At 33.5% G+C, this 57,671-nt stretch carries 50 protein-coding genes (1 of these 50 only partly in view); 16 read left to right on the top strand and 34 right to left on the bottom strand.

Annotated features, from left to right (window positions below; translation table 11 throughout):
- Window positions 1-63 precede the first annotated feature (63 nt).
- The 16 genes from aroA to P2W75_RS07510 all read right to left on the bottom strand — a co-directional run bounded on the left by aroA (window position 64) and on the right by P2W75_RS07510 (window position 21,052).
- Window positions 64-1,293: a 3-phosphoshikimate 1-carboxyvinyltransferase gene (gene aroA / locus P2W75_RS07585; RefSeq protein WP_276379863.1), complete on the bottom strand. Its 1,230-nt coding sequence runs from the start codon at window positions 1,291-1,293 to the stop codon at window positions 64-66.
- Between the two features lie 112 nt (window positions 1,294-1,405).
- Window positions 1,406-1,732, bottom strand: a complete 327-nt coding sequence (locus P2W75_RS07580) for a nucleotide pyrophosphohydrolase (protein WP_127340449.1) — start codon at window positions 1,730-1,732, stop codon at window positions 1,406-1,408.
- Between the two features lie 2 nt (window positions 1,733-1,734).
- Window positions 1,735-3,726 carry a DUF3857 domain-containing protein gene (locus P2W75_RS07575; protein ID WP_276379862.1) on the bottom strand — a complete coding sequence of 664 codons (1,992 nt, stop codon included), beginning with the start codon at window positions 3,724-3,726 and terminating at the stop codon, window positions 1,735-1,737.
- 3 nt (window positions 3,727-3,729) lie between these two features.
- Window positions 3,730-5,754 (bottom strand): DUF3857 domain-containing protein, encoded by a 2,025-nt coding sequence (locus P2W75_RS07570; protein WP_276379861.1) that lies wholly within the window; start codon window positions 5,752-5,754, stop codon window positions 3,730-3,732.
- A gap of 18 nt (window positions 5,755-5,772) precedes the next feature.
- Window positions 5,773-7,680, bottom strand: coding sequence for a DUF3857 domain-containing protein (locus tag P2W75_RS07565; RefSeq protein ID WP_276379860.1), 1,908 nt, complete (start codon window positions 7,678-7,680; stop codon window positions 5,773-5,775).
- A gap of 66 nt (window positions 7,681-7,746) precedes the next feature.
- Window positions 7,747-8,199 carry a D-aminoacyl-tRNA deacylase gene (dtd, locus tag P2W75_RS07560; RefSeq protein WP_207294560.1) on the bottom strand — a complete coding sequence of 151 codons (453 nt, stop codon included), beginning with the start codon at window positions 8,197-8,199 and terminating at the stop codon, window positions 7,747-7,749.
- Between the two features lie 38 nt (window positions 8,200-8,237).
- Window positions 8,238-8,597, bottom strand: coding sequence for a four helix bundle protein (locus P2W75_RS07555; RefSeq protein ID WP_276379859.1), 360 nt, complete (start codon window positions 8,595-8,597; stop codon window positions 8,238-8,240).
- Window positions 8,598-8,627: 30 nt separating this feature from the next.
- Window positions 8,628-9,605, bottom strand: coding sequence for a ribosome small subunit-dependent GTPase A (rsgA, locus tag P2W75_RS07550; protein WP_207294558.1), 978 nt, complete (start codon window positions 9,603-9,605; stop codon window positions 8,628-8,630).
- Window positions 9,606-9,915: 310 nt separating this feature from the next.
- Window positions 9,916-10,998, bottom strand: a complete 1,083-nt coding sequence (locus tag P2W75_RS07545; RefSeq protein WP_207294557.1) for a bifunctional 3-deoxy-7-phosphoheptulonate synthase/chorismate mutase type II — start codon at window positions 10,996-10,998, stop codon at window positions 9,916-9,918.
- A 12-nt stretch (window positions 10,999-11,010) separates the two neighbouring features.
- Window positions 11,011-11,868 (bottom strand): prephenate dehydrogenase, encoded by an 858-nt coding sequence (locus P2W75_RS07540; protein WP_207294556.1) that lies wholly within the window; start codon window positions 11,866-11,868, stop codon window positions 11,011-11,013.
- A gap of 116 nt (window positions 11,869-11,984) precedes the next feature.
- Window positions 11,985-13,130: a pyridoxal phosphate-dependent aminotransferase gene (locus P2W75_RS07535; protein WP_276379858.1), complete on the bottom strand. Its 1,146-nt coding sequence runs from the start codon at window positions 13,128-13,130 to the stop codon at window positions 11,985-11,987.
- 100 nt (window positions 13,131-13,230) lie between these two features.
- On the bottom strand, window positions 13,231-14,058 hold the full coding sequence (locus tag P2W75_RS07530; protein WP_207294554.1) for a prephenate dehydratase: 828 nt from the start codon (window positions 14,056-14,058) through the stop codon (window positions 13,231-13,233).
- Between the two features lie 487 nt (window positions 14,059-14,545).
- Window positions 14,546-15,838 (bottom strand): reverse transcriptase domain-containing protein, encoded by a 1,293-nt coding sequence (locus P2W75_RS07525; protein WP_276379857.1) that lies wholly within the window; start codon window positions 15,836-15,838, stop codon window positions 14,546-14,548.
- A gap of 666 nt (window positions 15,839-16,504) precedes the next feature.
- The gene (locus tag P2W75_RS07520) at window positions 16,505-18,898 is read right to left on the bottom strand and encodes a ribonucleoside-diphosphate reductase subunit alpha (protein ID WP_276379856.1); all 2,394 of its coding nucleotides are present in this window, start codon (window positions 18,896-18,898) and stop codon (window positions 16,505-16,507) included.
- Window positions 18,899-19,167: 269 nt separating this feature from the next.
- A complete protein-coding gene (locus tag P2W75_RS07515) occupies window positions 19,168-20,145 on the bottom strand; it encodes a ribonucleotide-diphosphate reductase subunit beta (RefSeq protein WP_207294550.1) in 978 nt (325 codons plus the stop codon).
- A gap of 337 nt (window positions 20,146-20,482) precedes the next feature.
- Window positions 20,483-21,052, bottom strand: coding sequence for a DUF3109 family protein (locus P2W75_RS07510; RefSeq protein WP_207294549.1), 570 nt, complete (start codon window positions 21,050-21,052; stop codon window positions 20,483-20,485).
- A 357-nt stretch (window positions 21,053-21,409) separates the two neighbouring features.
- Between P2W75_RS07510 and P2W75_RS07505 the strand changes: the two genes are divergently transcribed.
- From P2W75_RS07505 to P2W75_RS07495, 3 genes are all read left to right on the top strand, one after another.
- Complete coding sequence (locus tag P2W75_RS07505; protein WP_207294548.1) at window positions 21,410-21,988, top strand: MarC family protein; 579 nt, start codon at window positions 21,410-21,412, stop codon at window positions 21,986-21,988.
- A 102-nt stretch (window positions 21,989-22,090) separates the two neighbouring features.
- Window positions 22,091-22,291, top strand: a complete 201-nt coding sequence (locus P2W75_RS07500) for a hypothetical protein (protein WP_026728410.1) — start codon at window positions 22,091-22,093, stop codon at window positions 22,289-22,291.
- 3 nt (window positions 22,292-22,294) lie between these two features.
- Window positions 22,295-22,900 carry an FAD-dependent oxidoreductase gene (locus P2W75_RS07495; RefSeq protein WP_276379855.1) on the top strand — a complete coding sequence of 202 codons (606 nt, stop codon included), beginning with the start codon at window positions 22,295-22,297 and terminating at the stop codon, window positions 22,898-22,900.
- 160 nt (window positions 22,901-23,060) lie between these two features.
- Here the strand turns inward: P2W75_RS07495 and P2W75_RS07490 are convergent, their stop codons facing one another.
- From P2W75_RS07490 to P2W75_RS07470, 5 genes are all read right to left on the bottom strand, one after another.
- Complete coding sequence (locus P2W75_RS07490; protein ID WP_276379854.1) at window positions 23,061-23,378, bottom strand: hypothetical protein; 318 nt, start codon at window positions 23,376-23,378, stop codon at window positions 23,061-23,063.
- A gap of 89 nt (window positions 23,379-23,467) precedes the next feature.
- Complete coding sequence (locus P2W75_RS07485) at window positions 23,468-23,833, bottom strand: nuclear transport factor 2 family protein (RefSeq protein WP_276379853.1); 366 nt, start codon at window positions 23,831-23,833, stop codon at window positions 23,468-23,470.
- 17 nt (window positions 23,834-23,850) lie between these two features.
- Window positions 23,851-25,428, bottom strand: coding sequence for a S41 family peptidase (locus tag P2W75_RS07480; protein WP_276379852.1), 1,578 nt, complete (start codon window positions 25,426-25,428; stop codon window positions 23,851-23,853).
- Window positions 25,429-25,860: a dCMP deaminase family protein gene (locus P2W75_RS07475; protein ID WP_207294543.1), complete on the bottom strand. Its 432-nt coding sequence runs from the start codon at window positions 25,858-25,860 to the stop codon at window positions 25,429-25,431. It lies immediately after the preceding gene.
- 6 nt (window positions 25,861-25,866) lie between these two features.
- Entirely contained in the window at window positions 25,867-26,460 is a 594-nt protein-coding gene (locus tag P2W75_RS07470; protein ID WP_207294542.1) for a HupE/UreJ family protein, read from the bottom strand.
- 169 nt (window positions 26,461-26,629) lie between these two features.
- On the opposite strand from P2W75_RS07470, the gene P2W75_RS07465 reads away from it, so the two are divergent.
- Window positions 26,630-27,061 carry a TerB family tellurite resistance protein gene (locus P2W75_RS07465; RefSeq protein WP_276379851.1) on the top strand — a complete coding sequence of 144 codons (432 nt, stop codon included), beginning with the start codon at window positions 26,630-26,632 and terminating at the stop codon, window positions 27,059-27,061.
- A 129-nt stretch (window positions 27,062-27,190) separates the two neighbouring features.
- Here P2W75_RS07465 and P2W75_RS07460 read toward each other — a convergent pair whose 3' ends face one another.
- The 3 genes from P2W75_RS07460 to fbp all read right to left on the bottom strand — a co-directional run bounded on the left by P2W75_RS07460 (window position 27,191) and on the right by fbp (window position 29,528).
- Window positions 27,191-27,607: a hypothetical protein gene (locus tag P2W75_RS07460; protein ID WP_276379850.1), complete on the bottom strand. Its 417-nt coding sequence runs from the start codon at window positions 27,605-27,607 to the stop codon at window positions 27,191-27,193.
- A 414-nt stretch (window positions 27,608-28,021) separates the two neighbouring features.
- Entirely contained in the window at window positions 28,022-28,396 is a 375-nt protein-coding gene (locus P2W75_RS07455) for a hypothetical protein (RefSeq protein WP_276379849.1), read from the bottom strand.
- 130 nt (window positions 28,397-28,526) lie between these two features.
- Window positions 28,527-29,528 (bottom strand): class 1 fructose-bisphosphatase, encoded by a 1,002-nt coding sequence (fbp, locus tag P2W75_RS07450; RefSeq protein WP_276379848.1) that lies wholly within the window; start codon window positions 29,526-29,528, stop codon window positions 28,527-28,529.
- A 171-nt stretch (window positions 29,529-29,699) separates the two neighbouring features.
- Here fbp and P2W75_RS07445 point away from each other — a divergent pair, with 171 nt between their 5' ends.
- Both P2W75_RS07445 and P2W75_RS07440 read left to right on the top strand, forming a co-directional pair.
- Window positions 29,700-30,188 (top strand): GNAT family N-acetyltransferase, encoded by a 489-nt coding sequence (locus tag P2W75_RS07445; protein WP_207294538.1) that lies wholly within the window; start codon window positions 29,700-29,702, stop codon window positions 30,186-30,188.
- A gap of 99 nt (window positions 30,189-30,287) precedes the next feature.
- The gene (locus P2W75_RS07440; RefSeq protein ID WP_207294537.1) at window positions 30,288-31,547 is read left to right on the top strand and encodes an aspartate kinase; all 1,260 of its coding nucleotides are present in this window, start codon (window positions 30,288-30,290) and stop codon (window positions 31,545-31,547) included.
- Window positions 31,548-31,641: 94 nt separating this feature from the next.
- Here P2W75_RS07440 and P2W75_RS07435 read toward each other — a convergent pair whose 3' ends face one another.
- The 3 genes from P2W75_RS07435 to P2W75_RS07425 all read right to left on the bottom strand — a co-directional run bounded on the left by P2W75_RS07435 (window position 31,642) and on the right by P2W75_RS07425 (window position 36,269).
- Window positions 31,642-34,041: a TonB-dependent receptor domain-containing protein gene (locus P2W75_RS07435; protein ID WP_276379847.1), complete on the bottom strand. Its 2,400-nt coding sequence runs from the start codon at window positions 34,039-34,041 to the stop codon at window positions 31,642-31,644.
- A 113-nt stretch (window positions 34,042-34,154) separates the two neighbouring features.
- Window positions 34,155-35,207, bottom strand: coding sequence for an AraC family transcriptional regulator (locus P2W75_RS07430; RefSeq protein ID WP_207294535.1), 1,053 nt, complete (start codon window positions 35,205-35,207; stop codon window positions 34,155-34,157).
- Entirely contained in the window at window positions 35,208-36,269 is a 1,062-nt protein-coding gene (locus P2W75_RS07425; RefSeq protein WP_276379846.1) for an AraC family transcriptional regulator, read from the bottom strand.
- Between the two features lie 205 nt (window positions 36,270-36,474).
- Between P2W75_RS07425 and P2W75_RS07420 the strand changes: the two genes are divergently transcribed.
- The 3 genes from P2W75_RS07420 to P2W75_RS07410 all read left to right on the top strand — a co-directional run bounded on the left by P2W75_RS07420 (window position 36,475) and on the right by P2W75_RS07410 (window position 41,798).
- Window positions 36,475-39,906 (top strand): hypothetical protein, encoded by a 3,432-nt coding sequence (locus P2W75_RS07420; protein WP_276379845.1) that lies wholly within the window; start codon window positions 36,475-36,477, stop codon window positions 39,904-39,906.
- Between the two features lie 64 nt (window positions 39,907-39,970).
- Window positions 39,971-40,474, top strand: a complete 504-nt coding sequence (locus P2W75_RS07415; RefSeq protein WP_207294532.1) for a hypothetical protein — start codon at window positions 39,971-39,973, stop codon at window positions 40,472-40,474.
- A 247-nt stretch (window positions 40,475-40,721) separates the two neighbouring features.
- Entirely contained in the window at window positions 40,722-41,798 is a 1,077-nt protein-coding gene (locus P2W75_RS07410) for a glycosyltransferase (protein WP_276379844.1), read from the top strand.
- On the opposite strand, the gene P2W75_RS07405 is transcribed toward P2W75_RS07410, so the two are convergent.
- The 3 genes from P2W75_RS07405 to P2W75_RS07395 form a co-directional block, all read right to left on the bottom strand.
- Window positions 41,795-43,090, bottom strand: a complete 1,296-nt coding sequence (locus tag P2W75_RS07405) for a porin (protein WP_276379843.1) — start codon at window positions 43,088-43,090, stop codon at window positions 41,795-41,797. The two genes, P2W75_RS07410 and P2W75_RS07405, sit on opposite strands and share 4 nt — an antisense overlap.
- A 162-nt stretch (window positions 43,091-43,252) precedes the next feature.
- Window positions 43,253-44,338: a cell wall metabolism sensor histidine kinase WalK gene (locus P2W75_RS07400; protein ID WP_207294529.1), complete on the bottom strand. Its 1,086-nt coding sequence runs from the start codon at window positions 44,336-44,338 to the stop codon at window positions 43,253-43,255.
- Window positions 44,339-44,565: 227 nt separating this feature from the next.
- The gene (locus P2W75_RS07395; protein WP_207294528.1) at window positions 44,566-45,249 is read right to left on the bottom strand and encodes a response regulator transcription factor; all 684 of its coding nucleotides are present in this window, start codon (window positions 45,247-45,249) and stop codon (window positions 44,566-44,568) included.
- 234 nt (window positions 45,250-45,483) lie between these two features.
- Between P2W75_RS07395 and P2W75_RS07390 the strand changes: the two genes are divergently transcribed.
- The 4 genes from P2W75_RS07390 (at window position 45,484) to P2W75_RS07375 (ending at window position 51,285) form a co-directional block, all read left to right on the top strand.
- A complete protein-coding gene (locus tag P2W75_RS07390; RefSeq protein WP_276379842.1) occupies window positions 45,484-48,258 on the top strand; it encodes a TonB-dependent receptor in 2,775 nt (924 codons plus the stop codon).
- 209 nt (window positions 48,259-48,467) lie between these two features.
- The gene (locus tag P2W75_RS07385; RefSeq protein WP_276379841.1) at window positions 48,468-49,598 is read left to right on the top strand and encodes a hypothetical protein; all 1,131 of its coding nucleotides are present in this window, start codon (window positions 48,468-48,470) and stop codon (window positions 49,596-49,598) included.
- A 229-nt stretch (window positions 49,599-49,827) separates the two neighbouring features.
- Window positions 49,828-50,166: a T9SS type A sorting domain-containing protein gene (locus P2W75_RS07380; protein ID WP_207294525.1), complete on the top strand. Its 339-nt coding sequence runs from the start codon at window positions 49,828-49,830 to the stop codon at window positions 50,164-50,166.
- A 138-nt stretch (window positions 50,167-50,304) separates the two neighbouring features.
- Window positions 50,305-51,285, top strand: a complete 981-nt coding sequence (locus P2W75_RS07375; protein ID WP_276379913.1) for an acyl transferase — start codon at window positions 50,305-50,307, stop codon at window positions 51,283-51,285.
- A gap of 118 nt (window positions 51,286-51,403) precedes the next feature.
- On the opposite strand, the gene tyrS is transcribed toward P2W75_RS07375, so the two are convergent.
- A complete protein-coding gene (gene tyrS / locus P2W75_RS07370; protein ID WP_276379840.1) occupies window positions 51,404-52,699 on the bottom strand; it encodes a tyrosine--tRNA ligase in 1,296 nt (431 codons plus the stop codon).
- 190 nt (window positions 52,700-52,889) lie between these two features.
- Here tyrS and P2W75_RS07365 point away from each other — a divergent pair, with 190 nt between their 5' ends.
- Window positions 52,890-53,891, top strand: a complete 1,002-nt coding sequence (locus P2W75_RS07365) for an NAD-dependent epimerase/dehydratase family protein (protein ID WP_276379839.1) — start codon at window positions 52,890-52,892, stop codon at window positions 53,889-53,891.
- A 7-nt stretch (window positions 53,892-53,898) separates the two neighbouring features.
- Here the strand turns inward: P2W75_RS07365 and P2W75_RS07360 are convergent, their stop codons facing one another.
- The 3 genes from P2W75_RS07360 to P2W75_RS07350 are packed head-to-tail and all read right to left on the bottom strand — an operon-like array spanning window position 53,899 to window position 56,463.
- Window positions 53,899-54,378: a DUF4296 domain-containing protein gene (locus P2W75_RS07360; RefSeq protein WP_276379838.1), complete on the bottom strand. Its 480-nt coding sequence runs from the start codon at window positions 54,376-54,378 to the stop codon at window positions 53,899-53,901.
- Between the two features lie 9 nt (window positions 54,379-54,387).
- Window positions 54,388-55,728, bottom strand: a complete 1,341-nt coding sequence (locus P2W75_RS07355) for a dihydroorotase (protein ID WP_207294521.1) — start codon at window positions 55,726-55,728, stop codon at window positions 54,388-54,390.
- Between the two features lie 9 nt (window positions 55,729-55,737).
- Window positions 55,738-56,463, bottom strand: a complete 726-nt coding sequence (locus tag P2W75_RS07350; protein ID WP_207294520.1) for a polyprenol monophosphomannose synthase — start codon at window positions 56,461-56,463, stop codon at window positions 55,738-55,740.
- 106 nt (window positions 56,464-56,569) lie between these two features.
- Between P2W75_RS07350 and P2W75_RS07345 the strand changes: the two genes are divergently transcribed.
- A complete protein-coding gene (locus tag P2W75_RS07345; protein ID WP_207294519.1) occupies window positions 56,570-57,238 on the top strand; it encodes a DUF4271 domain-containing protein in 669 nt (222 codons plus the stop codon).
- A gap of 14 nt (window positions 57,239-57,252) precedes the next feature.
- A protein-coding gene (locus P2W75_RS07340) for a uroporphyrinogen-III synthase (protein ID WP_071635369.1) crosses the window boundary here: on the top strand, window positions 57,253-57,671 show its 5' portion. 331 nt of this gene lie beyond the right edge of the window; 419 of the gene's 750 nt are visible here — the first part of the coding sequence; the start codon lies at window positions 57,253-57,255; the stop codon falls past the right edge of the window.

Here is a 57,671-nt window from a genome sequence, read left to right as displayed (position 1 = left end):
TTCGTCACGAATTCACGAATTATTATTTTAAAATTAAATTCGTGAATTCGTGGCTATCTTATTTTACAATTCTGAGATTTGGAAATTCAAAGCTTTTAAATCGTTCCAGAAATCTGGATATGATTTCGAAACTACTCCAGCATCTTCAATGATAATTGGCACTTTAATTGCTAATGGTGCAAATGCCATTGCCATACGGTGGTCATTGTAGGTTCCAATTTTTACATCGTGGTTTATTTTCTCAGATTTCACTAAAGTCAAGCTGTCGTTAGTAACAGAAATATTTGCTCCTAATTTTGTCAGCTCGGTTTTTAAAGCTTCGAGTCGGTCTGTTTCTTTAATTTTTAAAGTATGAAGGCCTGTTAAATTACATCCAATTCCTAAACCTAAACAAGTTACAACGATTGTCTGTGCAATATCTGGTGTATTGTTCAAATCGAAATTTACATCTTGATAATTGAATCCTGCCACTTTTTCCAAAGTCATTTTATTGTTTTGGAAAGTCGTTTTCACACCCATTTTTGCATAGAGAGAAACTAACTCAGAATCTCCTTGAAGACTATTTTCTTTATAACTGCTCAACGTGATTTTTGAAGCATCAGACAAAGCTACGAGACTAAAGAAATATGAAGCCGAACTCCAATCAGATTCAACCACCATTTCTTTTGATGCAACTGCTTCTTTGGGATACACTTTGATGATGTTTCCTTCAAAACTGGTTTGAATATCCAAATCATTAAGCAAAGCCAAAGTCATTTTGATATACGGAATGGAAGTAATTTCTCCTTCTAAAGTCAGTTCTAAACCATTTTCTAATTTAGAAGCGACTAATAAAAGTGCCGAAATATATTGACTGCTTACATTGGCTGCCAAGGTTACTTTAGAAGCAGTAACTTTTTTCCCTTTGATTCTAATTGGCGGATAACCTTCTTCTTTTTCATACGAGATCTCAACTCCAAGTTGTCTTAAAGTATCGACCAAAATTTTAATAGGACGCTCTTGCATTCTGCTTGAACCTGTCATTACCACTTCTCTTCCTTCGTTTACAGCAAAATAAGCTGTTAAAAAACGCATTGCAGTTCCTGCGTGATGAATATCTACAATTTCGTCGTTTCCAATTAATGCTTTCTGCATTACTTCGCTGTCATCTGAGTTTGAAGTATTGGCTAAAGTAATATTTGGAAATAATGCTTTTAGTAATAATAAACGGTTCGTTTCGCTTTTCGAACCTGTGATATTTAGTTGCGAATCATCAATTGTGAATGGTGAATTCGTCGTTAATTTTAAATTCATTTTTTTAATTGTAAGTTGTGAATTATGAATTATGAATGATTAGAAAAATAATTCAGCCCCGCAATTTACCACTCCTCATGCGTAAATCAAAATTCACGCTTAAATTTCACAATTATTTCAATTTATCGTTGTTTTTGTGACGATCTTTATCTCTAACTGATTTTAAGTCCATTTTTTTATCAAAAGCGGCTTGTAAATCGATTCCAGTTTGATTGGCTAAACACAAAACAACGAAAACAACATCTGCTAATTCTTCTCCTAAATCTTTGTTTTTATCACTTTCTTTTTCAGATTGTTCTCCATAACGACGTGCAATAATTCTAGCAACTTCTCCCACTTCTTCAGTAAGTTGTGCCATATTGGTTAATTCGTTAAAGTAACGAACTCCGTGTTCTTTGATCCAGTTATCGACATCAAGCTGTGCATTTTTCAAATCCATGATTATATTTTTTTAAGGACAATTTTTTGATTTTGACTGGCAGTAACTTTTTGAAAGACATCTTTCAATGTTTGATACTCCTCAGCTGCAAAAATACTATTGTTAATATCTTTTGTACAGTTTATTTGGATTTTCTTTCCTTCGGCAAAAAAGTTAAGAAGGTATACAATCCCTTTATCTTCAGTAGCAATTTTTATAGGGACTGGCAGTGATTCTACTGTATAACCGTTTGGAATTTCAAGTGTTATATTATATTTTTCTTGATTTTTATATCCGAAATATACGGGCATTATTCTTTTTTCCTGATTAAACGGATTTTTTGTTCGGGTAAAGAAAAGTAATGGATTTACAAAAATTTTATCTTCAATAATATCCGACTGATTATTGGATGCAAATGAAAAAGTCTCGATGATAGGATCTTTTAAATTTGATTTTTGGTTTTCGATACGATAATTTGAAATGTTTAAATCGCCCAGTTCGGTTTCAAATTTTTCCAAATAATTTTCTTGGTTTTTGGCATTATTTTCCACTCTGAATCGGTATGCATCATAATCTGTACGCAGAATTCTGGCTTGTCCGTTCATTTTTCCTCCACTATCAATGGAAACCATCAAATTAAAATTCTCCTTTGATGGAATTGACGGTTCTAAATCTATCTCTGTAGAAGTTCCGTCATTTTTTATAAGTCTACCTTTCCAATTCAAAACATTTAATGGCAGAATATTAGGTGATGTAAATTTATGTGTTGCATCTAACAAAATTTGCTTACCATCAATTTCGGCGGCTGCGATGACATAATTAAATCCTGTTCTGGTAGGATAAACAGGTAATCCATTTTCGATTGTACTGACTAAGACTGGATTTGCTTCTACACCTGCAAGGCGCAACATGCTGATTAAAATAAAATTAATCTCGGCTACATTTCCTGTTTGATCTTTGTATGCTTTTATAACGCCTTTATCTGTATAATAACTTCTTGTTTCATCCCAGTTCATTCTATTTTGAACGTAGGTAAAAACAAGATTGAGTCTTTCATTGAAAGATTCCACATTCCTAACTAAACGTTTTACATCTTCAACTAAAAAGCTTTTTTCGCTGAGCTGTTTTCCAAAATCTTCATCCTTAAAAATCGTTTTGGCTACACCTTCCCATGTTAAGGCATAATCTTTAACAGGTTGGTCAGGCATACGTATTCTTTCCAATTCGTGCTTTATTGTTCCTTTATAGTTTTCAATATTATTAACATAAGGTTCATCTGTTAAAGCAGGAATATTTTTTCCCGAATAAAAAGATTCTATTTGTTTGTAATAAAGCGTATTGGTTTGGTTGTGTTCATTTTCAAAATTCTGGCTTGCGTTCTTAAATTTCGAATCGGTTTCAAGGGGAATTCCTCCAATTAAAATTGGTTTGTAGATGTAATATTCGGGAAGTTCTGTTTTATAATAAAAGTAGTTCACCGGAATTTCGTACTGAATGTCGAAATCCGGGAACTTTACAATATTTTCAGATTTAAGAATGTATTTGTATTCGATTATTGAACCGACTTTTACATTGGGAAAAGTAATCGATTTTTCTTTCCAGTAATTGTTTATCTTTTTCTTAAACTCGCCTTGATTTTCAAGTTTTGTTTTTACAATAGCACCATTTTCTAAATTGTAGGTAATCGCATTTGAAAACTCTAATTGTTCTTTGTTTAAGTTTTCATACCCAATATAATACCGTACTTTTTGATCGGCCCAGCTTAATCCTTCATTTTTATAGATTTTAATTTTTATTTCGCAAACATGATTGGCTGTAAAACCCACATCTCTTGAATACGTAAAAAATGTTCGTCCTTTTTTAAATAGAATCGCTGCCGAGGCACTACTGTCTATTGGATGTACTTTTTCCTGTAGTTCTGCAATAGTCACTTTGCCTAATTCGTAGTTTTGAGAATTAGCTTTTATACCAATTAAAAAGAATACGACAATTGTAATTAAACCCGAAAATCTCATGAGTTAAATCTTTTTCAGAACTATTTTCTCAGTTTCTTTTGCGATCATGTTTTTATAATATTCTTTTAGCATTTCATATTTATCAGCAGAAACAATTGCCTCATTTATTTGATGTGAAATAACTAATTGAAGGGTATTGCCACTAGCCGCAATATTGAATTTAAAAGATCCTAAATTATCTTCCATATTTACAGCTGCTGGAGCTGGTAATGTTTCCACAGCGAAACCTTCTGGAATTTGAATTGTAATATTGTATTTATCTGCAAAAGGATAACTAAAATCAACTGGATATTCACGCACTTCCTGTTTAAACGGATTTTTGTCATTTGTAAAGAATAACATTGGACTTACATAAATTTTTCCTCCAATTAATTCACATAGATTATTTCCTGTAAAAGAATACGTTTCAATTATAGGAAGTAGAATATCTTTTTCATTGGTTTTAGAATATTCGCTGATTTCTATTTTACCATTATTATTTTCCAATTTATCTAAATATTCTTCTTCTTTAAGACTGTTTATATTACTTCTGGTAACCATAGCGTTGTAATCCAAACACTGTCTTCTTGTTTTTCCAGTTACTTTCCCTTCGGCATCAATACTGTAAGTCAAAAAAACATTATCACCAGATGTTTTTTCTGGCATCAGGTTAATTTCTTCAGATGTACCGTCTTTTCGTATTAATCTTCCGTACCAGTTTAAAACTCTAATAGGCAAAACATTTGGAGTAGAGAATTTTTCAGATGCATCTAATAAAACATATCCGTTTGGTGTTTCAACTGCAGCAATAACATAGTTAAATGCAGTTCTGTTTGGGAACAAAGCAATACCATTTGAACGTGTACTAACTAAAACCGGATTTGCTGTTAAGCCTGCGTAACGTAACATGGCAGTAAGCATCAGGTTAATATCGGCAATATTACCTGTTTTTTCTTTGTAGGCTTTTTTAACACCGCTGTCACAGCTGTAACCATTATAGGTATTCCATTTTACATTTGATTTTACATGGTTAAAAATAACCCAGATTTTTTCTTCTGGTGTGTTTGTTCCTGCCAATAATTTTTTCACATCCTCTTCAAAATAACCTGTTTTATTTAATTCAGGTCCAAAATCTTCGTAGTCATAAATTGTTTTAACTACAGAATTCCAATCTGTGGAAAGTTGTTTTATTGGCTTATTTGGGAATTTTGTCATTGACAGTTCGTGACCAACAGATGATGTATAATTATCAATATTATTTACATAAGCTTCGTCTTTCATGGCAGGAAAATTCTCGGCAAGGTAAATAGTTTGGGTTTCCATATAATCAATTTTATCCTGATAGAACTCTGTTTTTGTGGCTCCACCTCCAAAATTTCCAGTATTATATCTTTCTTTAGAATTTATGATAAATGATTTACTGCTTTTTTCAGAAGTAACTTTAGGAAAAACATATCCCTTTTGTGCGGGTGTAAAAACAAAATATTCAGGAACAAATGTTCTAAACTCTGAATAATTTACCGGAATACTGGTTTGAAAATCCCAATCACGAATTAAAACATCAGGACTTTTAATGGTATACTTAAATTCAATAACAGATCCTTCTTTTACGTTTGGCATCGTCATTTTTTTCTTGCTTCGGTATTTATTGATTACTTCATCGAATATCCCATCGCTCTTTAACTTGGTACTTTCAATTTTACCGCCTGCTAAATTGTATGTAACAGCATCACTAATTGATACTTTTTCTTTGAAACCAGTTCCATAGTAATACCAGACTTCTTGATTTGCCCAATCATAACCTTCTTTGTTATAAATTTTAATACGGGTTTCAACATCCATAACTGTTATAAATCCATCGTTTTGATCGTAATCTATTCTTGCTTTTCCTCTTTTATAAAGAATAGCGGCTGAGGCTGATGAATCTTTTGGGTGCACTTTTTGTTGAAGCTCAGCAATGGTTACTTTTCCTAGTTTAAATTCCTGTGCTGTTATATTTGAAACAGACAATAACAGAAATATAAAAACAAATAATCTGGTAATTTTCATGTTTTATTTTTGTTTTGGTTAGTTTTTATTTAATATGATTTTGGCATTATCATTTTTGGAAACTTGTTCCATAAAAAGACGGTATTCATCGTATTCTTTATTTGAATATTTACCTCGATTGATAAAAATCGAACGCTTATAGGTAAGTTTATTAGAATCTTTTTTTATGATTTCGGTTTTGTATTCTCCAAATTTCCCTTTCAATTCATAGTTTGCAGGCAGAAATTCGATCGAAAAACCAGACGGCAGATTGATTTCGATTTCATCAGTATCTAAATAACCGCGCTGAATTAGAAATGGGTTTTTACGGTTTCTGATTCGTTTTACATTTTCAGAATTTTGATTGAAAGCATCCACCACAAAAATCATTTTGTTTCCGCTTACTACTCCGTAAGCATCGGCACTTATCTGTACATTTTCAGAAAAACGAACCTCTTCTTTATTATTATCAAGGGTTATTTTTCCGAGTTTGAGATTGTTGATATTGTTCCAGTAGTTTTTATAATGTTTTTCCTTTTCAGTAGGAATTTCATTTTCTAACCTAGCTTTTGAACTATACTGCGAACCTTGTGAAGCTATCACAATTGATCCTGAGAAATTTCCGCTTCCATCGATTGTGTAACTTCCTTTTCCGTTTTGGGTATTTCCTTTATCATCGTAGATCTTAGTTCGTACAATTTCTCCACCTTCAGGTTTTACAACCAAAACATCTCTGTCATCTGTAAAAGTTCCTTGATAACCAAACGGATCATCTTGACTTGTACATTCGAGCCAGATATAATCCTTTCCATTAGGAACCGCAAGTATCATATGGTTTCCCTGCATTGAAACAAAATCAGACTGAATATTTGATTTATAACGGCTGCCGTATAAAATGGTATTATACGATGGTACATCAACCGCTTGCAGAAGCGCTTTCGTATAATTTGATAGTGCTTTACAATCGCCGTATCCTAAACGATCAACATCTGATGCCAGCATAGGTTTCCATCCTCCTATACCAACTGCAATATTTACATATCTAGACTTTTTCTGAACATAATCGTATATAATTTTTGCTTTTTTAACAGGGTCCTTTTCATTCCCGACAAGTGCTTTAATCTTTGCTGTTGTTTCATCTGGTAAAATAGTTGTACCTGTTAGAATCTTATCTCCGTACCATTTACCGAATGCTTCCCAAGTTGTCGCCGTACCATCAACTCCTTCCAAATGAAATTTTTCTAGTCCCATCATTACTTTTGGAAAAAGATCACTTGAAAACGGGCTAAGTTCTTCTGCCTTTTGGGCTAAAATATTTTTTGCGATATAACTTAATTGTGTATTGGACTCAACTGTTTTTTTTATGTTGAAATCAGAGAATTGAAATTCTTTCTTTTTGAATCCTAAATCGCTTGGAAAAGTAACGTTTAAGGCACATTTTTCAACACTTAAATTATAATCTCCTAAAAAATACCATTGTGGTATAAAAGCTGTATTTGAAGTTTCTACTTCGCTAAAATACGCAATTGTAAAAGGATAAGTTATGGGTGTATAATCTAAAAAAAGAATACGGTTATCTGAAAAAAGAGTTCCGCCATCAACGGCGCTTTGATCTCTAAAATCTTTACGTTTAACTTTTTTGATTTCTTTTCCAAATGCATCATAAACAACAGCCTCTATATTTTTTATAGAAGTTGTTTTATCATAATTTTGGTAAGCATCAATATTCCTAAGCCCTTTTTCATTTAAAACAGATACAATTCTCTGTACCTTGATATTCATATTTCTTTGTGAGGAAATTACAATATCCATTTGGTCTAAACGCAGAACAGCATTGGCATTTTCTTTAAGACTGTCGGAGATTTTAAGAATGGAATAATCGCTCTTTTGGGCAAAAGAGGTAATGGAAAATAAGGCGAGAAAAAGCCTTAAAAGGGTCATTTTCATTAATACATAGTTTCGCCAAATATAGAAGTATTTTTAGAATTTCTTAACAGTCGTTTACTTTATTTTTTACTCCCTGTTTTTACTGTCTATAACAATAGTTACAGGTCCGTCGTTTAGCAAATTAACTTTCATATCGGCACCAAAAATTCCAGTTTGTACCTTTTTACCAAGTTCTTTTTCAACTGCTTTTACGAAATTCTCGTAAGTAGGAATGGCAAAATCAGGTTTGGAAGCTTTTATGTAAGAAGGACGGTTTCCTTTTTTAGTGGATGCATGAAGTGTAAATTGGCTAACCACAATAATATCTCCATCAATATCCTGAACGGAACAATTCATAACATCGTTTTCATCGCCAAAAATTCTCATTTTAACAATTTTGCCAGCAAGCCAGTCAATATCTTCTTGTGTATCGGCATCTTCTATTCCGACTAAAACCAATAAACCTTTTTTAATATCTGCTGTTTTTTGACCTTCTACAGTCACTGATGCTTCTGAGACTCTTTGGATTACTACTTTCATTATAATTGTAAATGGTGAATGGTGAATGCTAAATTTTATTAAACTGTAAGCTTTTGTTTGGAAGTAATAATAATTGAAGCTAGGATTTTATTTAATTCAACTATGTCACTTTTTATAGATTGAAATTGAATTTGATTTAAATAATCTGATTGAAACAATAATTCAATCCAATAATCAGTTTCATTAGCCTCTTTTTGCGCTATTGCAAGTTTATGGATAAAGTCTTTCTTACTTTCTGCTTGTTCAGATTCTCTGACTAAGGCTCCAATAGCAGTTCCACTTCGAAGTAATTGTTTGCTTAAAACAAACTCTTTCTTTTCATCTTTTAAAAATTGAAAAAGTTTAATAATTCTCAAAGCAAAATTAAAAGATTTTGTTTTTATTACATTGTCAGCCATAATTCACAATTTACAATTCAGCATTCACAATTACTTTCTCGTTTCATCACTAGCAGCGCGATCTTCACCATAAATATCGGTACGATAATGTTCGTCGTCGCCTTCGAGGATCTTGAGATAACTATTGTAACGTGACCAAGCAATTTCATCTTTTTCTAAGGCAGTTTTGATGGCGCAATGTGGTTCTTCTTTATGGAGGCAATTATTGAACTTACATTGATCTTGCAATCTGAAGAATTCTGGAAAGTAATGACTGATTTCTGAAGGTTCCATATCGACAATTCCGAAACCTTTAATTCCTGGCGTATCGATAATTCGGGCATCAAAAGACAAATCGTACATTTCGGCAAAAGTGGTAGTATGCTGTCCTTGTTTGCTTTGTTCTGAAATTACGGAAGTTTTTAAATGAAGACTTGGTTCTAAAGCATTTACTAAAGTAGATTTACCAACACCAGAATGGCCGGAAAACATGCTGACTTTGCCAATCATCATTTCTTTCAGCTTGTCAACACCTTTATTTTCTGTAGAAGAAATTCGGAGACATTTATATCCAATTTCAGAATAAATATGCTGTAGATAAAGCTGATCGTCTAGAGTCTGATCTGTTAAAGTGTCAATTTTATTGAAAACAAGAACAGCTTCAATTCCGTACGCTTCCGCAGTAACCAAAAAACGATCGATGAAACTGGTAGTAGTTGGCGGATTATCGATTGTAATCAACAGGAAAACCTGATCGATATTAGAAGCAATAATGTGAATCTGCTTAGACAAGTTAACCGATTTACGAACGATATAATTTTTTCTTTCGTGGATATTATGTATCATTCCGGTAACAGCATCCGAAGTTTGCTCCAATTCATAATCGACTATATCGCCTACAGCAATTGGGTTGGTACTTTTAATACCTTTTATTCTGAATTTCCCTTTCATACGGCATTCCACAAAATCTCCATTTTCAGATTTTACGGTATACCAGCTTCCTGTAGATTTATAAACGGTTCCTGTCATTCAATTCAAATTGTTGATTTTAGATTTCTGATTTTAGATTTTAGCCTAAATCTCTGCAAAGATAAATGAATATTTTTAAACATAGCCCACGGTTTCAACCGTGGGAGACAAAGATTGGGATATGGATAGCGTTCCTAAGGTTAAAACTTGGGCTATGTTTTAAAAAACAAAAATCCCCAACACTTCTTTTACAAAGTGATGAGGATTTTAAAAAACAATCTAATTTTAAATGTGTGATATAATTAAACTCAATAACAAACTTGAAATGAAGTTTAAATTAACTTATATCACTTATATGGTTTAAAGAAAATTATGCGTTGAAAATTTTCTCTTGGTGACCAATACTTTCTTGGTGAATCGCTTTGAATAATTTCAAAACAAACTCTTCTGTAAGACCTTTTTTCTCACCTTCCAAAATCATTTTTCCTAAAATTTCGTTCCAACGGTTGTTTTGAAGAATGGCAACGTTTGCGTCTTTTTTCACTTGACCAATTTCGTCAGCCACTTTCATACGTTTCCCTAACAACTCTAATAAGTTGGCATCCAAAACGTCGATGTTTGCTCTTAGTTTTGTCATTTTTTGGCTGTACTCATCTGTAGTATCATCCGTTTTTCTGATCGTCAAATCTTTGATGATTTGTTTTAAAGAATCTGGAGTTACTTGTTGAGCTGCATCAGACCAAGCATTGTCTGGATCAAAATGCGTTTCGATAATCATACCATCGTAATTCAAGTCTAAAGCCTCTTGAGTTACTTCAAAAATCATATTACGGTTTCCTGTAATGTGAGATGGATCAATGATTAATGGTAAATCAGGGAATTTGTTTTGTAATTCGATAGCAATCTGCCATTCTGGAATGTTTCTGTATTTTGTTTTTTCGTAAGTAGAGAAACCTCTGTGGATAACTCCTAATTTCTCGATACCTGCCATGTGTAAACGCTCAACACCACCTAACCATAAAGCTAAATCTGGGTTTACTGGGTTTTTCACCAAAACAATTTTATCAGTTCCTTTTAATGTATCAGCAATTTCTTGAACTGCGAAAGGGTTTGCAGTTGTACGTGCACCAACCCATAATACATCGATATCGTGTTCTAAAGCTAATTTACAGTGCGCTGCAGTTGCTACTTCAGTTCCCATTAATAAACCAGTTTCAGCTTTAGCTTTTTGTAACCATTTTAATCCAATTTCACCAACACCTTCAAATCCTCCCGGACGAGTTCTTGGTTTCCAGATTCCCGCTCTGAATACGCTTACTTTTGAATCTTTTAATTCGTGAGCAATTTTCAAAACTTGATCTTCAGTTTCTGCACTACAAGGTCCAGCTATCACAAGTGGGTGATTTAAATTGAAATCTTCTAACCACTTTCTCATTTCTTTTTTATTTTCCATCGTTTTTATAGTTTACTTTTTTATAGTTATTCCGTTTAATATTTCTCTAATTTTATTTACACTTTCCATTTCTTCAAAAATGGCGTTGTAGTTATCGTCTGCCAGCAAATCTCTAAATTGAGTTAAATTTGCAATATACCCTTCTAAGGTTTCCAGAACGTATTCTTTGTTTTGTTTAAAAATGGGTGTCCACATCGCGGGTGAACTTTTTGCCAGACGAACGGTGCTTTCAAATCCACTTCCCGCCATATCAAAAATATCTTGTTCATCTTTTTCTTTTACCATTACAGTTTTTCCGAGCATAAACGAACTAATGTGCGATAAATGCGAAACATAAGCAATGTGTTTGTCGTGCGAAACGGGATCCATATATCGAATTCTCATTCCAATTGAAGTAAAAAGATTTAATGCTTTCTCTTGTAATTTAAAAGCTGTCTTTTCGACTTCGCAGATAATGTTTGTTTTTCCTTGAAACAAACCTCTTATTGCTGCTGATGGTCCCGAGAACTCTGTTCCGGCGATTGGGTGTGTGGCAATAAAATTTCTTCTTTTTGGGTGATTGGCTACTGCTTCACAAATTGGTTTTTTAGTCGATCCTACTTCAAAAACTATTGTTTTATCTCCTACTGCATCCAAAACTTTAGGTAAAACGGTCAGTGATACATCTACTGGAACCGAAACAATTACAAAATCGGCTTTTTGTAAATCGTCAAAGCTTCCCGCTTCATCAATAACTCCAAGATCAATTGCTTCCTGCAAATGTTTTTCGTTATTATCGATTCCTAAAATAGTCGCATCAGGATAACGTCCTTTGATGTCTAACACCATCGAACCTCCTATTAATCCTATTCCTATTACGTATACTTTCATATTCTTTTTTATTTGAAGCCGTTCCTGCAAGGTTTTCAAAACCTTGTAGGTTTCTAATTTCAGACTTTCGAATTCATACCTACAAGGTTTTGAAAACCTTGCAGGAAACGTTAGTCCTAAAATCGATCAATCGCTTCTTGTACTTTTTCTTCTTTTACACACAATGAGAATCTAATATATCCTTCGCCGTTGCTTCCAAAAATGGTTCCCGGTGTAATGAAAATATGTTTCTCATATAATATTTCGTCAATGAACTTCTCTGCTGATTCTATTCCTTCTGGAAGTTTGGCCCAGACAAAAAGCCCAACTCCTTCTTTATACACTTTGCAGTTTAATTTTTCAGCTAGTTTTTCAGTCAATTCCCTACGGCGTTTGTAAATTTTATTTTGATCTTCAAACCAAGATTTATCACATTTCAACGCTACAATTGCTCCTTTCTGGATTCCGTAGAACATCCCGCTGTCCATATTGCTTTTTACTTTTAGAACTGCATCGATAATTTCAGGATTTCCTAAAACCATTCCGACTCTCCAGCCTGCCATGTTGAATGTTTTACTTAAAGAGTTTAATTCTAAAGCCACTTCTTTCGCCCCTTCAACTTGCAATAAACTCATCGGATTATCATTCAAAACAAAACTATACGGATTATCGTTAATCAATAATATGTTGTGTTTTTTAGCAAAAGCAACCAATTTTTCAAATAACGCCAAACTTCCTCTAGCCCCTGTCGGCATGTGTGGATAACCCAGCCACATTATTTTTACTTTCTCCAGCTCTAATTTTTCTAAAGCTTCGAAATCCGGCTCCCATGCATTTTCTTCTTTCAAGTCATAATAAACCGGAACTGCTTCTACCAAATTGGTTACCGAAGTATAAGTTGGATAACCTGGATTCGGAATTAAAACGTGATCGCCCGGATTTAAAAATGCAAGCGAAATATGCATAATTCCTTCTTTTGAACCCATGAGCGGTAAAATCTCATTATTCGGATTCACTTCAACACCAAACTGATTTTGATAAAAATCTGCCATCGCCTGCCTCATTTCTGGTAATCCCTGATAGCTTTGATAACCATGCCCATTCTCGTCCTGAATTGCTGAAGCTACTGCTTCAATTACTGCTTTCGACGGACTCAAATCAGGGCTTCCAATTCCCATGTTGATGATCGATTTTCCTTCAGACATCAGTTGTCTCACTTCTCTTAATTTTGATGAGAAGTAGTATTCTTCAACTGTGTCTAATCGTTTTGCTGTTGTAATCATTTTTTTATTTGCTTTTTAATTTTTGCTTTAGGCTTTAGGCCATAAGCTTTAAGCTTTCTAACTTGTAACTTATAATTATAACTCTTAACTTATAATTTCTTTAAGGTCTCGTATTTTTATATTCTCCCAACACTTTAAAATATTCTGCCATTATGTTTAATAGCGCTTTGGCTTTTGCAAAATCTTCGTATTTCTCGAATGTTACGTCAACGAAGAATGAATATTTCCAAGGTGTTTCTATTTTTGGAAGCGACTGGATTTTTGTCAAATTCAATTTGCAGTCGCTCATTACATTCAAAACTGCTGCTAAGCTTCCTCTTTTATGATCTAATTCAAATTTGACAGAAGCTCTGTTGATTTCGCTTTCTGGCAAAAATGAATTTTGCTTTTTAATGATTACGAAACGAGTCATATTGTTTTTGATCGTTTGAATCGATGATGCAATAATATCAAGATCGTACATTTCTGAAGCCGTTACACTCGCAATGGCAGCAATTCCGGTTAATCGGTTTTCCTGAATTCTTCTTGCTGTTTCTGCTGTATCTTTATCCTCAACCAATTTGATATTTGGATATTGTTTCAAGAAATCCATACACTGTAAAAGTGCCATTGGGTGCGAATGAACTTCTCTGATATCTTCAATTTTCTGACCTTTTAAAGCCATTAAATTCTGCTGAATATTCAAATAATGCTCTCCAATAATGTGCAAATTATTCTTGTCGATCAAGGCATAATTCGGGATAATCGGGCCAGCAATCGAGTTTTCGATCGCCATTACAGCTTGATCAGATTTTCCGGCAATAAGGCTGTCGATCAATTCTTCAAAAGATAAGCATTCATCAATTTCCACATTTTCAGAGAAATACTCTTTCACAACCTGATGATGAAATGATCCTTTAATACCTTGTATTGCAATTTTCGTTGTCATATAGTCAAAAAAAAATCCTGATTTGCATCAGGATTGTATCTTAGTTTTATTTGTCTTAAAATTTGATCTCAAATAACCATAGCACAATCCTGACTTCTACTAAAGAAGAAATAAAAATTGTTGCTAAAATAAAAACGGTTAGTTGCCATTTTGTTTGTGTTATTTTGTAAATTCTTTGCGAATGTATAAATTATTTTTACTGCACCAAAAAAAAGATTGCATTTTATGAAACAAAAAAGGATTTCTTAACAAATTTAGAAGGTTTTGTATGATAATATAAAAAAATCGGCTTAAAATGAGAATATTAAAATGAGGTTCTGAGGTTCTTAGATGCTAAGATGCTGAGTTTTTTTTGCCACGAATTCACGAATTTAACTCAAATCGTTGTGGTTATTTGATTCAAATTTCTCGAATGAAATATGTGATTGTGATTTCGACAAAAAAGAAATCTTCATAAGTTTTCAAACATTACGATGAATAGATAGTATTATTTTTCTTTTTTATTCTCCAAATTCTCATTATAACTTGTCAATTTTTCCCTTATTAATTTCGTTGAAAGAGCAATTCCCGAGCTTAATCTTTGTTCTCTCGATATACAAATATTGTTCTTATGATCATGTCTATATTTTTTAGGTAACTTCACTAAACTCGTTTTGCTAAATCTCCAACCAAGTTTATTTAGGCCCAAATACAACTGTCGATCAATATAGAAATCAAGTTCTTCAGAATATTTATATAAGTTAGTATAGATAAATGAGGATATCCAACCATCATGAATATTAATTAATTTTTTCAGAAGTGAAAAAACGGTATAATCCACCTTACCATTACAAACATCTCTAATTTTTGATTTTAATCTGTTAAAATTAGCTATAGATGGATAAATTTCCTTTCCATCAAAAGTTACTGAAAGAAAAGTCAAAAAATCAACATCAATCTTTAGAATTTTAGTTTTTTCTCCTTCCTCTAAACTATGAATATCTAATTTTAGTTCCTTTAAAATTTTGCAACAATCCACATAAGCATTCTCACATTCTTCTTTAGTTTTACAAAGAATTACAAAATCATCTGCATATCGAACTAATTTATAATCTCTTTCAATGAGAAATTGATCAAAAGGCGAAAGAAATATATTAGAGAATAATGGTGACAAAGGACTGCCTTGTGGAATACCTTTATCTACATCTTTAAAATTGGATCTTTTTTCAAGATCAAAATCATCTAATCCACCTAATTCCTGATTAAGTGCTTTATATAATAATTTATTAATAGAAGCATCTTGAAGCTTTGGATAAATGTAATTATTTAATAAATCATCCTTATTAACCTTACCAAAAAAATTTATCAAATCTGCTTCTAAAGAATATATGTAACCATTTTTATAATGCTCAATGATTTTAAAAATTGCATCTTTCGTTCCAAGACCTTTTTGATAGGCAAAACTAAAGCCGTTGCTTTTTTCTAGTAATTCTTTAAATACTTCTTCAAGTTCTATAGCAATAGCTTTTAATACAACCCTATCAGAAATCTCAGGAATTTGCAATGGTCTAAATTTCCCATTATTTTTTGGAATTAACACCGCTCTATTGGGCGAGAAAAAGTATTTTCCTTTTAATAAGAGAGATGATATTGAAGCAATTTTATCATCTTTATTTTTTTCAAAATCTTCTATTGTTTCTTTAGAAATACCATGAGAAGATTTATTAGTTTTATCTAAATTATCCCAGGCTTTTTTTAAAGATTCAACTGAGGATACTTTTTCTAATAATGTTTTTGACATGTAGTTATATGATTGTAAAGACCCTTAGAATAACAATTTGTTAGTATGACAGACTCCACAAAATGAGCTCAGAACCCTTTAATGAAATGAATATCCAAACAACGAATGAAGTTCGAACTAACACTTTGGAAAGGTGTTCTTGGGCAATCCTGACGAAAGATTGAAGAGCCAATCTAAAGTCGAACGCTAACTTAAATCGAAATCTAAGCTGAAACTCTTGAGCGTTAAAGACTGCATTTTTTTGGTTTGCTGGGTTTTCTCCAGTTCTGAATTCGATAGTATATCCATAGTTTTCAAAATTAAGGTTTTTTCCGACATACGAAAGTTTTTTCGAAATTTCGCGTGTTTTTTTAAATCCGCAGCTTTCTGCCTGTCTGCCTCACTAAATAAATAGCTTGGTGCCAATGTTTCTATAGGTTTCTGTCTGTCATACACAGTGGCATCAAACGAGATAGACACAGAACCCTTTAATGAAATGAATATCCAAACAACGAATGAAGTTCGAACTAACACTTTGGAAAGGTGTTCTTGGGCAATCCTGACGAAAGATTGAAGAGCCAATCTAAAGTCAACCAAATTAATTCAAAGAACTAAATTTTAAATTAGTTAAGTTTTTCTATCTTAAGATTGAAAAGAAAAACTTAACTATATACTTATAAAAAACTATTAAGAACCACACATTTCGCAATCCTCTGGATCTGCAGCTTGTGCTTTTAACAACATTGCTTTGTAATCTTCAACGCTGATTGCTTCACTTTCTTGAACTAAAGAAGGCGCCGTTTCTTCTTTTTTATCGTTGTTTAACGTGAATTTAATCGCATCTACAGCCGCTTTTGTTCTTAGGTAATACATTCCTGTTTTTAAACCAGACTGCCAAGCATAGAAGTGCATTGACGTCAGTTTAGAATAGTTTGCATCTTGCATGAACAAGTTCAATGACTGAGATTGATCAATGAAGTAACCTCTTTGACGAGACATATCAATAATATCTTTCATTGACATTTCCCAAACTGTTTTGTAAAGGTCTTTTAAGTCTTGCGGAATAATGTCAATATTTTGAACAGATCCATTATGACGCATAATTTCTTGCTTCAATGACTCGTTCCATAAACCTAATTTTACTAAATCTTCCAGTAAATGTTTGTTTACTACGATGAACTCTCCAGACAATACACGACGCGTATAAATGTTTGAAGTATATGGTTCGAAAGCTTCGTTGTTTCCTAAAATCTGAGAAGTTGAAGCTGTTGGCATTGGTGCCACTAATAAAGAGTTACGAACTCCATGCTCCATAACTTCTTTTCTTAAGGAAGCCCAGTCCCAACGACCTGATAATTCTTCGTCTTTCATTCCCCACATATTGTGCTGGAATTCTCCTTGTGACATTGGAGAACCTTCGAAAGTTGAATATGGTCCTTCTTCTTTTGCCATTTCCATAGAGGCAGTTACAGCAGCGAAGTATAATGTTTCAAAAATTTCTTGGTTTAATTTTTTAGCCTCATCACTTGTAAAAGGCATACGCAACATGATAAAAGCATCTGCTAAACCTTGCACTCCTAATCCAACCGGACGGTGACGCATGTTTGAGTTTTCAGCTTCTTTTACTGGATAGTAGTTTCTATCGATTACTTTGTTCAGGTTACGAGTTACGCGTTTTGTAACGTTGTAAAGTGCTTGGTGATCGAATTGTCCGTTTTCAATGAACATCGGCAATGAGATTGAAGCTAAGTTACAAACTGCAATTTCATCTTTAGAAGTAAACTCCATAATCTCTGTACACAAGTTTGAAGAACGGATAGTTCCTAAATTCTTGTGGTTCGATTTACGGTTTGCTGCATCTTTGTACAACATATATGGCGTTCCAGTCTCGATTTGAGATTCTAGGATTTTCTCCCATAACTCACGAGCACGGATTGTTTTTCTTCCTTTTCCTCTAAATTCATAATCTGTATATAATGCTTCGAATTCTTCTCCGTAAACATCATATAGTCCTGGACATTCGTTTGGACACATTAAAGTCCAAGTTGAATCTTCCTGAACACGTTTCATGAATAAATCTGAAGTCCACATAGCGAAGAATAAATCTCTAGCACGCATTTCTTCTTTTCCTGTGTTTTTCTTTAAATCCAAGAATTCAAAGATATCAGCATGCCAAGTTTCGATGTAAATCGCAAAACTTCCTTTACGTTTTCCACCACCTTGATCTACATAGCGAGCCGTATCGTTGAACACTCTTAACATTGGAACAATTCCGTTTGAAGTTCCGTTCGTTCCACGAATATATGATCCAGTTGCACGAACGTTATGAATAGAAAGTCCAATTCCTCCTGCTGACTGCGAGATTTTTGCTGTTTGTTTTAATGTATCGTAAATACCATCAATACTATCGTCCTGCATTGCCAAAAGGAAACAAGAAGACATTTGAGGTTTTGGAGTTCCTGCATTAAACAACGTTGGCGTTGCGTGCGTAAAGAACTTTTTAGACATTAAATCGTACGTTTCAATTACTGATTTTAAATCATCTAAGTGAATACCAACAGAAACACGCATTAACATGTGCTGCGGACGCTCTACGATTTTTCCATTTATTTTAAGAAGATAAGAACGCTCTAAGGTTTTAAAACCAAAGTAATCGTAATTAAAATCTCTTGTATAAATAATGTGAGAATCAAGAAATGCGGCATTTTCCTGAATTACTTTGTATACATCATCAGCAATTAATGGAGCATCTTGTCCATTTCTTGGATTTACATAATTATACATGTCTTTCATCGTTTCCGAGAAAGATTTTTTAGTATTTGAGTGTAAATTTGAAATTGCCACACGAGCTGCTAATTGTGCATAATCAGGATGCGCAATAGTCATAGAAGCAGCAGTTTCTGCCGCAAGATTATCTAATTCAGAAGTAGAAACCCCATCATACAATCCTTCGATAACTCTCATGGCTACCTTAACAGGATCTACAAGCTCATTTAAGCCGTAACACAATTTTTTGATTCTTTCTGTAATCTTATCAAACATTACGGGCTCTCTGTGGCCATCTCTTTTTACTACATACATAAGCTTACTTTTTTAGTTTGTTGAAAAAATGAAAGTAAAAGTACCTAGAGAACGAGTTCCGGCACTTAAACATTGCGTGTTTTAAATTTATTTTTTGAGAATTACCAAATTCTCAATAGTTACTCGTTTCAAATTCGAAAATCGAATTTAAATACGTCAAAAATTGCTATTGAACCTGCGACTTGGGGAAAGAGATTCAACCTTAAAAATATTCTGTTATCTTTTTTCGGCGTCTCTTGAAGAGTAGACGCCAAAAGTATTTTTGTTACCTAAAAATCTGCATCAAATGAAATTTTCTGAGCATCGCTGTCTGTGTTCATAACACCTGATTTTTGATACTCTGCAACACGTTTTTCAAAGAAATTAGTTTTTCCTTGAAGAGAAATCATATCCATGAAATCAAACGGATTCGCTGATCCATACACACGCTCGCAACCTAATTCTACCAACAATCTGTCTGCAACAAATTCTAAATATTGTGTCATTAAAGCTGCATTCATTCCAATTAAACTTACCGGAAGAGATTCTGTAACAAACTGTCTTTCGATATCTAAAGCATCAACAATGATTTCTTTAATTCTATCTTTTGGCACTTTGTTTACTAAGTGGTGATTGTGCAGGTGAACTGCAAAATCACAATGTACGCCTTCGTCACGAGAAATCAATTCATTAGAGAATGTTAAACCTGGCATTAAACCACGTTTTTTCAACCAATAAATTGAACAGAAAGCACCTGAGAAAAAGATTCCTTCAACGGCAGCAAAAGCAATAAGTCTTTCAGCAAATGAATCTGACTCAATCCATTTTAAAGCCCATTCTCCTTTTTTAGCAATTGCAGGGAATACTTCTAAAGCATTAAACAATTCTGTTTTTTCTGCTTCGTCTTTTACATAAGTATCGATTAATAAAGAATACGTCTCACTATGAATATTCTCCATCATGATTTGAAACCCGTAAAAAAACTTCGCTTCGGCATATTGAACCTCGTTAACAAAATTCTCAGCAAGGTTTTCATTTACGATTCCGTCAGACGCAGCAAAAAATGCTAAAATGTGTTTAATAAAATATCTCTCGTCGTCATTAAGTTTGTTATTCCAATCAGTCAAGTCTTGGTGCAAATCAATTTCTTCAGCAGTCCAGAAACTAGCTTCCATTTTTTTATACCATTCCCAAATATCATGATGTTTGATAGGAAAAATGACGAAACGATTTTTATTTTCTTGTAAGATTGGCTCTATTTGCGACATGACAATTTTGTTTAATTTTTGTACCGATTTTTCATCCAAATCAATAGACTACAAAGATTGTCAATTAACGCCAAAAATGAAAGCCAAACTTATTCACAATTCGATGGAGTTTTTAACAACGCCGAAAAAACGCACTATTTTCAAGAAAATAATTAAAGAACTAAAAATGAGTGTATTAACAACACTAATTCAACTGAAAACCCGCGTAAAATATAGAATTTTTGAAATAAAAAACAAGAATTTTTAAATACTTTTAAAAAAGATTTTTTGAGTTAAAACTATATTTTTTTGAGTCAAAAAAGCGCATAAAAAAAGCCTAGATTATAGGCTTACTTTTTTACGAATTTTTAAGTTCTTCGGCTACTTTTTCAAGCTCCATATACCAGTCTTCTCCAAAGCGTCGAATGAGCGCTTCTTTAACAAATTTATACACTGGAACTTCTAATTCTTTTCCTAAAGAACAGGCATCATCACAAATATCCCATCGGTCATAATTAACCGCAGCAAATTCTGTGAAGTCTTTTACTCGAATTGGATACAAATGACACGAAACAGGTTTTTTCCAGTCAACAACTCCTTGGTTGTATGCCTGCTCAATTCCGCAAAGTGCTGTTTTACCATCAAAAATAACATACGCACAATCTTTATTATCTATAAGAGGAGTTTCAAGATCGCCATCGGTTCCTGTTACCCAGGTTCCCTGAGCTTCGATTGCTTCAATTCCTTCTTTTCGTAAAAAGGGTTTTACTTTCGGATAAATTTCTTCTAAGATTTTCGTTTCAGCCTCATTTAAAGGCGCGCCCGCATCTCCATCAACACAACAAGCCCCTTTGCAAGCAGACAAGTTGCACACAAATTCTTTTTCCAGAATGTCTTCTGAAATAATCGTTTTACCTAACTGAAACATGATTTTAAAATACTGTAATTTATAAAGTGCAAAGATAGTCAAAGAAAGCAGATATTCATTGTCAAAAATTTAACCTCAAAGTTCACATGGATTTACGCAGTGTTCGCAAAAATTATTTTTGCAAGACTTACAATAGCCATTAAAACTTACGAACCTTGCGAAATAACTTTGCGTGCTTTGCGGTTAAACCTATGATAACTTTTTACTAAATGCAAAAGAAAACAACAAATGTTACAAATATCACTTTTTTAACCAGTAAAACATGTTTTTATAACAAAAATACAATCTGTCGAAAAAACACCTAACTTTATTAACTACTTTTGCAGCAGTTTTTTAAACCCTAAAAATCAAAGCGATATGTTAGAAATCGATTTTAAAGAAATCATTACTGTTAGTATGGTACTTTTTGCCGTAATTGATATTGTAGGTTCTATTCCGATTATTGTAAATTTAAGAGCAAAAGTTGGACATATCGAATCTGAAAAAGCATCTATCGTTGCTGGCGCCATTATGATTGTTTTTCTTTTTGTTGGAGAAGGATTATTGAATTTAATTGGTATCGATGTTCACTCGTTTGCCGTTGCCGGATCGTTTGTATTATTCTTTCTTGCTCTGGAAATGATTTTAGGAATAAGAATTTACCGCGACGAAGAACCAGGCTCTGCTTCTATCGTTCCATTGGCATTTCCACTTATTGCCGGAGCCGGAACCATGACTACTTTATTATCATTGCGTTCGCAATTTCACACCATTAATATAATCATTGCAATTGTACTGAATATTATTCTGGTTTATGTGGTTTTGAAGTCTTCTAAAAAGATAGAAGATTTGTTGGGTGAAAATGGACTTGGAGTAGTTCGTAAGACGTTTGGAGTGATACTTTTAGCAATTGCTGTTAAATTATTCGCTGCTAATGTTAAAGGTTTGTTTGTCTAAGATTTATTTTTATACTTTTACCCAATAAAATTTCTAAAACACAACTTTAAGGCTAGCAACCACAAAGTTTAACTTGAGTATTTTAGACCAACAACAACCAATATGAAAATCTTTACTTCAATTTTAGTGCTTTTAGCATTGGCTCTAATTGTTTTTAATATAACGCTATTAGACTTTAAAAATCCTTTTCAGGGTGATAGTATGGTCGCGTTTATTGGAATCGCAGCTTCTTTTTGCGCCGTATTGATTCTTCTGATTTTTAGAATTTCTAAAAGAATCGAAGAAAAAACAAATGGCAGATAATATATGTTTGATGTTTTAATTATCGGCGGCGGAGTATCAGGAATGTCCTGCGCTCTTGTTCTGGGATCAGCAAAAAACAAATCGTTTGTTACCGACAAAAAAATCGGAATATTTACACATCAAAAAAATTCTTCTTTACAAGAAGCGATCTTTTATAACGCTTACGGAATCGTTCCAGGCAAATTAGGTTCTGAATTGCTTACAGAAAGTACTCAGGATCTTGCAGTGACTTATCCGCATATTGAGCAGATTCCAAATGAAAAAGTAATGCAAATTGAGGGTTCTTATCCTGAATTTACAGTAGTAACCAACAAAAACTCGTATAAAACAAAAAATATCGTGGTTGGAATTGGTTCTGCTAATACTTTTGACATCCAAGGCTTGATGCAGTTTGTTGAACCGCATAAAAAAGCTCTTCCTGAAAAACAGCGTATTCAGCTGAAAAACGAAGACCACAAGGTTGCCGACGGTATTTATGTGATTGGAACTTTGGCAGGCTGGAGAAGCCAGTTAGCAATTGCTGCCGGCAGCGGTGCTGCTGTTGCAACAGACATTCTTACTTTATGGAATAATGGCGTGCAAACTCACGCTCACGATAGTATTCGATAATTTTCTTCTTTTTGAGCCATTAAGCATTACGCTTTTGCTTTAAATACTTTTGTCGAAGCAACTTTAAGAATTAACAATAAAAAAACCATTAAAAGATTAAAAAATAAGCTGTAAAGCTTAATACACTTAATCTTAATGGTTTATTTTTATTTATGTTTAATTATTTAACCGAAACGATTTCAGTTACTTTTAGATGATTTTCATCTTCGGTTTTCCAGCCTTCTCCTTTTAAGGAAACTTGATTGCCAATTTTCAATTGTTTGTAGTTTTGAGGTCCGCCTACATTTACAATACTGATGGTAGCAAAATAAACTTCTTTTTTATCAGTAATGATTTTTGCCGTGTAGCCGTCTTTTCCACCTTCAATTGATTCGACTTTTCCTGAAATTGAAATTGCATTATTGTTTTTCACACCTGAGCAAGAGATAATAAAGGTCATTAAAATGACAAGTAAACTGATTCTTTTTAGATTTTTCATAGGACAAATTTTAACCGAAATTCAATAATAATTCTACTATTGAAAAGATTGCTTTATATTTTAAGTTATGTTATTTCTGCGGTCAAAATTTATGCCAGTTGCGTACAACTTCCAGCAATTATCTTTAAGTTTTCATTAAATTGTTTCCAAACCCGAATGTATCTAAAAACGCCCTTAATAGGATTTTGATCGTAAGTTCCTTTTAATGAAATCGTAACAGCAACAACTGCCGAATCATCAATTACATTAATAACTTGGTCAAAAGCTTCTAAGCTGTCAATTTTCATTTTTCCAGAACGGTAGGACTGCAGATCAAATTCTTTAGTAATCGTTTGCCCATCGGGCATATTAAAGAGTAAATCTTGATGCAACATTTTATCCAGAACCTCAACATCAGCCGTTTTAATAGCTGTTAAAAGTTCGATTTCAGCGGTTACAATTGCAGCTTTTTCCATTAAACTAAAGATTAAAGTTATTTTTTCGGATTCAAAATGGTTTTAATCATGGCATCATCTTTTAAAATAACATCATAATAATAATTTTCACCAAACAACTGTCGGGCAAATTCTGCCGTAATATATCGATTTACCAGAGATTTTGTTTTGTCCAGTTTTAAATCTAAACCCGTTAAAGCAATATAAGTTTTGAATTTTTTAAAGTACGAATCCGAATTCTTCATTTTATCCAGAAACTCATTAAATTTGAGTCCTGCAAAAGCATTTCGGTCTTTGTCTAATTCTTCAAAAACAAAATGACCTACGATTCCAGTCTGCAGAAGATAGGCTACATTTTCATTTCCATGTTCGGCCTCCATTGGCACAAAAACATCCGGAACGATTCCGCCACCGCCGTAAACGATTTTTCCTTTTGGTGTTTTAAATTTTAAAGAATCCGCTACTTTTATGCTGTCTTTTGCATACAATTCGCCAGTTGTAATTCTTGATTCTGATTCTTTAAAATATTCTTCATTCCCTTTTTTATACGGTTTCTGAATCGAACGTCCGGTTGGCGTGTAATATCTTGCTACGGTTAAACGAACAGCTGATCCGTCGTTAAAATCCATTTCGCGCTGTACAAGTCCTTTTCCAAAAGAACGACGCCCAACAATAGTTCCGCGGTCGTTATCCTGAATAGCTCCAGCCAAAATTTCACTTGCAGAAGCACTGTTTTCATTAATTAAAACATATACTTTTCCAGTTTCAAAACTTCCAGCTTTTGTAGCAAATGTTTTTTCGGTAGTTCCGTTTTTACTTTTGGTGAAAACGATGAGCTGTTTGTCTTTTAAGAATTCATCAGCAATTGCAATCGCTTCTTCCATATAACCTCCGCCATTATCGCGAAGATCGATCACAAGCGACTGAATTCCTTTTTGTTTTAGTTTCGTTAAGCCGGTTTTAAATTCATTAAAAGTAGTTTCGGCAAAACGATTGATTTTTATATATCCAACATTATTTCCAATCAATAAAGAAGCATCGACGCTTTTTATTGGAATAACATCTCTTTTGATTTTAAATTTTAATTTCTTCTGTTCCGATTTTCTAAAAACCGTCAGTTCGATCTCAGAACCTTTTAATCCTTTTAATTTAGAGAATAAACTATCTGAAGGTAATTTTCTACCGTATAATTTGGTTTTTCCAGCAAATAAAATTCGGTCTCCAGATTTCAGTCCCGCTTTCGCAGAAGGCCCGTTTTCGACTGGTTTTATGATGGCAACCGAATCTTTGTACATGTAGAAATTAATTCCAATTCCAACAAAATCACCTTTCATGCTTTCGGCAACTTCTGCTTGTTCGCTTGGAGGAATATAAACGGAATGCGGATCGAGTTTTGAAAGGATATTATCAACGGTAAGATTCACGATCGAATCAGTGTTGATGCTGTCAACATATTCTGTATTGATAAAATCAATCAGTTTATTCAGTTTGGTTTTAGAGTAATTTTTAGCCAAAAACTGATCGTTAGCAGGAGCGTTCATTAAACTTCCAGCTATGGTTCCAAGAGCAAAAGTCGCTCCTATTACAATTGGCAGATATTTAGAATTAAATTTCATTTATTCTTCTAAAACAGGAATATGTTCTACTTCGACACCTGCTTTTAATAAAAACTGAATCCCAGAATCATCACGGTAACCAGTGTGATACACTACACGTTTAATTCCTGATTGATGGATTAATTTACTGCATTCTTTACAAGGCGAAAGTGTAATATATAAAGTAGCTCCTTCACAAGATTGTGTTGATCTGGCTACTTTTAATATTGCATTTGCTTCGGCATGCAGAACGTCCCAGCGTGTTAATCCGTTTTCGTCTTCGCAGCAATTTTCAAATCCAGATGGTGTGCCATTGTATCCGTCAGAAATAATCATTCTGTCCTTTACAATTATGGCTCCAACTTGTTTTCGTTTACAATACGATAACAGACTCCATTCTGTGGCAATTCGCAGATAAGCCTTATCGTATTTATTTAGTTTTTTTACTTCCATTTAAATTTATCTGTTCCAAATCGGACTATCAATGATCATTGGAATTACTACTCCAATAATGAAAGCCGACATTACTAGTGCCCAGTCACGTTTTGAAAAACGGAAAACGGTCTGCACTATATATGATATAACTAAAACGACAAAAACAACTACAAGCTGTGCCGCTTCTATTCCTAAAGCAAACTCTCCTAAAGGTAATAATTTTGATGTAGCAGATCCTCCTAAGATTGTTTTGAAATAATTAGAGAACCCCAAACCATGAATAATACCAAAGAATAAAGTTATAAAAAATACCAGATTTATACTATCATTTTTTGAGGTCTTTCCTGCTGTAAATAAATGATATAAAGCGGTAATTAAAATTGTAATCGGAATTAAGAATTCTACTATATTCACTTTTATGGCAATTATTCCAAAAACAGAAAGTATTAAAGCCAATGTGTGCCCGATTGTAAACACAGATACCAGTAGCAAAATACGTTTCCAATCCTTAAAAGTATAAGGCACTGTTAGGGCAATTAAAAAAAGAACATGGTCGTAGGCATTGATATCTAAAACATGTTTTAATCCTATTTGAAAATAAATCCAAAATTGTGACATAGGTATTCGAAAATTAAATAATTAGGGGTTGTAAACTTACGATTAATTTTCAAACTTAAGGATTTACCTTGTCAAATCGTACAATAAAAATAAGTTAAATTTTATGAGAAATTTAAAATCGATAATTTAAAAATAGGACTATATTTGTTCTATAAAAACTTATTTAATTATGCCATTTTCAGAATTATTTGATAACGAATTCAAACAAAGAAACAGAGGTCATTTCTCTGCAATTGTGCGTGTAGCTTTTGCTGACGGTAAAATCAACCAACAGGAACAAGAGTTTTTGGATAAAATTGCGTCGACATTGCAAATTTCAGACGAGGAATACAAAGAGATTCTTGCTGACCCTTGGAAACACCCAATAAACCCACCTTATTTATACACTCAGCGTTTAGAGCGTTTATATGATTTAGCAAGAATGGTACACGTTGACCATCATTTAGGAGATCTTCAGGAAGTTATGCTAAGACGTATGGGATTAGCTTTAGGATTTACTCCAGGAAACGTAAACCACATTGTAGCAAAAGCACTTTCTCTAGTTGACAAAAAGGTAGATCTAGATACTTTCCTTTTTGAAATGGAGAATATGAACAAATAATAGCGTTTAGTTTTCGGTCGCAGTTTATAACTTATACCGAATTTTTAAAACTTACATTAAATTATAAACCCGACAGACTTTAAAATCTGTCGGGTTTTTATTTTGTAGTTCCGATTATGACAACTGAATTTATTTTGCCTGTGAAATATTTATATTATCATAATAATTGCCTTCCTGCAGGGTAATAATAAGATTTCTGTCCTGATTGGTCGTGTTTTTATTTATATTAATTATGATAGTCGTTCCTTCTTTTCTTTCAATCTGAAACTCGTTATACTTTAAAATAAAACTCTGCTGAGCTGCTATTTCGCTGTTAAAACCGAATTTTTCATCATTCAGTCTTATATCACCTATCTTCCACCATTTTGATTGAGAAGTTATTGTAACTGAATTTGCTTCTGAACTGAAACTTATTTTTTTATTAGAAAGTTTAATAGGATCAGAACCGCCGCCTATAACACCGCCGCCATTATTTTCATCACTACTGCAGGAAATTATAAAAAAGGAAAGCGCACTAAACAAGGTAAATAGTAATCTGGTTTTCATAATACTTTATTTTTTTGAATAATAAATATGTGGTTATCTTAATAAAGATGAGTAAGTACAAAAATGGTTGCGTATGCTTTTAGTATTTTTCAGTTTACAGTCGCCGTTTTTTAGTTTACAGTATTTTGCTTAATCAGTATCAAATAAGAATGTTTTTATTATTCCGTAGGAATATCTCATCGGTATAAAAAATTATTGTTTTGCGTTTGTGTCCTGTAAGGGTATTTGTTTTTATAGAAGAATATATCTGCATCATCATCAAACCTTCCTACGGAACGTATAACTGTACTCCAAATCTAATTCTACCCATGAAACATTCCTATGGAATGTATATCTCCTAAATAAAATGGATTAATACATATAAATATTAAACCCGACAATTTTAAAATTGCCGGGTTTGTTTTTTAAATATAATCAATTTTCAAATGATTTAAGGATGTTTTTATATTCCTCAACCTTTGGATTTTTTGTATCGTTGCTTAAACGATGTAATAGAAAAATCGTGTATTCTTTTGGCTGACGTTTCAAAGAATCTATTAATTTTTCTTCATAACCTTTATGATAAAATTTTTCTAAAAAACTTCCAAAAGGTCCAGGTCCTCCATAATCGATTTCTGGGCTTCTCTCAATTAAACGAAATATTGGTTCTACAAAATCAAAAGCTTCTTTCGAATCTTCTATTTCTTCAATAAGATCATATGCTGGATCCTGAAATGCATATTTATCGTCTTGTTCAACAGCATCATTTATCCATCCTTCTAATTTTTCAATAAAATTCTCAACAGTCATAAAACAAATTTTTATCATTAATACAAAAATAAGAATAATATTACTTTTTAATACTTAATTGAAACAAAAAAATCCTAACAAGTCTAAAACCTGTTAGGATTATCTGTGACTAAAAAACTGAGACTAAAAGCTATTCAGCCATAAACTCTTCAGCTTTTTCTACCATACTTTTGCTTCCGCAGAAAAACGGAACTCTTTGGTGTAGTTCGGTTGGTTGGATTTCCATAATTCGTCCGAAACCATCTGTTGCTTTTCCTCCAGCCTGCTCAGCAATAAAAGCCATTGGATTGCATTCGTATAATAAACGTAATTTTCCTTTTGGTGCTTTTGAACTTGTAGGATAAATATAGATTCCGCCTTTAATCATGTTTCGGTGAAAATCGGCTACGAGACTTCCTATATATCTAGAAGTATAAGGTCGGTCTTCTTCTTCGCGCTGGCAGTATTTAATGTAATTTTTTACGCCCTGCGGAAAATGAACATAATTTCCTTCGTTTACAGAATAGATATTCCCATTTTCTGGAAACTTCATATTCGGATGCGAAAGGTAAAATGTACCAATGGCAGGATTCAAAGTAAATCCGTTTACACCATAACCCGTTGTGTACACCAACATTGTTGATGTTCCGTAAATTACATATCCGGCTGCCACTTGATTTACGCCCGGCTGTAAAAAATCTTCAATAGTTACCGGAGTTCCTATTGGAGTTATTCTTCTAAAAACAGAAAAAATAGTTCCCACAGAAACATTGACATCAATATTAGATGACCCGTCGAGCGGATCCATTAAGATCACGTACTTGTTATTATGACAGTTGTCGCTCCCCTGAACTGTAATAAAATCGTCGTTTTCTTCAGAAGCAATACCACAGACAATCTCACGGTTTATTAACGTCTGGATAAATACTTCATTGGCATAGACATCTAATTTTTGCTGATCTTCTCCCTGGATATTTTGTTCGCCTGCAGCGCCAATAATATCCACCAATCCGGCTTTGTTTACTTTATAGTTTACGACCTTGGCCGCTAAACGTATAGAGTTGATAATTCGGGAAAGCTCTCCCGACGAATATTGAAATGCTTTTTGGTTCTCAATAATAAACTCTCCCAGTGTTTTATTGCGTTCTTCCATTACTATATCGTTGTAGTTTTAATTTTAAGTCACAAATATCGTGTATTTTGTGAGAATGATTTAAAAATTATTTCGTTAGTTTGCTACTATTGTATATTTGCTAATTATCAGCAAAAAGCATCAAATAAAACTTAGCTTTTTTAGCTAATAAGTAATTAATAATAGGAATTTATGAATATTAGAAAGGGAAATCCTGAAGACATGAAATCGGTGTTGGAGCTAATTCAGGAGTTGGCAATATTCGAAAAAGAACCCGAGGCGGTTGTCATTACAGAAGAAGATCTGGTACGTGATGGATTTGGCGAAAAACCGTTATTTCATGTTTTTGTAGCAGAGATTGAAAACGAAGAAAAACAAAAAGAGATTGTTGGAATTGCGTTGTATTATTACCGCTATTCTACTTGGAAAGGAAAAACAATCCACCTTGAAGATCTAATTGTAAAAGAAAAAATGCGCGGAACAGGTTTGGGTTCTGCTCTTTATTCTGAAATTATGAAACAAGGAAAAAGAGATAATGTACGAAGAGTAGAATGGAATGTTTTGGCTTGGAATACACCGGCAGTAAATTTTTATAAGAATTCTGGCGCTAGAATTCTTGAAGATTGGCAAGTGGTACAAATGGATGAAGCAGGCGTTAATGCATTTTTAGAAAAACTATAAAAAATTGTTCGCCACGAATTCACGAAATTTTTATTCGCAAAGATTTAAAAAGATAATTCGTGAATTCGTGGCGGAAAAATAAAATCTATAAATTAAAAAATGAGAGTATTTAAATTTGGAGGAGCATCTGTAAAAGATGCAGATGGAATTAAAAACGTTTACGACGTTTTACAAACAGTAGGTTACGAAGATGTGATTCTGGTAGTTTCGGCTATGGGAAAAACAACAAATGCTCTTGAAGTCGTTATCAAGAATTATTTTGATAAATCACCTGAGTTAAATTCTTCTGTACAAGAAATTAAAAAATATCACAATCAAATCTTATTGGATTTATTTGAAGACGAAAGCAATCCCGTTTTCGCAGCTGTAGATACGCAGTTTGCCGAACTTGAATATTTTCTTGCTCACAATAAATCTCCAAACTACAACTTTGTTTACGACCAAGTGGTAAGTTTTGGTGAATTGATTTCTACTAATATCTTAAGTCACTATATGAATTTTAGAGGAATTCAGACACAATGGCTGGATGTTCGTAATTTCATTAAAACAAATGCGAATTACAGAGATGCAGAAGTAGACTGGGAAACGACTCAGGAAAACATCAGCAAAAATGTACCTAGAAAAATGCTGAATATTACGCAAGGATTTTTAGGTGCTGATGAAAACAATTTCACCACTACTTTAGGACGTGAAGGTTCTGATTATACTGCCGGAATTTTTGCATACTGCTTAAATGCCGAAAGCGTAACGATCTGGAAAGATGTTCCTGGAGTTATGAATGCTGACCCGCGTTATTTTGAAAATGCAAGTTTGTTAAATCAAATTTCATATCGTGAAGCAATCGAATTGGCATTTTACGGAGCAACGGTTATTCACCCAAAAACGTTACAGCCTTTACAGAAAAAAGAAATTCCTTTGTATGTAAAATCATTCGTGAATCCGCTTTTAAAAGGAACTTGCGTTTCTAAAGGGGTTGATTTAGAACCACAATACCCATGTTTTATTGTAAAAAGAGAACAGCTTTTAATCTCGCTTTCCTCTATTGACTTCTCTTTTATTATGGAAGAAAACATCAGCGAGATTTTTGGATTATTCCACGAGTTTAAAATAAAAGTAAACTTGATTCAGAATTCGGCGATTAGTTTCTCTGTTTGTGTGGAAGATAAATTTGGAAATTTCCCAGAATTGAATGCGATTCTTTCCAAAAAATTCAAAGTAGAATACAGCCAGAATGTAACTTTATACACTATTCGTCACTTTACCGAAGAAGCCGCGCAAATTGTGGAAACCAACAAAGAGGTTTTACTAAAACAAGTAAGCCGTGAAACGATGCAGATTGTTACTAAGGAATTAAATTAATTTATAAGCAGGTAATTATTTCAATTCACATTATAGAAGACTTCACCCAAAAAGTGAAGTCTTTTTTTTAAACTGATATTCAAAAACAATAATTTTATCTCGCTCTATTATTCTCAGATTGTTCAATTTCAGATTTTTTATAAGTCGTCTTTTGGGAATTACCGAAGTTGTAAGTGGCTGTCAATTTAAAATAATTACTCGTGTAGGTTCTGTGGTAATAGATCTGTGTTTGGCCAACATTATAATCTCCAGAAACCATAAATTTATGAAAGATATCATTTGCCGAAAAATTGAGCTTTAACGCATCCTTTAAAAAGTTTCTTTCAATTCCTACTGTTACAGTCGAACGACTGTTATCACTTCCCAATCCGTAACTGCGATTTCCTAAATACCAAGCCAGCAATTGAAGTTTAAAATATTTCGGAATGGTAAAAGTATTATTCGAATACAAATAAATTTGAGGTTTTACCGGACTAAAAGCATATTCATAAAAGTTGTCAATTGATTTTGTTAAGTTCACGCTTATGGTATTGGTTGAAGTCCACCATTTGAGATTAAAAGATCTAGAAAGCGAACTAAAAAAAGTATGTCCCTTTTCGATGTTTAAAGCTCTTAAGATATAACTATTTGGCGTGTCGCCACGAAGTGCAGCCGCAGCAATAGGATCAATTTTATACGTATAGCCTATTTTAAAATCGAACTTTTTGTACATCGTGCCAAATTCAAAAGAATGTGTTTTTTCTGGAAGCAAATTTGGATTTCCTTCTATTGTGGTAAACGGATCCTGATAAATAACATACGGATTTAATGCCTGATATCTCGGTCTTGTTATTCGGGCCGCGTATGAAAAATGTCCTTTCCAATCTTCAGAAAAATCGAAATTTAAAAGTAAGTTCGGAAAAAAGTTACTGTAGCCTTTCTCAAATTTCTGGATTCCGTTTGCATCTGTAAACAAATTATAGCTCGTTTTTTCGGCTCTTCCGCCAACAGAAAAATTGACTTTATTGCTTAATGCTCCGCCAAAATTTAAATAAGCAGCAGCGATTTCTTCATTGTATTCAAAATCACTCGAAAGTTCATCATCGAGTTCGAAATCTGTATTCATATCATCAGCAATTAAAAAATCCGTTCCCGATTTTATGGTGGCGTGGCTAAACTTCGCTCCTATTTCGATTTTCGTTTTTTCATTTATCGTTTTCATATAATCGCTCTGCACTGCAATTATATTGATTCTGCTGCCTACATTATTCTTTAAATATCGTTGATCTGTTTCTTCATCAACCAAACTGTTTTCTTCAATTAAATCACCTATTGTCTGATTGTAATTCGAATATTGTGAACCAATAAACAGTGTTGAACCTTTTTGATCTGTTTTTAAATTATAATTTAAGTTGATAAATTGATTGAGCAAAACATCATTTCGGTCAACATCAGTTGCATAAAAACTGCGTCCAGAATAGTTATCGAGTGTATTCCGACTTTCGACAACTCCGCCTAAATCACTAATATTTCCGCTGTAGGCAAGCGAAAGATAATTATCGGCAGAAAAACTATATTGAAGACCGAATCCGAAATTCGAATAATTATTGAATCTTCTTTTCCAATCAGTTGTCAATTCAGATTTCATATAATCATCAGGATTGGATCGTGTTCTTGTGGTGTACAAAAGTTCGCGGTTTCTGCCCAACTGTAAACTGTAATTGGCAATAAAAGAGAATTTCCCTTTCGAATAATTAAAATCAAGAAAAGTGTTGGTGCTGGCTCCTCCAAATTTAGAAACCGCTGCATGCTGGCTCGCACTCCCCATTATGCCGCTTTCAATACTTTGTTTGGTAACAATATTAATTACAGCTTTACCTTCGGCATCATATTTTGATGATGGATTTGAAATGACTTCAATTTTTGCAATCTGCGAAACCGGAATAGCAGCAAATCGTTCGTAATTAATCAATACGCCATTTAAGTAAATAATAGCTTCCCCTTTCCCGAGAACGCTGATTTGTCCTTCGGAAACTACTACATTTGGAACTCTTCCTAATAATTCATCAACCGAACTGCTCGTGGCGAGAACCGTTCCTTTTACAGTAACATCAATATTTCCGTTAGCACCGTATTTCAACAGCGATGGCTGGCTTGTAACTACGACTTCATTCAATTGATTGTTGTTTTCTTTTACGATAATAGTTCCTAAATCTACATTTTCACTTCCGTTATAATTAACTCGTAAAAAACGGTCTGCGAATTCAGCCGAAGTTAGTTTTACTAAAACCTCTTTTTGATTGATGTCGGATATTTGAAAACTTCCATCTAAAAAATCTTGCTGTTTGATGATTGTTGAATCTTGAACTATGATGACAGACGCAGTTCCCATCATCAATTCGTTAGTTGAATTGACGACTTTCCCTGAAATTTTTTGAATGGATTGTGCTTTTCCTACTGCAGTATTAAAAAGGAAAACATACAGGTAAACGAAAACTAGAATTAAAAACCTCATAAATTTTGCGATTAAGATTTGACTTTTTTGTTGAACAAAAGTCAGCTGTAAATCGCGATATGAGGTAATCGAAAGGGAAATCAGGAGTACGGATTTATAAATCGATACTGTTTTTAGGTTTGTAAAGCCTGAATTTGGTAATTTAAAGGTGTCGTGCCAGTATGTTTTTTAAATGCCGCAAAAAATGTTGATTTTGAATTAAAACCTACATCATAACCTATAGATTCTAAAGTCAATTTTTCGTTTGAAAGCATAATTTCGCAGGCTTCGTTTATTCGAAATTCATTTACAAAAGTGGTAAAATTCTTTCCGATATTGTTGTTCAGAAACTGCGACAATTGATGCGTCGAAATCCCAAGTTCTTTTGCCGTATCGTTTAAACTCAAATTCGGATTTTTAAATAATGACTTTTCGAGCATTAATTTTTCCAATTTTTGAGATAAGACGAAAGCTTCTTCTTGGTTCAGTTTTTTCTCTTTGATGTTGAACACAAATAAATCATCGGTTCGTTTTCTATGCATCAAAACCAAAATAATCAAATACAAAATAAACGTAAATGCAATTGCGCCAGTTATGCATGAAACAAAAGGCACTCTTGAAAATCCTAGAAAATAGGATAGAAATAATAACGCATTTCCAAGAAATATAGTTCCAAACCATTTTTCTGCTGGAACAGCGTTAGCATAATCTGAGATTATTTTTTGAAGAAGCATTCTATTTTCAAAACCTGATAAAAGACTATACGAAAACCACTGAAAGAAAATCAGGGCAACCAAATAGTTATTCCATAAAATGGGATAGTTTTGATACGGAAACCAAAATCCAGCCAGCATAATGATGACCAGCCAAACTGCTATATGCAGTTTCCATTGCAACGGAATTTTTACAATAGAATGAATTCCTGATTGCAAAACAAAATATAAAAACGGACCGATTAGCAGACACGCTGAAAGTCCAATCTGCAAATACGTTTTAGGCAGATCATTATTAAAATAAACAAAAACCGTAACCGTTATTCTGATGCTTAAAGCCAGTAACATGGCGCCGAGAAAGTAATTACTCAAATATTTTTTCTGGGTTAAAAAGAAAAAATACAGACTTAAAACAAATCCGTTGAAAGCGCCCAAAGCACCAAAGAAGAACAATATTTCTTTACCAATACTCATTTAGGTTTGTAAAGCTTGCAGCTGATAATTAAGCGGAGTCGTTCCGGTATGTTTTTTAAACGCAGCAAAGAATGTTGATTTCGAATTAAAACCCACATCATAACCAACCGATTCCAAAGTTAGTTTATCATTTGAAGTAATAATTCGGCAGGCTTCATTTATTCTAAACTCATTTACAAAACTGGTAAAATTCTTTCCGAGATTGTTGTTCAGAAACTGTGAAAGCTGGTGACTTGAAATATTAATTTCCTGCGATAAATCCTGAAGCGATAAATTGGGATTTTTATATAATGATTTTTCAGTCATTATGTTTTCCAGTTTTTCAGATAAAATCAAAGCTTCTTCTGATTCTATTTTTTTACCTGAGATTTTTGGTCCATTCAGCAGAAACAAATCGTCGGTCTTTTTTCTATATAAAAGAATTGAAATAATTAGATACAGAATAAATGAAAAAACGACTGCACCGCTTATATAAGTTGCTGCCGAAGCGCCCATGATCGAAAGGAAGTAAAAAAGGAACAATAAAAAATTCCCCAGAAAAAGCATTCCAAACCACATTTCGGCGGGAGTTGTTTTTTCTTTACTGCTGAATATTTTTCTCAGAACGTTTTCAATAAGCAATGTTGAAAAAGCGATGTAAACAAACCATTGAAAATAAATGACTTTTATAAAATACTGTCTCCACAAATCGGGGTAATCTTCATACGGAAATGCAATTCCAAACGCTACAATTAGAACTGCCCAGAAAACCAATATCAGTTTCCATGATTTTGGCATTACATTGACTTCTTCAACTGCCGATTTAAGAAAGTAATACAAACAAGGGCCAATAAAAAAGCAGGCCGTAAGTCCTAACTGCAAATACATTTTTGGCAGCTCAGGATGAAAATAAACAAAAACCGATTTTCCAATTCGAATACTTAACGCAAATAATAGTGCGCCTAAAAAGTAATTCGTCAGGTATTTTTTTCTGGTAAAAAAGAAAAAGTAAACGCCCAGAATAATTCCGTTGAAAGCGCCCAAAGCACTAAAAAAGAATAAAAGTTCTTTACCGGTATCCATGGTTTGAATTCGTTTTTGCCTAACAAAGCTATAAAAAAGATTGATTTATGATGAGAATTGTACTTCAAAAAATAAACAATCAGTGCTTTACATTTTTTGCAATGTCTGCAAAAGCACATTAAATTCAGTCATTTACCAGTCAATAAATGCCTGATTATTTCTTGATTATAAATACTACTTTTGAATTTTCGGAGTTAAAATGTTTATGTTTAAAAAATTACTGTTTTTTGCGGTGCTGATTTGGTATTCCGGGCTTAAGGCACAGGATACTGAATCGTTGTACAAAACCAAAAAAGTAATTGCAACACGCGACACGATCCATCTGGAAAATTTCAGCATCAACTCTGATTTCTTCGAACTTTTAAATACCAAAAACCAGCCTATCGATTCGACTTTTTATAAAGTTGATTTTCAAAAAGGAACACTTCTTTTAAACGAAAAATTCACTTCGGTTTCTGATACTTTAGTAATTAATTATCTCAATTATCCTGATTTCCTGACAAAAGAATACAGCCTTTACAAAAACAGCCAGGTTGTGAGCAACGATGTCGGCACTGATAAGTTATACAAAATCGACAACGACAATGGTAAAAAAGTAACTCCGTTTGACGGACTCAACACAACAGGAAGTATTACCAGAGGCGTAACCGTTGGGAACAACCAAAATACCGTTTTAAATTCGAATCTTGATTTACAGATTACAGGAAAAATATCCGACAAAGTCAGTCTGCGGGCGTCACTTCAAGACAATAATATTCCGCTTCAAGATGGGGGTTATTCGCAAAAACTTGATCAGTTTGATAATATATTTATGGAACTTTTCAGCGATGACTGGAACATTCGGGCGGGAGACGTTTTTCTGGAAAATCGGAAAACGCAGTTTTTAAGTTTTAACAAAAAAGTACAAGGAGTTGCCGCAAGTGTCGATTTTGATACCGAAAAAAGCAAAACCAATGTTTTTGCTTCGGTTTCATTTGTAAAAGGACAATATGCCAAAAGCACTTTTACGGGACAGGAAGGAAATCAAGGGCCTTATAAATTAAAAGGGCAAAACGGCGAATTGTATGTTTTGGTAATTTCGGGTTCAGAACGCGTGTATGTAAATGGTACATTATTGAAACGAGGCGAAAACAACGATTATGTTATTGATTACAATGCAGGAGAAATTGTGTTTACCTCACTTTTCCCCATTAACTCTGAAATGAGAATTAATGTTGAATACCAATATTCGGAAAGAAATTATAATCGATTGGTTACATATGCCGGAGCAACGCACGAAAATAAAAGCTGGAGTTTTGGCGGTTATATTTATTCTGAAAATGATTTAAAAAACCAGCCTTTACAACAGAATCTTTCAACAGAACAAGTTCAGATTTTAAGTCAAGCTGGGGATGATCCTAATTTAATGAAAGCAACTTCAGCATACGAAGACACGTATTCTGAAAATAAGATTTTATACAAAAAAACAATTGTAAACGGAATTGAGATATATGAATATTCGAATAATTCTGAAGATGTTTTGTACAATGTAAAATTTAGTCTTGTTGGAAATAATCTCGGAAATTATGTCGTTCAAAATAGTACGGCTGTCGAAAAAATCTACGAATACGTTTCGCCTGCAAACGGAATTCCGCAAGGTAATTACGAACCAACCGTTCAGCTTGTGGCGCCCATGAAAATTCAAGTGGCAACATTTCTTGGAAAATACAATCCTGATGAAAAAACACTTGTTGATTTTGAAATTGCGGTGAGCAATAATGATAAAAACCTTTTTTCTGGAATTGATGATTCTGATAACGAAGGAGTGGCTTTTAAAACCAATATCAAAAAACGTCTTTTCAGCAGAAACTGGACTTTAGACGGTTTTGCCAATTATCAGTTTGTACAAAAAGATTTTAGATCAGTCGAACGTTTGTATAATATTGAGTTTAACCGTGATTGGAATTTAAATACGACTTTTTTAGGAAACCAAAGTCTGCTTGTAACAGGTCTTAATTTTGATTTATTTGCGAAGAAAGAAACTTCGAATATTGGATTGTTTACGTATCAGTTTGAAAAACTAGATTTTAGCGAAAGTTATTCGGGAGGACGACACACGGCATCGGCTTTATTCAAATTAAAAAAGTGGACGATTGAAAATCAAGGCAGTTTCCTCAATTCTGATGCTACCACTTCTACTTCAAAATTTATACGAAACCAAGCCCGAGCTAAATATCATTTTGGGAAAAATTGGATTGGAGGAAGTTTTCAAATCGAAGACAATCAGGAAAAAGATAAAACAACAAATCAATTTTCGGCTTTAAGCCAACGATTTTCAGAATATGGTGTTTTTGTGGGACGAGGCGACAGCACGAAAGTTTTTGTGGAGTTAGGTTTTTTACAGCGAAAAAATGACAGTTTGCAAAACGGACTTTTACAGCACGTAAACAATTCGCAGACCTATTATGTAAAGTCAAAACTGATTCAGAACAAAACAACTGATTTAGCGGTTTATGCGAGTTATCGAAATTTGAATTTTACAGATCCTGTCCGAAAAAATGAACCTTCTTTAAATTCCAGAATTTTATATAATGACCGTTTCTTCAATCAGTTTATGCAGATTGGAACGGTTTACGAAACCAGTTCTGGAACTATTGCGCAGCAGGAATTTACGTATTTGGAAGTTCCTGCCGGACAAGGTGTATATGCTTGGAACGATTACAACGGAAACGGGATTCAGGAATTGGAAGAATTTGAAATTGCCGCTTTTCCCGATCAGGCAAAATTCGTGAGGATCTTTTTACCGAACAGGATTTATATTAAAACCAATCAGAATAAATTTTCGCAATCGGTTATTTTAAATCTGCTGCAATGGCAGAATGAAAAAGGTTTGAAAAAGATGTTGTCGTATTTCTACAATCAGACGTCTTTTATTATGGATCGGAAAATACGAAGCGAAGGCGATCGTTTAGAACTGAATCCGTTTTATTCTTCAGAAGAAAATATTCTGGGATTAAATTCAAGTTTCAGAAATAGTTTGTTTTACAACCGCGGCAAACAAAAACATTCGGTTACGTATTCGTACCTTATTAATAATGGTAAAAGTTTGCTTTCGATTGGATCGCAGCATTTAAAAAATAATTCGCATCAATTGCAGTACACGCATTTGTATCAAAAAAGCTGGCTGTTTAATTTCTTTACCAAAACGATTAAAACCAATTTAATCTCCGCCGATTTTACCGAGAAGAATTATGATTTAAAAGGATATCAGCTGGCGCCGAAAATTAGTTATTTATTTTCGAAAAATACGAGTCTGGACTTCTTTTACGAATTTCAGAATAAGGAAAATCAAATTGGGAACTTAGAAACTCTGATTCAAAATAGACTTGGGACTTCGTTTTCGTTTTCTGGAGAAAGTAAAATAACTTTAAATGGGGAATTTTCTTTTTATGAAAATAAGTTTAACGGAAATGAATTTTCATCTGTTGGTTTTCAAATGCTTGAAGGTCTTCAGGCGGGACAAAATTTGGTTTGGAAACTGCTTCTGCAAAAGAATATTACGCAATTTTTGGATGTAAATTTAAACTACCAAGGACGAAAAAGTGAGACTGGATCGACGATACATACAGGTAACGTACAGCTTCGTGCTTATTTTTAGTGGCAAATGAAAAAGATACGAAAAAATTTCTTACTTTTAGTAAGAAATTTAAACTATAACCACCATGAAAAAATTATTATTACTTTGCTTTATAGTAGTTTTATCTACTAATTTCTACGCTCAGGAAACTACTGCAAAAGACGCTAAAGCGAAATCTGAAGCTTCTGCAAAAAAGGCAAAAGCTAAAGCCGATAAAGCCACGGCAGATGCAAAAAAAGAAGCTGACAAATCTAAAAAAGCAGCCAAAGAGGCAACTGATGCATCGGCGAAAGCCACAAAAGCAAAAAGCGATGCCGCCAAAGCGAAAAAAGATGCAAAAGCTGAAAGCACAAAAGCTGAAGTAAAAAAAACCGAAGCTAAAGCAGACGCAGCAAGCAAAGCCGCTAAGAAAGATGCCACTGCTACTAAAAAAGCAGCGACAAAAACGTTAAAAGAAACAAACGAAAAGGCTCCGAAAACACCAGACAAAGTTACAGGAGAGTACAACGGTAAAAAAGTATATACTGGTCCAAAAGGCGGTAAATATTACATTAACAAAAACGGAAATAAAACCTATATTCAGGACTAATAGAACTGCGTACAGAACTTAAAAAGGAACTATATATGTAGTTCCTTTTTTTGTTTGGAGGAGTTTTAAGGTCAAAATCTACTTAACATATAAGTAACTTTATTGTCTGGTTAAGAACTTTTTTGCCATCTTTTTAACGAAAAATCACGTCTCAGCGCGTCTGTAGAGTTAATAATTTAGTAATATCTGCGAAATAGCATCAGAAGCTTATTTTTTTATCTTCGTTTTTTAAAAAGCGTTAAAAATTATGAGCATTGACTATTCTGCTAATAAAACTATTTTAGTTGCTCCCTTAAATTGGGGACTAGGGCATGCCACGAGATGTATTCCTATAATCAAGGCGCTTCAAGAAAACAATTTTATTCCTATTATTGCTTCTGATGGTGTGGCGCTGGCTTTATTACGAAAGGAATTTCCTTATATTCAGACTTTAGAACTGCCTTCTTATCATATTGAATATGCCAAGAATGGTAAAAACTTTAAATGGAAGCTTATTAAAAATCTTCCGAAAATGATTACTGCCATTTTAGACGAGAAAAAAATGGTGAATTCATGGATTAGAAAACATGGTATTGACGGAATAATTTCTGACAATCGGCTTGGGGTTTTCAGTAAAAGAGTTCCTTCTGTATTTATGACGCATCAATTGAATGTGATGACTGGAAATACTACTTGGTTTACCAGTAAATGTCACCAACAGGTTATCAAAAAATATACAGAGTGCTGGGTTCCCGATACAGATGGAGAAGTAAATCTTACGGGTAATTTAGGACATCTTGAAACCAAAGAACTGAATCTAAAATATATTGGTCCTTTGAGCAGAATGAAGAAAAAGGAAACACCTATTGTTTACGATTTAATGATTATACTTTCTGGTCCAGAACCACAGCGTACTTTTCTAGATGAAAAACTGCATAAAGAAGCCGCTAAGTTTGATGGAAAGGTCGTTTTTGTACAAGGAATTGTAGAAAAAACGCAGGAGAAATGGCAGGCAGGAAATGTTACATATTACAATTTCATGAATTCTAAACAACTGGAGCAGACTTTTAACGAAAGTGAATTTGTTCTTTGCCGTTCGGGTTATACAACCGTTATGGATTTAGCTAAATTGGGTAAAAAAGCCTTTTTTATTCCAACTCCAGGACAATACGAACAGGAATATCTGGCGGTAAAACTTCAAGAAGAAAATCTTGTACCTTATGCAATGCAAGACGACTTTACGATTGATGATTTATCAAAGGTAAAGTCGTTTAAAGGATTGGCCCAATTTGAAAATAATATTGATTGGGAATCGTTATTTTCTGTTTTTGAAGATAAAGTCTAGAAATTAAACTGCGCTTGCAATCGCAATACATTTCCTTGTTGTCTGTTGACTGGAAGCGCACTGTCTACAAAAGTTCTGTCGGCTACCACATATTCTGCGGTAAGTTCAAAGGCTTTAAGCGGCTGCCATTCTACACCAAATTCGTAATCTCTTACTACGTAACTTCTGGCGTCTTTTTCATATTTCTTTCCTCCGTCATAATATTGAAATTTGGCAAAAGGATAAATAACTTGTTTTTTAATATTCCATTTATAGTTCAGCAAAACATAACCACCGTTTAAGTCGGTTTCATCAATTGTTTTGGTTAAAGTATTGTAACGAGGCCCTTTCCCTATGTTGTATTCAGTCTGGATTCCGAAAGGTCTTGGATACAAAACAAATGTTGCTCCTACTCGCTGATCTTTTACATATTGCGGATCGTTAACGGTAACTCCTGAAGAAACTTCTCCGGTAAACGCCCATTTTCCGGTATATGCCTGAATTCCTGGTTCGATAATCTGACTGCCGATTACAAAAGGATAGGTTACTCGGGTCACTACATTTAGATCACGGTTTCCGTCAAGTTTATTCGCAATTTGCCCGTTGTAAACTCCAAAAGCAAAAACTCCAAAATCGCCAGAACCTTTGTATCCGTCTTTTACCAGCATGGCGAAACGTTCTCTGATTTCGGCTGGAGCCCAGTAAAAGAAAACTCCTAAATCACGCTCGTTTAAGATTGAACTATTGATCGCATCAGAACGGTCTAATGTTAAACGTTGTGAACTTGACTGCATGTTTTCGAATCCGTACGGGATTTTACTTTGCCCGATACGAACTCGGTATTCTTTTTTCTTATCAAAAGAAAGATCAAAATACAAGTCACGAATCTGTACAAAGTTTTGAACTCCTGCACTTGGCGAACTCGCAAAATCCGGCTGAAAATAGAAAAGTACATTTGGGTGTACTTGTCCAGAAAATACTAAACGGGCACGACGAATAAAAAGTCCGTTGTTGGATTTTGCATCTGGAGCTGTAGAAGTTGTTCCCCAAGATCTATCACATTGTTCGCAGGAAACTTTATCATTTGTAGAAAGCAAACCATTGTATCGAATTTGAGCATAACCTCTAAGAGAGATTCTGTCATACCAATGTTCTTCAACTCCTCCTCCAGATTTTGTTTCTGGCAGTTTTGCTTTGTTTATAGAATCTAAAATACGCATTACTTCGTTTTTTACATCCTGTTTGTTTAATTCCTGAGCATTCGAAACCCAAGTAAACAGTAATAGAACTGCTAATATTTTTCTTTTTATCATTATTTCTTTAAATCCCTTAATTTCAGGATGCAAAGATGTATCACCTATGTTAAGAAATCATTAACCAGATGTTATTATAATAAAAATTTAATGTTATCGCCGAAATCCGTATGTTGATTTATTGTTAAAACCTTCGTTTTACGGCTTTTACAAAAACCGAGGTTACGATTTTTTAACCTCAGGTTTTTGTGCTTTATATGCTTTTTCAAGTGTAAAAGAAAACTCAGAACCAATTCCGAATTCACTTTCTACATATACTTTTTCTTTGTGTGCTTCAATAATGTGTTTTACAATTGCCAGACCTAAACCAGAACCTCCTTCAGAACGAGTTCCGCTTTTATCTACTCTATAAAAACGTTCAAAAAGTCTTGGGATATTTTGTTTTTCAACCCCTTCTCCTGTATCACTAACACGAATTAGGACTTTTTTCTTGGTTAAGTTTACAATACCAACTTCGGTCAATCCTCCTTCTTTTCCGTATTTAATAGAATTCACAATTAGATTTTCTAAAACCTGCTGAATTCTATCCTGATCACCACGCACAATAACCGATTGTACATTTTTGCTTTCAAACGAGAGTTTGATTTTCTTTTTATCGGCTTTCATTTCCAATAATTCAAAAACATTCTGAATCAATTCAACGATATCAAAATCAGTCATCACCAAATCTAAATCACCAGATTCAAGTTTGGTAATCATGTCCAAATCTTCTACGATATAAATTAAACGTTCTACTCCTTTTTCGGCACGTTTTAAATATTTTTTTCGGATGTGTTTGTCATCCATAGCACCGTCAAGCAATGTTGAAACATACCCTTGAACCGTAAATAATGGTGTTTTTAATTCGTGCGAAACGTTGCCTAAAAACTCTCTTCGGTACTGTTCACGAATTTCGAGCATTTCGATTTCAAGTTTTTTATCGGTTGCGAATTTTTTAACTTCTCTTGAAAGTGTTTCCATGTCGGTATTAATCGGCTGATTAATAAGAGTGGTTGATTCTAAAAGAGAAACCTCATCATAAATTTTCTTGACACGTCGGTAAATAAATCGTTCTACACGATATTGTAAAACTAGAAAAGAGAATATGTAAATGATGATTATGAAAACTATTCCAAATGCTATTTGATGTTTTAATTGATTCTTGTAAAAAAGGGACATTAATATAAGCACAAATCCTGTGGCGAACAGACTTATATACAGTGCTGATTTAATAGCAAATTTGTATGTTTTTTTAAAATTGATTTTCATTGAAATTGTTTAAAAGAAAAAAATCATTAAAAGATTATTTTCACCATATAAGTGATATAAGCTTATTTAAAAGTAAAACTTTAATTGGATAAATCACATACGAACTAAAAAAAGCAAATCTTTGTCAAAGTTAAAAACTTTGACAAAGACAACTTTGATAAGGAAATATGTATACTATAAATTAAATGAACTTATATCACTTATATGGTTCAAATTTATAGTGGGTACTAAACTTCAAATTTGTAACCAACCCCTTTAATGGTTTTGAAAAGGTCTTCGCCAATTTTCTCACGTAGTTTTCTAATGTGAACATCGATTGTTCTTCCTCCAACTACTACTTCATTGCCCCAGACTTTGTCTAAAATTTCATCTCTTTTAAAAACTTTACCTGGTTTTGAAGCTAATAAATAAAACAGTTCGAATTCTTTTCTTGGTAAAGCAATTTCTACGTTGCCTTTTATGATCTTATATTCTTCGCGGTTAATCTCGATTCCGCCCACATTTATAGTATCTGAAACTATTTCTTGTTCTTTTAACCTTCTTAACAGAGCCTTTACTTTAGACACTAATAATTTTGGCTTTATAGGCTTTGTAATATAATCATCGGCACCGGCGTCAAAACCAGCTACTTGCGAATAATCCTCACTTCTTGCCGTTAGGAATGTTATGATAACATTATTTAATTCTGGAATTTTTCTAATATGCTCGCATGCTTCCATTCCGTCCATTTCTGCCATCATTACATCCATGATAATTAATTCAGGCAATTCTTTCTGAGCTTTTGCTATAGCATCTTTTCCATTAGAAGCTGTAACAATCTGGTAGCCTTCCTGAGCAAGGTTATAGCCAACGATTTCTAAGATATCTGGTTCGTCGTCAACTAATAAAATCTTAGTTTGTGTTTTTTTCATAAATAGCAAAAATTGAGATTTTTTACATCAAATATTGTAATTATTTATCCGATGTTTTGTATTTCACAGGGTAAATATACTAACAAATAAACCTTTAAAAATTGGTGTTAACGGTAATTTAATCTGGTAACAATTTGATAATCTTAACAACACAAAAACATAACAAGTCCATAACATGGACTTTACAGGGCGGTTCTTTCTTTGCACAAAAATAAATTAAACACAACACACTCAATGAAATTCAATTTAAGATTTCTATTTATTGCATTATTTATTTGTACGATTTCGATCGCGCAAAACAAAGGTACGATTTCTGGAGTTCTATCCGACAAAGAAATGAACAATGATCCGTTGCCTTTTGCAAATGTTTTAATTAAAGGAACGAACATTAGCGTAAATACTGACGTTGACGGAAAATATTCGTTAAGCGTAAATCCAGGAAACTACACTGTTATATTTAGTTTTTTAGGATATGAATCTGTAGAAGCTCCAGTTACCGTAAAAGCAAACGAGACTGTAGTTATCAATCAAGCACTTTCTTCTGGAAGTTTCACATTAAAGGATGTAGTAGTTAAATCAACTACGGCTAACAAACAAAAAGAATCAGCATTATTATTAGATCAAAAAAACGCAGTTTCTTTTAAAGCGGCTATTGGCGCAGAGGAAATCTCAAGAAAAGGGGTTAACGACGTAGCGAATGCTGTAGCTAAAGTGAGCGGGGTATCTAAACAAGATGATTCAGGGAATGTTTTCGTAAGAGGTTTAGGAGATCGTTACAATGTAACTACTTTGAACGGACTTCCATTGCCTTCTAACAATCCTGCAAACAAAAACATTCTTTTAGAGATTTTCTCTACAAACATTGTAGACAATATCGGAATTAGTAAAACTTTTGAATCTCAAAACTATGCTGATTTTGGTGGAGCAAATATTGATATTAGTGCAAAAAAATTCAGCGGAAAACCATTCGTTAGTGTTTCGGTTGGATCTGGTGCTAACACAAATGTTTTAGGGCAAGATCATTTTTACCTACAAGACGGACCAACTTACACAGGATTTAAAAAAGTTGGAGTTCCTGATGCTCCGTTACAACCATACAGCTATGCAACAAGCTGGGACAGAAAAGAAAACAAGAATGTATTGAATGCTTTCTATACTATTTCTGGCGGGAAAAAATTCGAAATAAACGACGAGAGTTCAATTGGAACTTTTATTACAGGTTCGTTTAGTGCAAAAAACAAATATACTGAAGGTTACAGCAGAGGAGGAATCACTTCTGATGGAGATATCTTCTCTGATTTCGTTAGAAAAGCTTACAAACATAGCACAACTACAACTGTTATGGGTACAGCTGATTATAAAATCAATAACAAAAACTCAATATTCTTTACTTCATTATTCTTAAATTCAAGTGATCAAGATTATAGTGAATATGAAGGAACAAACCAGAATTTTGATGGTGGTGGAGATGCTACTCAACAAATCACAGGTTTTATCAAACGTGGTACTTTTGAAAGAACTCAATTAATTGTAAACCAATTAACAGGTAAAAACAAATTCAACGATCAGTGGAATTTAAACTGGGGAGTTGGATACAGTATTTCTAACAGTGCAGTTCCAGATCGTATGCAAAACTCTTTTGTATTAGCGCCTAACGCAACTGATTATACTTTCTTTACCAACTCAAACATCAACAATCACAGATTTTTTCAAGACTTAAAAGAAAATGAAATAGCAGCAAATGTTGCTCTTTCTTATAACTTCAAAAAAGGTAGTGATGATACTTATAAAGGAAAAGTAACTGTTGGTTATTCTGGAAAATTCAAAGATGTAAATTACGACATGCAGCAGTTTTCATTCTTCCCGGACAGAACTACAATTTCTTTCCCTAAAGAAGATATCCACCATGTAGATAACTATTTAGATCCTTCACATTGGGGTTCATCTTATTCAAATAGAATCCACCAATTATATAATGGAAATTTAGATATTAACGCTGCTTTTGCAAATGTTCAATATTCTTTAACTGACAGATTAAGTGTAATATTAGGTGCTAGACTTGAGCAATTAACTCAGAATGTTGACTATATCACAACTACAGTTCCTGGTGGTGATAGTTCTAACGATTCGAAATTTAATATTTTACCAAGTTTAATTTCAAAATATACTTTGACTGACAAACAGAATTTAAAATTCTCTGCAAGTAAAACCTATACACTTCCTCAGTTTAAAGAAAAAGTGCCAATTATTTACGAAGATGTTGCACAAGCATACGAAGGAAACCCAAGATTATACGCTTCAACAAATTATAACTTCGATTTAGGATGGGAATATTTCCCGAAAGCTGGCGAATTAATTTCGGTAACTGCATTTGGAAAAATTATTCAAAACCCAATCAACGAAATGTTCTTAAACTCTTCTTCAAATGATATCTCTTATGCAAACACTGGAGATAAAGCAACGGTTGCTGGAGTTGAAGTAGAATTTAGAAAAGACATTTTTGAAATTGAAAAAGATGACAATCTAAAGGCAAAACTTTCTTTTGACGCAAACGGATCTTATTTATACACAAACCAAGATCTAAGCAATGATAAAGTAAACAATGAAAATGATTTTGGAGCTAACTTTACTTTTACAGATAGTAAATTAACAGGAGCTTCTAATTTCCTTGCCAATGCTAACGTATCATTTTTAAATGAATTTAGAGAAGGACGTGATTTCAGTGCAACAGTATCTTATTCTTATTTTTCAGATAAACTAGCTGTAATTGGAACCTCACGAGTTGGAAATATGGTTGATAAAGCAGTAAATAAATTAGATTTTATTGCCAATACAAGTTTGACTAAAAATCTTAAACTTGGTCTTATTTACAATAACATCTTGAACCCAACTTTCAAACGTGTTCAAGAGCAAGGAGAAGTACCAGGAAAAGAAGCAATTGGTGATATCACTGTTACTTCATACAAAGCAGGTTCAGATCTTAGACTTACTTTGAACTATACATTCTAAGAAATAAATTTCTAACAATATGCAATAAAGGTGATTAGCTAATACTAATCACCTTTTTTTATGCAGAATCATCCAATGTAAATTTTATATTAAGTCAAACTTTATTTTGCCTCTTATACTTAATGTATTATTAATCTCGACTTAACTCAGCAAAAACATACGTTCGTTTACTTTGCCTTGAATAAATAAAACAATAAAACACAACAAAAATGAAAAAAAGTATTTTTGCAATGGCTGCAATATTAGGACTTGCTTTAACGAGCTGTAGTTCTGACGATAACAACAAAGACGAAAACAAAAGTAGTTTCGTTTTAAAAGTTGACGATTTAAAAGGTAACATCAATGATGGTGTTGTTACTTTAGACCCAACTCAAACTTACACTTTAACTGGAGGTTTAGTAGTTAAAGGTGGAGCAACTTTAGTTATTCCAGCTGGAACAGTAATCAAAAGTTCTGCTACTGCAGAAGCAACTTCTTTATATATCGCTGTAGAAAGAAATGCAAAAATCAACATCAATGGTACTGCTACTAAACCAGTTGTTATGACATCTGGAAAAGCAAATCCAGCTCAAAGTGACTGGGGCGGATTAATTATCGCTGGTAATGCTAAAGTTAATACTGGGGACAATGGTACTTCTGAAGTAGGTGGTTTAAGCTATGGAGGTAACAACAATGCAGATTCTTCTGGAAACATCAACTTCTTAAAAATTTCTTACACAGGTTCTAAATATACTGCTGAAAAAGAATATAATGGAATTTCTTTCTTCGGAGTAGGTTCTGGAACTGTAGTATCTGATATCTATACTTTCGAAAGTGGTGATGACGGAATCGAATTCTTCGGAGGAGCTGTAAACGCTACTAACTTAACAATCATCAACTCTTATGACGATTCATTAGATTTCGCTGACGGATGGCAAGGTACTGCTACAAACGTTTACATTAAAGGTGTAACTAAAGCTGGTGTTGAAGGTTCTACTAACGCAAAAGATCCAAGTGGAGCTGTTCCAATGACTAACGCTAAAATCGTTAACATCTCTATTGTTAAAGGTGGTGCTACTTTCTTAGCTGACGAAAAAGCAATCAACTACAAAGAAGGTGGTGGAAAACAAGCTTACACAAACTTATATGTTGCTGACGGAATGCCTGCTGCTTTAACTAAATTATCTACAGATGCTGGTGCAACTGCAAATATCGCTGCTGGTAACTTCACTATTACAGACTATACTTTTGGAGCTTCTGTAACTACTTTTGATGGTCCTAAATTATCAGGAAAAACTTCTGGTGCAACTGGTGCTGGTGCTGGTGCTGAGTTACCATCTTGGGCTAACTGGACTAAGTAATTAGAATAAAAAAATAAAATGAAACCGTCTGAATATTCAGGCGGTTTTTTTATGACCAGAACTCTCAGCAAAAATTAGGCTATGTCCTTTATCATAAAGGAAATTATTATATCGATCCCTAATAACTTCGGAAACAAAATGTTAAAAACATCACAAATCATATTGATGTTTTTTTTTGGCGTAATTTTTGTCATTTTTTTTGTATATTTACAATATCCAAATAAACGCGATGGCAAAAAACTACTTTTATATTACATTCATATTGGCTTTTTTCTTTTCTGTAAACGTTGCGGCGCAAGACAGTAAGCAATTACCAAAACCTCAAGACACTGCAGGTATTGAGGGGCTAAGCTTATACCCTAACCCAGTATTAAATGGAAAGGTATATATTTCTTCTAAAAATGATTTGGAAAAAGAAGTCATTGTTTTTGATATTCTAGGAAAAAAAGTACTGCAGGCACATTTAGTTTCTAAGGAACTTAGCGTTTCAGATTTAGTTCCAGGTGTTTACATTATAAAAATTAGTGAACAAAACGCCACCTCAACCCGAAAACTTATCATTCGATAATATAAAAAAAGCTCCTGTTGGGGCTTTTTTAGTTTACAGTCGCAGTAACTAGTTTACAGATTTGGTTTTCGACTGAAAACTGTTACTGAAAATCACGACGAAAACCTAAAAACAATATCTTTGCAAAAAAAGAAAGTTTTGATTACAGCTACCGATATATTTACCATCTCAAGCCACAAACAATTTGAAAAAACAGCATTAAAAGTGTTTCGTCATCAATATGCAAATAATGTGATATATCGTGAGTTTTGTGATTTCTTAAAAACAGATCCGCAACGCGTAAAATCTCTACAGCAGATACCATTTTTACCCATTCAGTTTTTCAAAAGCCATAATGTCGTTTCAAATAATGATCCAGCGCAGGTGACTTTTACCAGCAGTGGTACAACTGGAATGATTACAAGCCGACATTTGGTTACGGATGCTTCACTTTATGAAGAAAGTTATCGAAAAGGTTTCTCTCAGTTTTATGGCAATATAGAAGATTACGTTGTTTTAGCCCTTTTGCCGTCTTATTTAGAGCGAGAAGGATCTTCACTCATTTACATGGTAGAAGACCTTATAAAACTATCCAATCATCCGGAAAGCGGGTTTTATTTACACAATCACGACGACTTGATTAAAAAACTAACCGAATTAGATGAATCTGGTCAAAATGTAATTTTAATTGGTGTTACTTATGCGCTACTGGATTTGATCGAAAAACATCAATTCAACCTTCAAAATACCATTATTATGGAAACTGGAGGAATGAAAGGAAAACGCAAAGAAATGATTCGTGAAGAACTGCACGAAATACTATGCAAAGGTTTTGGAGTTTCTTCAATTCATTCTGAATATGGAATGACGGAACTTCTGGCTCAAGCATATTCTTTAGGTGAAGGCGTTTTTGAATGCCCGTCATGGATGCATATTCTAGTTCGCGATCCCGAAGATGCCTTAACCTATATTCAAGATGGAAAAACCGGCGGAATCAACGTTATTGATTTGGCTAACATTAACTCCTGCTCTTTTATTGCCACTCAAGATTTAGGCAAAAAAAATCCCAACAACTCTTTCGAGGTATTGGGACGTTTTGATAATTCTGATATACGCGGATGCAATTTAATGGTGCTTTAGATTGTTTCATCGAAAAACAATTTTCAAAAAATAACCCAATAAAAAACCCAATATTCAATTGGAACATTGGGTTTAATATATCGTTTTAAAAGTACTAATAGATTAAACGATTTACCGATTAAACTACACGAATCACAAAATAGTTTTTCTTACCACTTTGCAATAACACAAACTGATTGTTGATTAAATCATTTGCCGTTAGTATAAAATCTTCTTTTATTTTTTCTCTGTTTACAGAAATCGAATTCGCTGTTAAAGCACGTCTTGCCTCTCCATTTGATTTAAAGAAACTTGTTTTTTCGTTCAAAACAGTGATAATATCCAATCCGCTTTCTAAATCCGCTTTTGCGATTTCAGCTTGTGGAACTCCATCAAAAACCTCTAAGAAAGTTGCTTCATCTAATTTCTTTAAATCTTCAGCAGTTGAATTTCCAAATAAAATATTCGAAGCCTGAATTGCTTTTTCTAATTCTTCTTTACTGTGAACAAAAATTGTAATTTCTTCTGCTAATTTCTTTTGTAAAACTCTTAAATGAGGCGCTGCTTGATGTTCTGCTATTAACGTGTCAATCGTTTCTTTATCTAAGAAAGTAAAGATTTTAATGTATTTTTCAGCATCGGCATCGGTAGCGTTTACCCAAAATTGGTAAAATTTATAAACCGAAGTTTTATCAGCATCCAACCAAACATTGCCACCTTCAGATTTCCCGAATTTAGATCCGTCTGCTTTCGTAATTAATGGCGTTGTAAGCGCAAAAGCTTTTGCATTTTCGCCACCCATTCTGCGGACTAATTCTGTACCAGTAGTGATATTTCCCCATTGATCAGAACCACCCATTTGCAAAAGGCAGTTGTTATTTTTATATAAATGATAAAAATCGTATCCCTGAATTAGCTGATACGTGAATTCTGTAAAAGACATTCCTTCACCTTCACCGTTAATTCTTTTTTTAACAGAATCCTTTGCCATCATATAATTTACCGTAATACGTTTTCCAACTTCACGGGCAAAATCAATAAACGAGAATTCTTTCATCCAGTCATAGTTGTTTACCATAACCGGAGCATTTGCTTCTTTTGAATTAAAGTCTAAAAAACGAGACAGAACACTTTTAATTCCGGCAACGTTTTTAGCTAAAGTTTCTTCATTCAGCAGGTTTCTTTCATCAGATTTCCCAGACGGATCACCAATCATTCCGGTTGCACCTCCTACCAAAGCAATTGGCTGGTGTCCGAAATTCTTTAAATGAACCAATAAAATAATCTGAACCATGCTTCCGATATGCAGTGAATCTGCCGTTGGATCAAACCCGATATACGCAGTTGTTGCTTCCTTTAACAATTGCTCTTCGGTTCCAGGCATACTATCATGGTACAAACCACGCCACTTTAATTCTTCAACTAGATTCTTCATTTTTAAAATATTTTGCGCAAATATAATCAATGACAATGGCAATGTCAAAAAAACAATTTTCAATGATGTCAAATGGCAATTGGAAAAAAATCAACAAGAAAACTTAGAAACGTTGAACCTTTACAAAAACCTTTACAACTTTGCTTCTCTGTAACTTTGCACCTTTCAACCAAAAACTTATCTTTACAAAATGATATTAGTAACAGGAGGAACTGGTTTAGTTGGCGCACATTTATTGCTTCATTTAATTGAAAATGGAGAAAATGTTCGGGCAATTTACCGCAGCCAAAATACGGTTGAAAAAGCAAAATCGGTTTTTGAATTGTACAAAAAAGCAGAATTATTCGAAAAAGTCGAATGGCTTGAAGCCGATATTTTAGATGTGCCTTCTCTTGAAATTGCTTTTATTGATGTTGATACTGTATATCATTGCGCTGCTTTAATTTCATTTGATCCAAAAGATGAAGAAGCACTTCGAAAAACCAATATCGAAGGAACAGCAAATATGGTAAATTTTGCCATTGCCAAAGAAGTAAAAAAATTCTGCTTTGTGAGTTCCATTGCTGCTCTTGGCGATTTAGCAGCCCATGAAACTTATATTACGGAAGAAACCGACTGGAATCCTGAAAAACCACACAGCGATTACGCGATTTCTAAATATGGTGCCGAAATGGAAGTTTGGCGCGCACATCAAGAAGGTTTAAATGTTATTATTGTAAATCCAGGTGTTATTTTAGGTCCAATTCCGAAAACCAAAAAGAATCCGCAGGGAAGTGCTGAATTATATACTAAAGTGGCCAACGGACTTTCTTTCTACACGCTTGGAAGTACTGGATTTATTTCTATTGATGATGTTGTAAAGACAATGTATCAGTTAATGAAAAGCGACATCAAAAACGAACGTTTCACTTTAATTGCTGAAAACATTGTTTTTAAAGATATATTAGACACAATAGCCGAAGCGTTACAAGTTAAAAAGCCTCATATTCACGCCAAACCATTTTTTATGAATTTCCTGTGGATAGCTGACCTTATTTTTTCTACCCTGTTTTTCCAACGAAGAAGCATTACGAAAGCTACTGCGAAGGCTTCTTATTCAAAAAATTTATATTCAAATGAAAAAATAAAAACCGTTCAAGGAACGGTTTTTCAAGATGTACATCAGTATATTAAAGACGTCGCAAAATTATAATTTTCACTTACTGTTTTGCGCGGTTTTTTGTCATTTGTCTTCTAATAGAATCTATATTAATTCCATTTGCCGGCTTTTTGATAGAATCTTTAGGAGTTTCTTTTGGTTTATTTTTAGCCTCTTTTGCTGCTTTTTTCTCTTCGATCGTTACAATAGAATCTGTATCTCTCTGAAGTTTAGCTAATCTCTTGCCAACTTCATCAAACATATCTTTGTAATTCTCGTAGTCAGCCGCATAATATTTATTGTTTTGGGCAAACTGAAGACTGTCTACTTTGTATTTTTTCAAAATATATTTTGTAGGATCTGTTTCGGTGGAATCTAATAATTCCTGATGCTGGTATTTCATAGCTTCCAAAAGAGACAAATCATACATAATATCAATCATTTTTTCTTTCTCAATAAGCTTTGCAGGTTGTTTTATAACATTTTTTTTACAACTTACAGAAAGAAACAAAACCAATAGTATTACTAAACAATTCTTCATTTTAGTTTTTTATCTGTCAAACAATAAACGTTTTCCGGCGCGAATATCTTTTATCTTAAAGTTATTGTATACCAATTCCCCATTTATAAAAGTATGTGTAATTCTCGATTTAAAAGTAGTTCCTTCAAATGGAGACCAGCCGCATTTGTATAAAATATTATCAGAGTTTACACTCCAAGGCAGACTTGGATTCACAATTACTAAATCAGCATAATACCCTTCTTTGATAAAACCGCGTTTTTCGATTTTGAAAATTTTAGCCGGATTGTGGCACATTTTCTCTACAATTTTCTCCACGCTGATTTTCCCTTGATGATGTGCTTCAAACATCGCCACAACTGCGTGCTGTACAAGCGGACCTCCAGATGGAGCTTTTAGATACAATTGTTGTTTTTCTTCTTTCGTATGAGGCGCATGATCGGTTGCAATAACATCAATACGTCCGTCATTTAAAGCTTCCCAAAGTGCTTTACGGTCTGCAGCTGTTTTTACAGCCGGATTCCATTTAATGAAATTTCCTTTTGTTTTATAATCTTCATCCGTAAACCAAAGATGGTGCACACATACTTCAGCTGTGATTTTTTTATCTTCTAATGGAATTTTATTGGTAAACAATTCCATTTCTTTAGCGGTTGAAAGATGAAAAATATGAAGTCTCGCTCCTGTTTTTTTAGCCAGCGCTACTGCTTTTGAAGATGAAATATAACACGCTTCTGCACTTCTAATTAAATTATGTGCTGTTACTGGAATATCATCTCCATACTTTTCTTTGAATTCGGCTAAATTATTTTGGATTGTAGTTTCGTCTTCACAATGCACCGCAATTAACATTGGTGTACTTGAAAAAATTCTTTCTAAAGTTGCTTCATTGTCTACCAGCATATTTCCGGTTGAAGAACCTAAGAAAATTTTAATTCCAGCTACATTTTTCGGATTGGTTTTTAAAACTTCTTCCAAATTATCATTAGTTGCTCCCATCATAAACGAATAATTCGCAAATGATTTTTGAGAAGCAATTTGATATTTATCTTCTAATATTTCCTGCGTAACCGCATTAGGAACCGTATTAGGCTGTTCAATGAAAGAAGTGATTCCTCCTGCAACTGCCGCTCTCGATTCTGATTCAATATCTCCTTTATGAGTTAATCCAGGCTCTCTAAAATGCACCTGATCATCAATAGCTCCCGGCATTAAATAATTTCCTTCGGCATCGATTACAATACAATCAGATGTTTTTAAACTTATACTGTCTGAAACCTCAACAATTAAGTCGTTTTCTATCAGAACGTCGCCTTCAAAAATAGAACCTTCGTTTACTATTTTGGCGTTTTTTATTAAAATCCTATTCATCTTTACTTTTTATAATGAATTGACTAATTTTTTTAATCGAAGTGTAATTACCCCCAGAATTGCTTCTTTAATAATGGCGTTACTCATTTTTGAAACACCTTTTGTTCGGTCTGTAAAAATGATTGGAACTTCTTTTATTGCAAATTTGGCACAGTAAGTTCTGTATTTCATTTCTATTTGAAACGCATAACCCACAAATTTAATTTTGTTGAGATTGATTTTTTCTAAAACTTCTCTTTTATAACACACAAAACCTGCCGTTGCATCGTGAATTTTCATTCCAGTAATGAATTTTACATATACCGAAGCGAAGTAAGACATTAAAACACGGCTTAACGGCCAGTTTACAACATTTACTCCTTTTACATAACGCGATCCGATAGCCAGATCTGCTCCTCCAAAATGGCAGGCATCATAAAGTTTTTCAAGATCGTTTGGGTTGTGTGAAAAGTCGGCATCCATCTCAAAAATGAAATCGTATTTATGTTCTAATGCCCATTTAAAACCGTGAACATATGCAGTTCCTAATCCTGCTTTTTTGGCTCTTTTCTCCAAAAATAATCTTCCGGCAAATTCTTCTTGCAAGGCAATAACTTTATCTGCAGTGTGATCCGGAGAATTGTCATCGATTATTAAAAGATGAAAAGGTTTATGTTGTGAAAGTACAGCTCTAATGATACTTTCTATGTTTTCTATTTCGTTATAAGTAGGAATTATGACAATACTATCACTCATTTTTTCTCGGTAATTTCACCGCAAAAGTAAACTTTTTATAGCATTCGCTTCATAATAAATACATAATAAAACTATTGATACAAAAAATTACTAATTTTGTGACACTATGATTGAACATCTTCATCCTCGAATAATTGAAAACAAAGACTGGGCGACTGCATTATTTGTCCTGACTTTTGCCGTTGTTGCCATGACAAAATCGGCTTATGAAACTCGATTTTCAGAATTCAGCAAACTTATTTTTTCAGATAAATATGCTAAAATCTATCGTGACAACAGCCACATGAAAAGTAGTTTTACGGTTGGATTGTTTTTTGTTCAGGTCATTTCGTTTGCTTTTTTCATTCAGCTCAGCATGAATATTTTTGGATATGCTGCAAAAACGGACTGGATTTTATTTATCCAGATCGCTACTTTTCTTCTTTATTTTATTTTGGCAAAATATTTAATCGAAAAAATTGTTGCTACTTCATTCAATATTGATGATTTTGTAGAGCTTTTTAACTTACAAAAAGTAACTTATAGAACATATATAGGTGTTTTAATCCTCCCAATCAATGCTATTTTGTTTTATTATGACAATATTCCAACGATTGTACCCCTTGTTATCATTGGTATTTCACTGTGTATCAGCCTGTATTCGTATTTTATTTCAATTAAAACATATCAAAACGCAATTATCGGCAAGTTATTTTATTTTATTTTATATCTTTGCGCTCTTGAAATAGCCCCTTATTATTTTCTCTATTATTGGATTACAAAAGGGAGTGCTTAGAAAATGTTTATAATATGAAAGTGAAAACAATTTTGGTGTCACAGCCTGAACCTAAAGTGGAGAATTCTCCTTACTTTGAGCTCCAACAAAAACACAAAATAAAAATTGATTTCAGACCATTTATTCATGTGGAAGGGGTTAGCGCAAAAGAGATTCGATTACAAAAAATCGATCTTAATCATTACACTGCGATCATTTTAACAAGTCGAAATGCTGTAGATCATTTTTTTAGAGTGGCTGATGAAATGCGTTACAAAGTTCCTGAAGGATTGAAATATTTCTGTCAATCTGAAGCAGTAGCTTTTTACCTTCAAAAGTATGTTGTGTACAGAAAACGTAAAATTTACGTTGGAGCAAAAGATTTTGCAGACTTATCTCCTCTTATCAAAAAGTACAAAGACGAGAAATTTTTGTTACCTGCATCTGACCAGCT

This window comes from Flavobacterium sp. H4147, from assembly GCF_029360735.1.
GTDB lineage: Bacteria > Bacteroidota > Bacteroidia > Flavobacteriales > Flavobacteriaceae > Flavobacterium > Flavobacterium endoglycinae.
This window is presented reverse-complemented; position numbering and strand designations above follow the sequence as displayed.

Coding starts and splice junctions, on each gene's coding strand:
- P2W75_RS07555 (WP_276379859.1), bottom strand. CDS start 8,597: ATGGCTGACAATGTAATAAAAACAAAATCTTTTAATTTTGCTTTGAGA.
- aroA (WP_276379863.1), bottom strand. CDS start 1,293: ATGAATTTAAAATTAACGACGAATTCACCATTCACAATTGATGATTCG.
- P2W75_RS07440 (WP_207294537.1), top strand. CDS start 30,288: ATGAGAGTATTTAAATTTGGAGGAGCATCTGTAAAAGATGCAGATGGA.
- P2W75_RS07510 (WP_207294549.1), bottom strand. CDS start 21,052: ATGTTTCAGTTAGGTAAAACGATTATTTCAGAAGACATTCTGGAAAAA.
- P2W75_RS07525 (WP_276379857.1), bottom strand. CDS start 15,838: ATGTCAAAAACATTATTAGAAAAAGTATCCTCAGTTGAATCTTTAAAA.
- P2W75_RS07500 (WP_026728410.1), top strand. CDS start 22,091: ATGAAAATCTTTACTTCAATTTTAGTGCTTTTAGCATTGGCTCTAATT.
- P2W75_RS07365 (WP_276379839.1), top strand. CDS start 52,890: ATGATATTAGTAACAGGAGGAACTGGTTTAGTTGGCGCACATTTATTG.
- P2W75_RS07565 (WP_276379860.1), bottom strand. CDS start 7,680: ATGAAAATGACCCTTTTAAGGCTTTTTCTCGCCTTATTTTCCATTACC.
- P2W75_RS07470 (WP_207294542.1), bottom strand. CDS start 26,460: ATGTCACAATTTTGGATTTATTTTCAAATAGGATTAAAACATGTTTTA.
- P2W75_RS07530 (WP_207294554.1), bottom strand. CDS start 14,058: ATGACAACGAAAATTGCAATACAAGGTATTAAAGGATCATTTCATCAT.
- P2W75_RS07415 (WP_207294532.1), top strand. CDS start 39,971: ATGAAAAAATTATTATTACTTTGCTTTATAGTAGTTTTATCTACTAAT.
- P2W75_RS07480 (WP_276379852.1), bottom strand. CDS start 25,428: ATGAAATTTAATTCTAAATATCTGCCAATTGTAATAGGAGCGACTTTT.
- P2W75_RS07420 (WP_276379845.1), top strand. CDS start 36,475: ATGTTTAAAAAATTACTGTTTTTTGCGGTGCTGATTTGGTATTCCGGG.
- P2W75_RS07390 (WP_276379842.1), top strand. CDS start 45,484: ATGAAATTCAATTTAAGATTTCTATTTATTGCATTATTTATTTGTACG.
- P2W75_RS07545 (WP_207294557.1), bottom strand. CDS start 10,998: ATGGAAAATAAAAAAGAAATGAGAAAGTGGTTAGAAGATTTCAATTTA.
- P2W75_RS07580 (WP_127340449.1), bottom strand. CDS start 1,732: ATGGATTTGAAAAATGCACAGCTTGATGTCGATAACTGGATCAAAGAA.
- P2W75_RS07490 (WP_276379854.1), bottom strand. CDS start 23,378: ATGAAAAATCTAAAAAGAATCAGTTTACTTGTCATTTTAATGACCTTT.
- P2W75_RS07505 (WP_207294548.1), top strand. CDS start 21,410: ATGTTAGAAATCGATTTTAAAGAAATCATTACTGTTAGTATGGTACTT.
- P2W75_RS07515 (WP_207294550.1), bottom strand. CDS start 20,145: ATGTCGCAAATAGAGCCAATCTTACAAGAAAATAAAAATCGTTTCGTC.
- P2W75_RS07380 (WP_207294525.1), top strand. CDS start 49,828: ATGGCAAAAAACTACTTTTATATTACATTCATATTGGCTTTTTTCTTT.
- P2W75_RS07535 (WP_276379858.1), bottom strand. CDS start 13,130: ATGATTACAACAGCAAAACGATTAGACACAGTTGAAGAATACTACTTC.
- dtd (WP_207294560.1), bottom strand. CDS start 8,199: ATGAAAGTAGTAATCCAAAGAGTCTCAGAAGCATCAGTGACTGTAGAA.
- P2W75_RS07350 (WP_207294520.1), bottom strand. CDS start 56,463: ATGAGTGATAGTATTGTCATAATTCCTACTTATAACGAAATAGAAAAC.
- P2W75_RS07520 (WP_276379856.1), bottom strand. CDS start 18,898: ATGTATGTAGTAAAAAGAGATGGCCACAGAGAGCCCGTAATGTTTGAT.
- P2W75_RS07435 (WP_276379847.1), bottom strand. CDS start 34,041: ATGAGGTTTTTAATTCTAGTTTTCGTTTACCTGTATGTTTTCCTTTTT.
- P2W75_RS07455 (WP_276379849.1), bottom strand. CDS start 28,396: ATGACTGTTGAGAATTTTATTGAAAAATTAGAAGGATGGATAAATGAT.
- P2W75_RS07345 (WP_207294519.1), top strand. CDS start 56,570: ATGATTGAACATCTTCATCCTCGAATAATTGAAAACAAAGACTGGGCG.
- P2W75_RS07475 (WP_207294543.1), bottom strand. CDS start 25,860: ATGGAAGTAAAAAAACTAAATAAATACGATAAGGCTTATCTGCGAATT.
- P2W75_RS07465 (WP_276379851.1), top strand. CDS start 26,630: ATGCCATTTTCAGAATTATTTGATAACGAATTCAAACAAAGAAACAGA.
- P2W75_RS07445 (WP_207294538.1), top strand. CDS start 29,700: ATGAATATTAGAAAGGGAAATCCTGAAGACATGAAATCGGTGTTGGAG.
- P2W75_RS07410 (WP_276379844.1), top strand. CDS start 40,722: ATGAGCATTGACTATTCTGCTAATAAAACTATTTTAGTTGCTCCCTTA.
- P2W75_RS07540 (WP_207294556.1), bottom strand. CDS start 11,868: ATGAAAGTATACGTAATAGGAATAGGATTAATAGGAGGTTCGATGGTG.
- P2W75_RS07575 (WP_276379862.1), bottom strand. CDS start 3,726: ATGAGATTTTCGGGTTTAATTACAATTGTCGTATTCTTTTTAATTGGT.
- fbp (WP_276379848.1), bottom strand. CDS start 29,528: ATGGAAGAACGCAATAAAACACTGGGAGAGTTTATTATTGAGAACCAA.
- tyrS (WP_276379840.1), bottom strand. CDS start 52,699: ATGAAGAATCTAGTTGAAGAATTAAAGTGGCGTGGTTTGTACCATGAT.
- P2W75_RS07430 (WP_207294535.1), bottom strand. CDS start 35,207: ATGAGTATTGGTAAAGAAATATTGTTCTTCTTTGGTGCTTTGGGCGCT.
- P2W75_RS07355 (WP_207294521.1), bottom strand. CDS start 55,728: ATGAATAGGATTTTAATAAAAAACGCCAAAATAGTAAACGAAGGTTCT.
- P2W75_RS07495 (WP_276379855.1), top strand. CDS start 22,295: ATGTTTGATGTTTTAATTATCGGCGGCGGAGTATCAGGAATGTCCTGC.
- P2W75_RS07405 (WP_276379843.1), bottom strand. CDS start 43,090: ATGATAAAAAGAAAAATATTAGCAGTTCTATTACTGTTTACTTGGGTT.
- P2W75_RS07485 (WP_276379853.1), bottom strand. CDS start 23,833: ATGGAAAAAGCTGCAATTGTAACCGCTGAAATCGAACTTTTAACAGCT.
- P2W75_RS07570 (WP_276379861.1), bottom strand. CDS start 5,754: ATGAAAATTACCAGATTATTTGTTTTTATATTTCTGTTATTGTCTGTT.
- P2W75_RS07460 (WP_276379850.1), bottom strand. CDS start 27,607: ATGAAAACCAGATTACTATTTACCTTGTTTAGTGCGCTTTCCTTTTTT.
- rsgA (WP_207294558.1), bottom strand. CDS start 9,605: ATGACAGGAACCGTTTATAAATCTACAGGAAGCTGGTATACCGTAAAA.
- P2W75_RS07400 (WP_207294529.1), bottom strand. CDS start 44,338: ATGAAAATCAATTTTAAAAAAACATACAAATTTGCTATTAAATCAGCA.
- P2W75_RS07395 (WP_207294528.1), bottom strand. CDS start 45,249: ATGAAAAAAACACAAACTAAGATTTTATTAGTTGACGACGAACCAGAT.
- P2W75_RS07385 (WP_276379841.1), top strand. CDS start 48,468: ATGAAAAAAAGTATTTTTGCAATGGCTGCAATATTAGGACTTGCTTTA.
- P2W75_RS07425 (WP_276379846.1), bottom strand. CDS start 36,269: ATGGATACCGGTAAAGAACTTTTATTCTTTTTTAGTGCTTTGGGCGCT.
- P2W75_RS07360 (WP_276379838.1), bottom strand. CDS start 54,378: ATGAAGAATTGTTTAGTAATACTATTGGTTTTGTTTCTTTCTGTAAGT.